At 70.1% G+C, this 57,671-nt stretch carries 50 protein-coding genes, 3 pseudogenes and 1 riboswitch (1 of these 54 running past the window's edge); of the genes and pseudogenes, 38 read left to right on the forward strand and 15 right to left on the reverse strand.

Translation table 11 applies throughout. The annotated features are described in order from the left end of the window. Positions 1–54: riboswitch (cyclic di-AMP (ydaO/yuaA leader) on the forward strand. This riboswitch is flagged as partial in the annotation. Positions 55–66: 12 nt separating this feature from the next. Together RB628_RS14710 and RB628_RS14715 are read left to right on the forward strand one after the other, a co-directional pair. Further along, positions 67–840: a M23 family metallopeptidase gene (locus tag RB628_RS14710; RefSeq protein WP_318320853.1), complete on the forward strand. Its 774-nt coding sequence runs from the start codon at positions 67–69 to the stop codon at positions 838–840. Between the two features lie 188 nt (positions 841–1,028). Further along, positions 1,029–1,724: a GntR family transcriptional regulator gene (locus RB628_RS14715; RefSeq protein ID WP_318320854.1), complete on the forward strand. Its 696-nt coding sequence runs from the start codon at positions 1,029–1,031 to the stop codon at positions 1,722–1,724. A gap of 171 nt (positions 1,725–1,895) precedes the next feature. Here the strand turns inward: RB628_RS14715 and RB628_RS14720 are convergent, their stop codons facing one another. After that, on the reverse strand, positions 1,896–2,177 hold the full coding sequence (locus tag RB628_RS14720) for an HPr family phosphocarrier protein (protein ID WP_100575907.1): 282 nt from the start codon (positions 2,175–2,177) through the stop codon (positions 1,896–1,898). 179 nt (positions 2,178–2,356) lie between these two features. Between RB628_RS14720 and RB628_RS14725 the strand changes: the two genes are divergently transcribed. The 5 genes from RB628_RS14725 (at position 2,357) to RB628_RS14745 (ending at position 9,391) form a co-directional block, all read left to right on the forward strand. Continuing rightward, entirely contained in the window at positions 2,357–5,251 is a 2,895-nt protein-coding gene (locus RB628_RS14725; RefSeq protein WP_318320855.1) for a GNAT family N-acetyltransferase, read from the forward strand. A 40-nt stretch (positions 5,252–5,291) separates the two neighbouring features. Next, the gene (locus RB628_RS14730; RefSeq protein ID WP_318320856.1) at positions 5,292–5,879 is read left to right on the forward strand and encodes a DUF5998 family protein; all 588 of its coding nucleotides are present in this window, start codon (positions 5,292–5,294) and stop codon (positions 5,877–5,879) included. Further along, the gene (locus RB628_RS14735) at positions 5,879–7,069 is read left to right on the forward strand and encodes an alkaline phosphatase family protein (protein ID WP_318320857.1); all 1,191 of its coding nucleotides are present in this window, start codon (positions 5,879–5,881) and stop codon (positions 7,067–7,069) included. The genes RB628_RS14730 and RB628_RS14735 overlap by 1 nt, the downstream gene beginning before the upstream one ends. Positions 7,070–7,146: 77 nt before the next feature. After that, positions 7,147–7,797, forward strand: a complete 651-nt coding sequence (locus tag RB628_RS14740; protein ID WP_318320858.1) for a thymidine kinase — start codon at positions 7,147–7,149, stop codon at positions 7,795–7,797. A gap of 310 nt (positions 7,798–8,107) precedes the next feature. Then, the gene (locus RB628_RS14745; protein ID WP_318320859.1) at positions 8,108–9,391 is read left to right on the forward strand and encodes an NlpC/P60 family protein; all 1,284 of its coding nucleotides are present in this window, start codon (positions 8,108–8,110) and stop codon (positions 9,389–9,391) included. 19 nt (positions 9,392–9,410) lie between these two features. Here the strand turns inward: RB628_RS14745 and RB628_RS14750 are convergent, their stop codons facing one another. Further along, a complete protein-coding gene (locus RB628_RS14750) occupies positions 9,411–10,214 on the reverse strand; it encodes a VOC family protein (RefSeq protein WP_318320860.1) in 804 nt (267 codons plus the stop codon). 382 nt (positions 10,215–10,596) lie between these two features. Here RB628_RS14750 and RB628_RS14755 point away from each other — a divergent pair, with 382 nt between their 5' ends. Further along, the gene (locus RB628_RS14755; RefSeq protein WP_318320861.1) at positions 10,597–11,448 is read left to right on the forward strand and encodes a sulfurtransferase; all 852 of its coding nucleotides are present in this window, start codon (positions 10,597–10,599) and stop codon (positions 11,446–11,448) included. A 120-nt stretch (positions 11,449–11,568) separates the two neighbouring features. Here the strand turns inward: RB628_RS14755 and sepH are convergent, their stop codons facing one another. From sepH to RB628_RS14770, 3 genes are all read right to left on the reverse strand, one after another. Continuing rightward, positions 11,569–12,579: a septation protein SepH gene (gene sepH / locus RB628_RS14760; protein ID WP_318320862.1), complete on the reverse strand. Its 1,011-nt coding sequence runs from the start codon at positions 12,577–12,579 to the stop codon at positions 11,569–11,571. A 406-nt stretch (positions 12,580–12,985) separates the two neighbouring features. Next, positions 12,986–14,314: a D-arabinono-1,4-lactone oxidase gene (locus RB628_RS14765; RefSeq protein WP_318320863.1), complete on the reverse strand. Its 1,329-nt coding sequence runs from the start codon at positions 14,312–14,314 to the stop codon at positions 12,986–12,988. Further along, positions 14,274–15,512 (reverse strand): MFS transporter, encoded by a 1,239-nt coding sequence (locus RB628_RS14770; protein ID WP_318320864.1) that lies wholly within the window; start codon positions 15,510–15,512, stop codon positions 14,274–14,276. Before RB628_RS14770 ends, RB628_RS14765 begins: the two co-directional genes overlap by 41 nt. Before the next feature lie 150 nt (positions 15,513–15,662). Between RB628_RS14770 and RB628_RS14775 the strand changes: the two genes are divergently transcribed. Then, a complete protein-coding gene (locus tag RB628_RS14775) occupies positions 15,663–16,790 on the forward strand; it encodes a ferrochelatase (RefSeq protein ID WP_318320865.1) in 1,128 nt (375 codons plus the stop codon). 8 nt (positions 16,791–16,798) lie between these two features. Beyond that, positions 16,799–17,614, forward strand: a complete 816-nt coding sequence (locus RB628_RS14780; protein WP_318320866.1) for an inositol monophosphatase family protein — start codon at positions 16,799–16,801, stop codon at positions 17,612–17,614. A 168-nt stretch (positions 17,615–17,782) separates the two neighbouring features. Here RB628_RS14780 and RB628_RS14785 read toward each other — a convergent pair whose 3' ends face one another. Beyond that, positions 17,783–17,956, reverse strand: coding sequence for a hypothetical protein (locus tag RB628_RS14785; RefSeq protein WP_318320867.1), 174 nt, complete (start codon positions 17,954–17,956; stop codon positions 17,783–17,785). Positions 17,957–18,389: 433 nt separating this feature from the next. Here RB628_RS14785 and RB628_RS14790 point away from each other — a divergent pair, with 433 nt between their 5' ends. From RB628_RS14790 to RB628_RS14805, 4 genes are all read left to right on the forward strand, one after another. Next, entirely contained in the window at positions 18,390–19,043 is a 654-nt protein-coding gene (locus RB628_RS14790; RefSeq protein WP_318320868.1) for a response regulator transcription factor, read from the forward strand. 15 nt (positions 19,044–19,058) lie between these two features. After that, the gene (locus RB628_RS14795) at positions 19,059–20,303 is read left to right on the forward strand and encodes a HAMP domain-containing sensor histidine kinase (RefSeq protein ID WP_318320869.1); all 1,245 of its coding nucleotides are present in this window, start codon (positions 19,059–19,061) and stop codon (positions 20,301–20,303) included. A 393-nt stretch (positions 20,304–20,696) separates the two neighbouring features. Continuing rightward, positions 20,697–20,993, forward strand: a complete 297-nt coding sequence (locus RB628_RS14800; RefSeq protein WP_003997302.1) for a DUF4193 domain-containing protein — start codon at positions 20,697–20,699, stop codon at positions 20,991–20,993. 13 nt (positions 20,994–21,006) lie between these two features. Next, positions 21,007–21,930: a hypothetical protein gene (locus RB628_RS14805; RefSeq protein WP_318320870.1), complete on the forward strand. Its 924-nt coding sequence runs from the start codon at positions 21,007–21,009 to the stop codon at positions 21,928–21,930. A gap of 108 nt (positions 21,931–22,038) precedes the next feature. Here RB628_RS14805 and RB628_RS14810 read toward each other — a convergent pair whose 3' ends face one another. Then, a complete protein-coding gene (locus tag RB628_RS14810; protein WP_318320871.1) occupies positions 22,039–22,515 on the reverse strand; it encodes a DUF3093 domain-containing protein in 477 nt (158 codons plus the stop codon). Positions 22,516–22,573: 58 nt separating this feature from the next. Here RB628_RS14810 and RB628_RS14815 point away from each other — a divergent pair, with 58 nt between their 5' ends. From RB628_RS14815 to RB628_RS14845, 7 genes are all read left to right on the forward strand, one after another. Beyond that, positions 22,574–23,158, forward strand: a complete 585-nt coding sequence (locus tag RB628_RS14815) for a PaaI family thioesterase (protein WP_318320872.1) — start codon at positions 22,574–22,576, stop codon at positions 23,156–23,158. Positions 23,159–23,169: 11 nt separating this feature from the next. After that, positions 23,170–23,721, forward strand: coding sequence for a dUTP diphosphatase (gene dut / locus RB628_RS14820; protein ID WP_318320914.1), 552 nt, complete (start codon positions 23,170–23,172; stop codon positions 23,719–23,721). A 1-nt stretch (position 23,722) separates the two neighbouring features. After that, complete coding sequence (locus tag RB628_RS14825) at positions 23,723–24,493, forward strand: DUF3710 domain-containing protein (RefSeq protein WP_318320873.1); 771 nt, start codon at positions 23,723–23,725, stop codon at positions 24,491–24,493. Between the two features lie 184 nt (positions 24,494–24,677). Beyond that, complete coding sequence (locus RB628_RS14830; RefSeq protein WP_318320874.1) at positions 24,678–27,278, forward strand: sensor histidine kinase KdpD; 2,601 nt, start codon at positions 24,678–24,680, stop codon at positions 27,276–27,278. Beyond that, positions 27,275–27,958 (forward strand): response regulator, encoded by a 684-nt coding sequence (locus RB628_RS14835; RefSeq protein WP_318320875.1) that lies wholly within the window; start codon positions 27,275–27,277, stop codon positions 27,956–27,958. Before RB628_RS14830 ends, RB628_RS14835 begins: the two co-directional genes overlap by 4 nt. 90 nt (positions 27,959–28,048) lie before the next feature. After that, positions 28,049–28,447 (forward strand): OB-fold nucleic acid binding domain-containing protein, encoded by a 399-nt coding sequence (locus RB628_RS14840; RefSeq protein WP_318320876.1) that lies wholly within the window; start codon positions 28,049–28,051, stop codon positions 28,445–28,447. Between the two features lie 3 nt (positions 28,448–28,450). Beyond that, on the forward strand, positions 28,451–29,185 hold the full coding sequence (locus RB628_RS14845) for a DUF3159 domain-containing protein (RefSeq protein ID WP_318320877.1): 735 nt from the start codon (positions 28,451–28,453) through the stop codon (positions 29,183–29,185). A gap of 147 nt (positions 29,186–29,332) precedes the next feature. On the opposite strand, the gene RB628_RS14850 is transcribed toward RB628_RS14845, so the two are convergent. Both RB628_RS14850 and RB628_RS14855 read right to left on the reverse strand, forming a co-directional pair. Continuing rightward, a complete protein-coding gene (locus RB628_RS14850; protein WP_318320878.1) occupies positions 29,333–30,010 on the reverse strand; it encodes a TrkA family potassium uptake protein in 678 nt (225 codons plus the stop codon). After that, positions 30,010–30,681, reverse strand: a complete 672-nt coding sequence (locus RB628_RS14855; RefSeq protein WP_318320879.1) for a TrkA family potassium uptake protein — start codon at positions 30,679–30,681, stop codon at positions 30,010–30,012. The genes RB628_RS14850 and RB628_RS14855 overlap by 1 nt, the downstream gene beginning before the upstream one ends. Positions 30,682–31,113: 432 nt before the next feature. Between RB628_RS14855 and RB628_RS14860 the strand changes: the two genes are divergently transcribed. Both RB628_RS14860 and RB628_RS14865 read left to right on the forward strand, forming a co-directional pair. Beyond that, entirely contained in the window at positions 31,114–33,162 is a 2,049-nt protein-coding gene (locus RB628_RS14860; RefSeq protein WP_318320880.1) for an APC family permease, read from the forward strand. Between the two features lie 125 nt (positions 33,163–33,287). Next, complete coding sequence (locus RB628_RS14865; RefSeq protein WP_318320881.1) at positions 33,288–34,616, forward strand: class I SAM-dependent RNA methyltransferase; 1,329 nt, start codon at positions 33,288–33,290, stop codon at positions 34,614–34,616. A gap of 384 nt (positions 34,617–35,000) precedes the next feature. Here the strand turns inward: RB628_RS14865 and RB628_RS14870 are convergent, their stop codons facing one another. Next, the gene (locus tag RB628_RS14870; RefSeq protein WP_318320882.1) at positions 35,001–35,285 is read right to left on the reverse strand and encodes a hypothetical protein; all 285 of its coding nucleotides are present in this window, start codon (positions 35,283–35,285) and stop codon (positions 35,001–35,003) included. On the opposite strand from RB628_RS14870, the pseudogene RB628_RS42605 reads away from it, so the two are divergent. The 12 genes and pseudogenes from RB628_RS42605 to RB628_RS14925 all read left to right on the forward strand — a co-directional run. Further along, positions 35,233–35,460 (forward strand): annotated as a pseudogene (locus RB628_RS42605) (flotillin family protein); the annotation flags it as partial. The gene RB628_RS14870 and the pseudogene RB628_RS42605 sit on opposite strands and share 53 nt — an antisense overlap. A gap of 269 nt (positions 35,461–35,729) precedes the next feature. Next, positions 35,730–37,679: an NAD-binding protein gene (locus RB628_RS14875; protein WP_318320883.1), complete on the forward strand. Its 1,950-nt coding sequence runs from the start codon at positions 35,730–35,732 to the stop codon at positions 37,677–37,679. A gap of 382 nt (positions 37,680–38,061) precedes the next feature. Further along, a complete protein-coding gene (locus RB628_RS14880; RefSeq protein ID WP_318320884.1) occupies positions 38,062–39,435 on the forward strand; it encodes a TrkH family potassium uptake protein in 1,374 nt (457 codons plus the stop codon). Further along, positions 39,428–40,150 (forward strand): TrkA family potassium uptake protein, encoded by a 723-nt coding sequence (locus RB628_RS14885; RefSeq protein ID WP_318320885.1) that lies wholly within the window; start codon positions 39,428–39,430, stop codon positions 40,148–40,150. Before RB628_RS14880 ends, RB628_RS14885 begins: the two co-directional genes overlap by 8 nt. Before the next feature lie 219 nt (positions 40,151–40,369). After that, positions 40,370–40,459 carry a K(+)-transporting ATPase subunit F gene (kdpF, locus tag RB628_RS14890; protein WP_037667570.1) on the forward strand — a complete coding sequence of 30 codons (90 nt, stop codon included), beginning with the start codon at positions 40,370–40,372 and terminating at the stop codon, positions 40,457–40,459. 8 nt (positions 40,460–40,467) lie between these two features. Continuing rightward, the gene (gene kdpA, locus RB628_RS14895; protein WP_318320886.1) at positions 40,468–42,132 is read left to right on the forward strand and encodes a potassium-transporting ATPase subunit KdpA; all 1,665 of its coding nucleotides are present in this window, start codon (positions 40,468–40,470) and stop codon (positions 42,130–42,132) included. Next, a complete protein-coding gene (gene kdpB, locus RB628_RS14900) occupies positions 42,129–44,267 on the forward strand; it encodes a potassium-transporting ATPase subunit KdpB (protein ID WP_318320887.1) in 2,139 nt (712 codons plus the stop codon). Before kdpA ends, kdpB begins: the two co-directional genes overlap by 4 nt. 5 nt (positions 44,268–44,272) lie before the next feature. Then, positions 44,273–44,884, forward strand: a complete 612-nt coding sequence (kdpC, locus tag RB628_RS14905) for a potassium-transporting ATPase subunit KdpC (RefSeq protein WP_318320888.1) — start codon at positions 44,273–44,275, stop codon at positions 44,882–44,884. A 121-nt stretch (positions 44,885–45,005) separates the two neighbouring features. Further along, positions 45,006–45,689 carry a response regulator transcription factor gene (locus RB628_RS14910; RefSeq protein WP_318320889.1) on the forward strand — a complete coding sequence of 228 codons (684 nt, stop codon included), beginning with the start codon at positions 45,006–45,008 and terminating at the stop codon, positions 45,687–45,689. Between the two features lie 47 nt (positions 45,690–45,736). Beyond that, positions 45,737–48,289, forward strand: coding sequence for an ATP-binding protein (locus tag RB628_RS14915; RefSeq protein WP_318320890.1), 2,553 nt, complete (start codon positions 45,737–45,739; stop codon positions 48,287–48,289). A gap of 53 nt (positions 48,290–48,342) precedes the next feature. Continuing rightward, positions 48,343–48,750: pseudogene (locus RB628_RS14920) on the forward strand (SulP family inorganic anion transporter); the annotation flags it as partial. A gap of 98 nt (positions 48,751–48,848) precedes the next feature. Beyond that, a complete protein-coding gene (locus RB628_RS14925; protein ID WP_318320891.1) occupies positions 48,849–50,315 on the forward strand; it encodes a WGR domain-containing protein in 1,467 nt (488 codons plus the stop codon). Positions 50,316–50,728: 413 nt separating this feature from the next. Here the strand turns inward: RB628_RS14925 and RB628_RS14930 are convergent, their stop codons facing one another. Both RB628_RS14930 and RB628_RS14935 read right to left on the reverse strand, forming a co-directional pair. Continuing rightward, a complete protein-coding gene (locus tag RB628_RS14930; protein ID WP_318320892.1) occupies positions 50,729–51,727 on the reverse strand; it encodes a TIGR01777 family oxidoreductase in 999 nt (332 codons plus the stop codon). Positions 51,728–52,000: 273 nt separating this feature from the next. Beyond that, positions 52,001–52,240, reverse strand: coding sequence for a hypothetical protein (locus tag RB628_RS14935; protein ID WP_318320893.1), 240 nt, complete (start codon positions 52,238–52,240; stop codon positions 52,001–52,003). 244 nt (positions 52,241–52,484) lie between these two features. Here RB628_RS14935 and RB628_RS14940 point away from each other — a divergent pair, with 244 nt between their 5' ends. Continuing rightward, positions 52,485–53,138 carry a hypothetical protein gene (locus RB628_RS14940; RefSeq protein ID WP_318320894.1) on the forward strand — a complete coding sequence of 218 codons (654 nt, stop codon included), beginning with the start codon at positions 52,485–52,487 and terminating at the stop codon, positions 53,136–53,138. Positions 53,139–53,370: 232 nt separating this feature from the next. Then, on the forward strand, positions 53,371–54,003 hold the full coding sequence (locus RB628_RS14945; RefSeq protein WP_318320895.1) for a sigma-70 family RNA polymerase sigma factor: 633 nt from the start codon (positions 53,371–53,373) through the stop codon (positions 54,001–54,003). A 46-nt stretch (positions 54,004–54,049) separates the two neighbouring features. Here RB628_RS14945 and RB628_RS14950 read toward each other — a convergent pair. Next, positions 54,050–54,535, reverse strand: a pseudogene (locus tag RB628_RS14950) (MarR family winged helix-turn-helix transcriptional regulator); the annotation flags it as partial. Between the two features lie 130 nt (positions 54,536–54,665). On the opposite strand from RB628_RS14950, the gene RB628_RS14955 reads away from it, so the two are divergent. Then, positions 54,666–55,184, forward strand: a complete 519-nt coding sequence (locus tag RB628_RS14955; protein ID WP_318320897.1) for a YceI family protein — start codon at positions 54,666–54,668, stop codon at positions 55,182–55,184. A 3-nt stretch (positions 55,185–55,187) separates the two neighbouring features. Here RB628_RS14955 and RB628_RS14960 read toward each other — a convergent pair whose 3' ends face one another. Then, entirely contained in the window at positions 55,188–55,673 is a 486-nt protein-coding gene (locus tag RB628_RS14960) for a hypothetical protein (protein ID WP_318320898.1), read from the reverse strand. 295 nt (positions 55,674–55,968) lie between these two features. Further along, positions 55,969–57,671, reverse strand: partial view of a bifunctional nitrate reductase/sulfite reductase flavoprotein subunit alpha gene (locus RB628_RS14965; protein ID WP_318320899.1) — the end only. The gene runs 2,422 nt beyond the window's last position; 1,703 of the gene's 4,125 nt are visible here — the last part of the coding sequence; the start codon falls outside the window, past its right edge; the stop codon is at positions 55,969–55,971.

Consider the following 57,671-nt stretch of genomic DNA (forward strand, 5'->3'; position numbering starts at 1 on the left):
ACCTTCCTGCTCCGAACCCGTCAGCTAACCCGGTAGGCGAGAAGGAAGGAAAGGACCAGCCACTACATGGCGTTCACCCGCGCCACCGGGAAGCACCGTCGTCCCAGCGGCCCCAGCCTTGTCAGCCGTACGACCGCCCGCGCGGCCGGAGTCGCGGCCCTCGCCACCACCGGCGTCGTCGGCACTCTCGCCGCCCCGGCCCTCGCGGCGGAGTCCGCCGTCGAGCAGACCGGCCTGACCCCGGTGATCTCTCTCGGTGAGTCACTCGCCGAGCAGATAGACGCGCAGGCCGCCGCCCAGGAGTTGGCCGCCGAGAAGGCCGCCGCCGAGAAGCGGGCCGTGGCCGCCGCGAAGAAGGAGGCGGAGAAGCGGGTCAAGGAGGCGCGCGAGGCGGAGGCCCGCGCCGCCCGTGAGGCCGAGCGCAAGCGCCTCAACAGCTACGTCGCCCCGATCAGCGGCTCGTACGTCTCCACGGGCTACAAGACGGGCGGTGCCGTCTGGTCCTCCGGCAGCCACACCGGTGTCGACTTCCATGCCGCGTCCGGCACCTCCGTCCACTCGGTGGGCTCCGGCACCGTCGTCGAGGCGGGGTGGGGCGGCGCCTACGGCAACAACATCGTGATCAAGATGATTGATGGTACGTACACCCAGTATGGTCATCTGTCGTCCATCAACGTCTCCGTCGGTCAGACGGTCACCCCGGGCCAGCAGATTGGCCTCGCCGGGGCCACCGGCAACGTCACCGGTGCGCACCTCCACTTCGAGGCCCGCACGACCGCGGAGTACGGCTCCGACATCAACCCCGTCGCCTACCTCCGCTCGCACGGCGTGAACGTCTGACGACCGCACGCACCACGCGACGTGGCCCCGGCTCCCCGAGTCGGGGCTTTCGTCGTTTTGGAGGGTGGTGTGTCCAAAAAATATCCATGGATTCCGGCCTGCCATCGGAAATTCCGGTTCTCTGCAATAGAGTCACGGAACACACGTCAATCGTCGACGTTTCACGGGGATTAAAGCGGAGGTCGGACATGCGTATTCCGGCGCACTCGGTATGCACGGCGATCCGGGACGACATCGTCGCCGGTGTCTACGAGCGCGGCAGCCGGCTCACCGAGGAATTGCTCGCGCGCCGGTACGGCGTCTCGCGCGTTCCCGTCCGCGAGGCCTTGCGCACCCTGGAGGCCGAGGGCTTCGTGGTGACCCGGCGGCACGCGGGCGCCTGTGTCGCGGAGCCCACCGAGCAGGAGGCGTCCGACCTGCTGGAGATGCGCATGCTCCTGGAGCCGCTGGGTGCCTCCCGGGCCGCCCAGCGGCGTACCGAGGCCCACCTGAAGGTGCTGCGGGGCCTGGTCAGGCTGGGGCAGGAGCGGGCCCGGAGGGGTAACAGTGAGGATCTGCGCTCCCTGGGGGGCTGGTTCCACGAGACGCTCGCCCAGGCCTCCGGAAGTCACGCTCTGACCGCGACGCTCACCCAGCTCCGGCACAAGATCGCCTGGATGTACTCGGTGGAGGCACCGGCCAACCCTGCCGAGTCGTGGGCGGAACACGGGGCGATCGTGGACGCCGTGGCGCGCGGTGACGGTGAGCGGGCGCGGGCGATCACGGCGCTGCACACCGAGCGGGCGACCATTGCGCACCGGCTGCGTTTTCCGGGCGGCGGGGAGCGCCCGGATCGTGTGAGAACTTCGCAACATCCCGTAAACATGACGGGTCTGCGTCATTAACACGGGCGCCGTATACAAAGAGGGTCGAATTCGCGGGGGCTATTTCTGCTGCCCGTGATCGGGAATTACGAAGGGCCCGCCCGATATTCGGGCGGGCCCTTCGTCGTGCGCAGATGGTGTTCTGGAGCGGGAGTCCGCCGCCACCATCAAAGAGGAGCCCCGCGGGGCTCCTCAGACCGTCTCGGGAAGTTCCTCGAGTCCCTCGGCCACCAGCTTCGCCAGACGGTCGAGCGCGGCGTCGGCGCCCTCCGCGTCGGAGGCGAGGACGATCTCCTCGCCGCCCTGGGCGCCCAGACCGAGGACCGCCAGCATGGAGGCCGCGTTGACGGGGTTGCCGTCGGCCTTGGCGATCGTCATGGGGACGCCGGCGGCCGTGGCCGCACGGACGAAGATGGAGGCGGGGCGGGCGTGGAGGCCCTCCGCCCAGCCGACGTTGACGCGGCGCTCAGCCATGTGATGCTGCCCTTCACTGTCTCAGGGTTGTCTAGACCATTGTTCCATAGCGTGAAGCGTGCCGGGAGGCAGGACGAGACCTGCCCCGGAACCGCGTTCGAACCCCGGCCTGGGCCCGACTTCGGTTCCCCACAGACTGCCTCGCGACGTTGTCGGACGCGAGCCGTACTCTGGGGCGCATGCAGAACTCGGCGGACCGGCACGAGTACCCCGCCCACTGGGAGGCGGACGTCGTGCTGCGCGACGGCGGCACCGCCCGTATCCGGCCCATCACGGCGGACGACGCCGACCGGCTGGTCAGCTTCTACGAACAGGTGTCGGACGAGTCGAAGTACTACCGCTTCTTCGCGCCCTATCCGCGCCTGTCCGCAAAGGACGTCCACCGCTTCACCCACCACGACTTCGTGGACCGGGTGGGGCTCGCGGCCACGGTCGGCGGCGAGTTCATCGCCACCGTACGCTATGACCGCATTGACGCCGACGGACTGCCCGCCTCCGGTCCCGCCAACGAGGCAGAGGTCGCCTTCCTGGTGCAGGACGCGCACCAGGGCCGGGGCGTGGCCTCCGCCCTCCTCGAACACATCGCGGCTGTCGCCCGCGAGCGCGGCATCCGCCGATTCGCCGCCGAGGTGCTGCCGGCCAACAGCAAGATGATCAAGGTGTTCACGGACGCCGGGTACACCCAGAAGCGCAGCTTCGAAGACGGTGTCGTACGCCTGGAGTTCGACCTGGAACCCACCGACCGTTCACTCGCCGTCCAACGCGCGCGGGAGCAGCGGGCCGAGGCGCGTTCCGTACGGCGGCTGCTCGCACCGGGTGCCGTGGTGGTCGTCGGCGTCGGCCGTGCCCCCGGTGGCGTCGGCCGCAGCGTTCTCGACCACATCAGGGCGGCCGGTTTCACCGGTGAGCTGCACGCGGTCAACAACGCCTTCCCGAAGGAGCAGCAGGCCATCGACGGAGTACCGGCCCACCGGTCGGTGCGTGACATCGAGGGCCCCGTCGACCTCGCGGTCGTGGCCGTACCGGCCGCGTACGTTCCGGCCGTCGTCGCCGAGTGCGGAGAGCACGGTGTGCAGGGGCTTGTCGTGGTCTCCGCCGGGTACGCCGAGAGCGGCCCCGAGGGGCGGGAGCGGCAGCGTGAACTCGTGCGGCACGCGCGCACGTACGGGATGCGCATCATCGGCCCCAACGCCTTCGGCGTCATCAACACGGCGGAGGACGTCCGGCTGAACGCGTCGCTCGCCCCCCAGATGCCCAGGCCCGGGCGGATCGGCCTGTTCGCGCAGTCCGGGGCCATCGGGATCGCACTGCTGTCCCGGCTGCACCGACGCGGGGGAGGCGTCACGGGGGTCACGGGCGTGTCCACCTTCGTCTCGTCCGGCAACCGGGCCGACGTGTCCGGCAACGACGTGCTCCAGTACTGGTACGACGACCCGGACACCGATGTCGTTCTCATGTACCTCGAATCCATCGGCAACCCGCGCAAGTTCACACGCCTCGCGCGGCGCACGGCGGCGGCCAAGCCGCTCGTGGTCGTGCAGGGGGCGCGGCACGGCGGTGCCGCTCCGCAGGGGCACGCCGTACGGGCCACGCGGTTGCCGCACGCGACCGTGTCCGCGCTGCTGCGGCAGGCCGGGGTGATCCGCGTCGACACGATCACCGAACTGGTCGACGCGGGGTTGCTGCTGGCCCGCCAGCCCCTGCCGACCGGGCCGCGGGTGGCGATCCTGGGCAACTCGGAGTCGCTGGGACTGCTGACCTACGACGCGTGCCTCTCCGAGGGGCTGCGGCCGCTGGCGCCGCTGGATCTGACGACGGGGGCGTCGCCCGAGGACTTTCACCGGGCGCTGTCGGAGGCGTTGGCGGGCGACACATGCGATGCCGTCGTCGTCACCGCGATCCCCACGGTGGGGGAGGCTTCCACCCGGGATGCCGCGTTGGCCGAGGCGCTTCGGTCGGCTTCGGCGGAGGTTCCTGGGAAGCCGGTGCTGGTGGTGCACGTGGAGCTCGGCGGGCTCGCGGAGGCGCTGTCGGCTGCCGCGAGTACGGCACCACAGGCGGTTTCAACGGCATCCGGTGTTGTCGACGGTGCCCACCCGTTCCGCGCTGCGGAACGCCTGCCCACGGCAGAGGCGGAACGGCCGCGCCCCGCGCCGGCGCCGCGGGCACCGGCATCCCCGCCTGTGCCCGCCCCCGAATCCTGCTCCCGTCTCATCCCCGCCTACCCCGCCGCCGAGCGCGCCGTGCGGGCCCTCGCCGAAGCCGTGAAGTACGCGCAGTGGCGGCGGGAGGCCGCCGAGCCCGGCAAGGTGCCCGAGTCCATCGACGCGGACATCGACGAGAAGCGGGCCGCGGAGCTGATCGGCGGGCTCCTCGCGCGCGGGCAGGGGCTCACCCTCGGTACGGACGAGACGTACGAGCTGCTCGGGACGTACGGCATCCCGGTCCGCAGGGCCCTGCCCGCCCCGAGCCCCGACGCCGCCGCGGCCGCCGCGCGGACCATCGGTTACCCCGTCGCCCTCAAGGCCACCGCCCCGCACCTGCGGCACCGCGCCGACCTGGGCGGCGTACGCCTGGATCTCGCGGACGAGGAGCAACTGCGGCGGGCGTACGCGGAACTGACCGCCCTCTTCGGGGACCCGGACGAGGTGCGGCCCGTGGTGCAGGGGATGGCATCGCGGGGAGTCGACACCGTTGTACGGGCGGTCATCGACCCGGCGGCCGGCGCGGTGCTCTCCTTCGGGCTCGCCGGGCCCGCCTCGCAGCTGCTCGGGGACATCGCGCACCGGCTGATACCGGTCACCGACCGCGACGCGGCCTCGCTGATCCGGTCGATCCGGACGGCGCCGCTCCTCTTCGGCTGGCGCGGCTCGGCGCCGGTCGACACCGGGGCGCTGGAGGAACTGCTGCTCAGGGTGTCGCGGCTGGTCGACGATCATCCCGAGGTCATCGCGGTGTCCCTGGAGCCGGTGGTCGTCGCGCAGCAGGGCCTGAGCGTGCTCGGGGCGTCGGTGCGGCTGGCACCGCCACCTGTCCGGGACGACCTGGGTCCCAGGACACTTCCTGTGTACTGAGCGGTGCCTCGCAGTCAGTGGGCCCCCGTAAGATGGGCACATGGCCAAGACCAGTACGTCGACCCAGGGGCTGCGAGCGGCGATCGAGCGCAGCGGCTACTACCCGGCCCTCGTGGCCGAGGCGGTGGAAGCCGCGATCGGCGGCGACTCCATCCGGTCGTACCTGGTCCACCAGGAGACGACATTCGACGCGAACGAGGTGCGTCGGCACGTGACCGTGCTCGTCCTCACGGGCAACCGTTTCATCGTCAGCCACACCGACGAGCAGGCTGAGGACACCACCTCTCCGACGCCGTACGCCACCACGTCCACAGAATCCGTGAAGCTGGGCCGGATCTCGTCCGTCGTCGTCAGCAGGGTCGTCGCCAACCCGGAGTCGTACACGCCGGGCACGCTGCCCCGCGAGGTCGTCCTGACCATCGGCTGGGGCGCCGTCTCCCGCATCGACCTGGAGCCTGCCGCCTGCGGGGACCCCAACTGCGAGGCGGACCACGGCTACACCGGCAGCTCGACGGCGGACGACCTGAGCCTGCGTGTCAGCGAGGCAGGTGACGGCCCGGAGACGGTCCGCCAGGCCCTCGTCTTCGCGCAGGCCCTCTCGGAGGCGACCGCGGACGTCGCCCGCTGATGGCGCAGCCCACCGCCTGGGACCACCCGGAACCACTTGCCGTCTCCTCCGCCCCCGTCCCGGACTACGGCACGGGCTCGCTCGCCGACCTGCTGCCCACGCTGGCCGCCGGCATGGACGTACCGGGAATGTCCCCCACGATTCCGGAGCTGGCGCCCGCCGACCGGAACTGTGTGTTCCTGATCGACGGACTGGGCTGGGAGCAGCTGAAGGCCCACCCGGACGAGGCACCCTTCATGACCTCGCTCCTGCACAGCTCGCGCGGTGACACAGGTCGCCCCATCACCACCGGCTACCCGGCGACCACCGCGACCTCCCTCGCCTCCGTCGGCACCGGGCTGCCGCCCGGCGCGCACGGGCTGCCCGGTTACACGGTGCGCAATCCGGCGACCGGCGAGCTGATGAACCAGCTGCGCTGGCAGCCGTGGACGGAGCCGCGCGCGTGGCAGCCGTACCCCACGGTGTTCCAGCTGGCGCACCAGGCCGGTGTGCACACGGCCCAGGTCTCCTCGCCGACCTTCGAGAACACCCCGCTGACGAAGATCGCGCTCAGCGGCGGAACGTTCCGGGGGAAGCTCTCGGGCGAGGACCGGATGGATCTCGCGGCGGCGCAACTGGCCGCCGGTGACCGCTCGCTGGTCTACACGTACTACGCGGAGGTGGACGGCAAGGGCCACCGCTTCGGCGTCGACTCGGACGCCTGGCGCGGTCAGCTCATGTACGTCGACCGGCTCGTCCAGCGGCTGGCGGAACAACTCCCGCCGCGGTCCGCGCTGTATGTCACCGCCGACCACGGCATGATCGACATCCCGTTCGACGAGCAGCACCGCATCGACTTCGACGAGGACTGGGAACTGCGCGCCGGGGTCGCGCTGTTGGGCGGTGAGGGCCGTGCGCGGCACGTCTACGCGGTGCCGGGCGCCCAGGCCGACGTACTGACCTGCTGGCGCGAGGTGCTCGGCGAGCAGTTCTGGGTGGCCTCACGCGACGAGGCGATCGCGGCGGGCTGGTTCGGGCCGACGGTCGACGAACGCGTGTACGCGCGGATCGGCGACGTGGTCGCGGCAGCGCGGGACGACGTTCTGATCGTCGCCTCCGAGCTGGAGCCGAGGGAGTCGGCGATGGTCGGCAACCACGGTTCGATGACCCCTGCGGAACAGCTGGTCCCGTTGCTGCAAGTACGCTCCTGAGGCCCGTCCTCCCCGACCGTCTCGCCCGACGTTCTTCCCGTCCTCCGCCTCACTCGCCGAAAGGTGCTCAACCTCCCATGCCCGAGCTGGTGTTCTTCTCCGGAACGATGGACTGCGGGAAGTCGACGCTGGCGCTGCAGATCGCGCACAACCGGTCTGCGAGGGGACTACAGGGGCTGATCTTCACCCGGGACGACCGCGCGGGGGAGGGGAAGCTCTCCTCGCGGCTCGGTCTGGTGACCGACGCCGTTGAGGCGGTGCTGGGGATGGATCTGTACGGCTATGTCGTGGACCGGGTGTCGCAGGGCGGCAGGGTCGACTACCTGATCGTGGACGAGGCACAGTTCCTGGCGCCGGAGCAGATCGACCAACTCGCGCGCGTGGTCGACGACTTGCGGCTCGACGTCTACGCCTTCGGTATCACCACCGACTTTCGCACGAAGCTCTTCCCGGGGTCGCGGCGGCTGATCGAGTTGGCGGACCGGATAGAGACGCTCCAGGTGGAGGCGATGTGCTGGTGCGGCGCGCGTGCCACGCACAACGCCCGCACCGTGGATGGCGAGATGGTGGTGGAAGGCGAGCAGGTCGTTGTCGGCGATGTGAGCAGCCTCTCCGCGGAGGTCGGCTACGAGGTGCTGTGCCGGCGTCACCATCGCCGTCGTATGACGAGCGCTTCCGCCCATGCCGGAGTGCTCTCGCCGGACGTCCTGCCGGTCGGCCCTGCCTGAGAGACGCCGGCCGAACAGGCTGTGCAGAGCTTGTCGGAGGACGGGCCGCGTCAGCTGCCGCCCCGGAAGTCGCCGGCTCTCCGGACGCGCCGCCCGTCACGCCGGTGCCTACGCCTTCCCTGAACGTTCCGTCCGAACCCTTTTTTGCTCCCCATACGACGAAGGTCACAAGTACGTACCGGACATTTCGCGCTTCAATCTTCACTTGAAGCGCACAAGTCGGTTAAGTTTGCCTCCGCATGACTTCCCAAGTCGCTGTTCGAACCCGACAGTTGACTCGGGGTCGGAACACGGAAGGAGCTCGTCCCGCATGGCGCCGGAACGAACCCGAGACGATGGGCCGAGCCGTGAGGAGGTCCAGCAACGGATCAACAGCCTCTACGACCAGGCCGAGAGTGTCACCGGGACCTTCAACGCCACCCGTGCGATGAAGCTGGGAATACGCAGACGCGTCACCCCGGCTCCCGACACTGCGCGGAGGAGCTCCGATCCCACCCTCGACGCGGTCGCGCGACCGTGGTTCGACGCGGCACGCGCCCAACGGGGGCCGATCGTGCCGACGGCACTGCCGCCCGACAGAAGGCCGGCCCGCTCGCCCGAGGCCAGGCCCGCTCGCCCCGCGAGCCTTCCCGCCGAGCTGACCGCCCGTCCCGCGCCGGAGCTGACCGCAAGGCCCATGGCCGCGTTGCCCCCGGGGCCGGTGGCCGAACTGTCGCCCGCGCCCATGGCCGAACTGCCGCCTGTGCCGGTGGCCGAACTGTTGCCCGCGCCGGTGGCCGAACTGCCCACCGGACCCGTGGCCGCGCTCCCGGCCCTCCCCGCACCACGGCAGGAAGTTTCGGGAAGCCTCAGCACGCTTCCCGTCGAGCCCAGTTGGTTCCCGACACCTTCCATGGGTGCCGCTCCACTCCCGACGGCCGACTCGTTGCCCGCCGACATGTGGCAGCAGTCCCAGGCGCCCGGCCAGGGGACGGACGTGTCCCTCGACGCGGGTACCCCCCTCTACGCGGGCACGCTCCGTGACGGGAACTACGCACTCGTCACCGAACTCCCCCTTGAGGCGGCCCCGTTGCCCGCCGCGGCCCCCTTGCCCGTCGTCGACCCGTTCCCCGTCACGGACACGACCTACGGCACGGGAGCCTACTTCGCCACCGAACCCTTCCCGGGCGTCGGCACCAGCGCGGGCACCGGATTCGGATTCGGCATCGCGTTCGGCCAGGAGTCCGGGGCGAAGGCATCGAAGGCGGTCGCCTTCGCCCGTGCGCAGATCGGCAGGCCGTGCGTCTGGGGTGCGGTGGGACCGGGTTCCTACGACAACTCCGGTCTCATCCAGGCCGCCTGGAAGGCCGCCGGGGTTGCGCTTCCGCGTGCCGTGCACGAGCAGGCGAGTGCCGGCGTGGCGATCAACCTCGCCGACATCCGCCCCGGCGACCTGGTCTTCTTCCACGGTGACGCGGGCCATGTCGGTCACGTGGGCATCTGCGTCGGTGACGGAACGATGATGCACGCCCCGCGTCCGGGGGCGACGGTACGCGAGGACTCGATCTTCGTCGCCGGCGAGGCGGCGATCCACAGCGTCCTGCGGCCCGCGTAGGGGCCCTCCCGGAGGGCCGTCAGCGGGCCCCCTGGATCAACGAGAACATTGCCCCCTCCGGGTCCGTCACCGTCGTCACGCGGCCGTGTGCGCTGTCGTGCGGGGGCTCGACGACATGGCCGCCCAGGTCCACGGCATGGGTGGCCGCCGCGTCCGTGTCGGAGACCTCGAAGTACGTCATCCAGTGCGGCCCGCGGTCGCGGGGCAGGGAGTTGCCCACGCCGTGGATGCCGGCGACCGGGCGGCCCTCCACGTGCAGGGTGACGTAGTCGAGGTTCGCCGACACCGCGGGCTCTTCCTCGTAGCCGAAGACGGTCTTGTAGAACTTGGCGACGCTCGACGAGTCGCGGGTCACCAGCTCGTTCCAGGCGGGTGTGCCGGGGACGCCGGTGATGCCCGCGCCCAGATGCGCGGCGGCCTGCCAGATGCCGAACACCGCCCCCATCGGGTCGGAGGCGATCGCCAGCCGGCCGGCCTCGGCCGCGTCCAGGGGACCAACCCCCACGGTGCCGCCGGAGTGCCGGACCGCCTCCGCCGTCAGGTCCACGTCGTCCGAGGCGAGGTACGGCGTCCAGGCGACGGGGAGGTGGAGGTCCGGCGGCAGCTGGCCGATGCCGGCCACCTCCCGACCGTCCAGCAGGGCCCGTACGTACCAGCCGAGCTGCTGGGGGCCCAGCTCGAACTCCCAGCCGAACAACTCCCCGTAGAAGTCCTGGGTCGCCGTCATCCCGTGCACCATCAGACTCACCCAGCAGGGTGTGCCGGGCGCGTGCCGGGCGGGCGCCTCGCTGCTCCGGCCGGCCGACTCCCGTGCCTCGGTCATCGTCACTCTCTCCTCGACCCCTCGCGGTGGCCGTGTGTCACTTCCGCTGTCCGCCGCGTCGGCGGACCTGCCGCATGCCGTCGTTCGGTGTACTTCGTCCGTACGTCGGTCGTGCCGTGCCGTGGTCTCGCGCGCACGCACGCTCCGTGCCGATGCTCGCACCACCCGCGGTATCGCGTGCCCGGGCCGCGCCGACCCCCGCACGTCCTCGTCCTGAGCATGCCCGAACCGTCGTGTCCCACCCGTTTCCGCACGATTGCCGCAGAGAGTCCATCGGTCGTACAGCATGTGCCCGATCCCGTACGCCGGGTGATCGAACCTGTCCGGCGGGAGAGTAGCCCGACCTGGCCGCCGCGGCCACCCCGTGCGCAAGGATGAAGCCATGAACGCCATCATCTCCGTACCCGAACTAGTGAACGAGTTGGCCGGTTCCCATCCGCCGGTCCTGCTGGACATCCGCTGGCAGTTGAGCATGCCCACCGGGGGCGGCGCGGCGCCCTTCGACGGGCGTGCCGAGTACGCGTCCGGGCACCTTCCGGGCGCGGTCTTCGTGGACCTGGACAGGGAGCTCGCCTCCGCGCCGGGGCCGGGCGGCCGGCATCCGCTGCCCGACCTGGCGGCGTTCGGCGCCGCCATGCGTCGCGCGGGCGTCTCGTCCGGCGTCCCGGTCGTTGTGTACGACGGAGGACAGGGCTGGGCGGCAGCCCGCGCATGGTGGCTGCTGCGCTGGACGGGTCACCCGGACGTGCGTGTCCTCGACGGCGGGTTGCCGTCCTGGGAGGGGGCGCTCGACACGGACGTACCCGCGCCCGCCGAGGGCGACTTCACGCCGGTGCCGGGTGCCGTGGGGCTCCTCGACGCCGACGGGGCCGCCGCGCTGGCCCGCTCCGGGCTGCTGCTCGACGCGCGTGCGGGGGAGCGTTACCGGGGTGAGGTCGAGCCCATCGACCGGGTCGGCGGACACATTCCGGGAGCGGTCTCGGCGCCCACCAACGAGAACGTCGGGGCGGACGGGTGCTTCCTGCCCGCGGACGAACTGGCGGCCCGCTTCAAGGCACTGGGCGCGGCGGACACGACCGCGGTGGGCGTGTACTGCGGCTCGGGCGTCTCGGGCGCTCATGAGGTCCTGGCCCTGGCGGTCGCGGGCATTCCGGCCGCGCTGTACGTCGGCTCGTGGTCGGAATGGTCGGGGGATCCGACGCGGCCCGTGGCCGTGGGGCCCGGTCCGCAGTAGGCCGGTGGCTCAACAGGTCGGCACCCCGTGGGGTCGTTCGCCCGAACAGGACGTGTACGACTGTGGGGCCGCACCGGACGGGCGCGGCCCCACAGTCGTACGAACAGTCCGTACGGGTGACTACTCCTTGTTCTTCCGGCGTGTGCCGAACACGATCTCGTCCCAGCTCGGTACCGCCGCTCTGCGGCCTGGGCGGACGCCGTCCGCCTCGGCCTGACGGTCGGTGGCGCCGACCAGACGGTCGCGGTGGGCGCCGACCGAACGGGGCATGAGCACGTCCGCGTACGCGGAACCGGCCGAGGCCGCGGGAGCGGGGGGCTCCTCCACCTCGGTTTCGGGTGCCGGTTCCTCCGGGGCTTCCGTGGAGGAGGGTCGTTCCGGCACGACCATGTCGCCGCGGAAACTCGGTACCGCCTCCAAGAGGCTGGTCAGCGAGTCACGCTCGCTCGCGCTCTCCTCGGCGGCGGGCTCGGCCGACGGCGCAGGCAGCACCGGGCGGTCGCGCGGCAGCCGGGCGATGCGCGGTACGAACGGGAAGCTGGGCTCGGGGGCCGCGAGGTCGTCCGACTCGCCGATCAGCGAGCGGGCTTCCTCGTCGACGGCCTGTACGAGCCGCCGGGGCGGGTCGTACGTCCAGCTCGCCGAGTGAGGTTCGCCGGCCACGAGGTAGACCAGCAGGACTTCCCAGGTTCCGTCGTCGCGGCGCCAGGAGTCCCACTGGACGGTGTCCTTCTCGGCGCCACGGATCAACAGCCGCTCCTGCACGGCCTCGCCGAGCTGTGGACCGGCGTTCTCGCCGGGCCGACGGACCGGAGTCTTCCGGGCCCGCTCGGCCATGAAGGCCCGCTCGGCCAGCACGGGGCCCTCGAAGCGACGTACGCGGTCGACCGGAATCCCGGCGAGCTGCGCCACCTCTTCCGCGGACGCGCCGGCACGTATGCGTGCCTGGATGTCGCGGGGGCGGAGATGACTCTCCACCTCGATCTCGATCTGGCCGAGGCGGGGACGGTCGCCGCGAACGGCGGCGCGCAGACGCTCATCGATCGGAAGCGTGTACTCCGTGCTGTCCGCAGCCTTCAGCACCAGCCGTGTGCCGTCGTTAGAGACGGCCACGACACGCAGTTCGGGCATGGGGACCTCCCGGGTGGTGCCTGCCGACGTCACGTGCGTCGCTGCTTCCGCTAGTCGAGTGTGGCCTGCCCGGGTGCAGCCTGCCACAACCTTGCCGAGTTGCCCGGCGTGTCGGGCGGGTGCCCGGGAACGCCGTTATGCCACGGTTATCTATTCGCAACGCTAAGTGACAAACTCCGTCACCCTGTGCAACGAGCTCCCTCTCGGAGGTCCTGGAAGGCCCTGGACGCCCAGGCGGGAGACCGGGCCCAGGGCTCGTAACAGTACTCCATTTGGGCCACGTGCGTGGATTGGCGCGCCACCCAATTCCTGCCGGGGAGTGCGAGTTGGCTGTTCCCCCGCCGGTTCCGTGACCTTGGGCGCAGCACAGTTCACGTAAACATCAGAAACGGAACCAATTGCTTCGCTATCCGCCGAGAACTCGCCGCAAGTAGTCGTTCTGGAACAGGCGTTCAGGGTCGAGCCGGTCCCGCAGAGCAGTGAACTCCCCGAAGCGGGGGTAGACGCCGGCGAAGTACTGGGCGTCCCGTGTGTGGACCTTGCCCCAGTGCGGCCGTCCCTCGTGCGCCGTGAAGATGCGTTCCGCGGCGGTGAAGTACGCCTGGTAGGGCGATCCTCGGAACATGTGGACGGCGATGTAGGCGCTGTCGCGGCCCGAGGCCGTGGAAAGCGTGATGTCGTCCGCGGGGGCTGTGCGCACCTCCACGGGGAAGCTGATCCGCATGTCCGATCGGTCGACCATCGCCTTGAGTTCGCGCAGCGTCTCCACCAGGGCCTCGCGCGGAACGGCGTACTCCATCTCCACGAAGCGCACCCGGCGCGGAGACGTGTAGACCTTGTACGGGATGTCGGTGTAGGTCCGCGCGGACAGGGCCTTGCTGGAGATCTGGGCGATCGCCGGGATCGTGGCGGGCACGGTCCGGCCCACCAACTGGGCCGCCTGGAAGACGCCGTTGGAGAGGAACTCGTCCTCGATCCACCCGCTGACCCGGCTGACCGGCTTCTCCGGGCCCGCGCTGCGGTTGTTGCGCTTGGTGTTGGTGTTGCCCGTGTGCGGGAACCAGTAGAACTCGAAGTGCTCGTTCTCGGCCCAGAGTTCGTCGAAGGCGCTGGTGACCCTGTCGAAGGTCATCGGCTCCTCGTGGGCGGTGAGCAGGAAGAGGGGCTCCACGGAGAACGTGATCGCGGTGATGATCCCCAGGGCTCCGATGCCGACCCGGGCCGCCGCGAAGACCGCGCGCTCTTCTTCGGTCCCTTTCTCGGAGCAGGTGAGCACCGAACCGTCCGCCGTCACCAGCTCAAGTGCCGTGATCTGGGCGGCTATCGAGCCCGACTCGCGGCCCGTGCCGTGCGTGCCGGTGCTGGTGGCGCCCGAGACCGTCTGCTCCATGATGTCGCCCATGTTCGTGAGCGACAGGCCCTCGCGTGCGAGGGCCATGTTGAGTCTCTTGAGGGGAGTGCCCGCCTCGACCGTGACCGTCATGTTCTCGCGGTCGACATTGCGTATTCCGGTCAACAGCTGAGGACGGATCAACACCCCGTCGGTGGCGGCGGCCGCCGTGAAGGAGTGCCCCGTGCCCACGGCCTTCACCCTCAGGCCGTCCTCGGCCGCCTTCCTCACCGCGGCGGACAGTTCCTCCACGGAAGCGGGCGTGACCTCCCGGGCGGGCCGGGCGGTGACGTTGCCCGCCCAGTTACGCCACGTGCCGCTCTTGCCGCTCGCTGTGCTGCTCAACGGTGCCTCCCCGACGCGGAGCCGGCCTGCTCAGCCGGCGGTACCCGAGGAAACCGACCGCGACCGCGACGGCTCCGGAGGCCACCGGAACCCCGTACCCGGCGCTCGCACCGGCGGCGTCGATCACCCAGCCGGACACGGAGGAGCCGAGCGCGACGCCGACCGCGAGCCCGGTGCTCACCCAGGTCATGCCCTCGGTCAGTTGCGCGCGTGGTACGTGCTGTTCGATGAGGGACATCGTCGTGATCATCGTGGGAGCGATGGACAGACCCGCAACGAACAGCGCCACGGCCAGAAACGGCAAGTTTCCGACCAGTAGGAGGGGGATCATACTCACGGCCATCGCACATATGCCCAGCAGCCACCGGCGTTCCGGGGCTCCCGGGAGGCGCAGCAGCCCGAACACGGCTCCTGCGACGCAGGAGCCCGCCGCGTAGAGGGCCAGTACGACGCTCGCGGCGCCCTGATGACCCCGTTCCTCGGCGAAGGCGACGGTGACCACGTCGACGGCCCCGAAGATCGCCCCGGTGGCCGCGAAGGTGACCGCGAGGACCTGGAGACCGGGGGCGCGCAGTGCCGAGCCGTCCTTGTGCCGCGTGCGCGGATGCGGCTTCGGCTCGGTGTCGCGCTGGGACGTCAGCCAGAAGACGCCGACCGCCAGGAAACAGGCGGCGAGCAACGGACCCGCCTCCGGGAACCACGCCGTGGACAGACCGATCGAGATGATCGGCCCGAAGATGAAGCAGATCTCGTCCACCACGGACTCGAAGGAGTACGCGGTGTGCAGTTGCGGGGTGTCCCGGTACAGGGCCGCCCAGCGCGCCCGGGTCATCGCGCCGACGCTCGGAACGCAGCCGATGCCGGCGCTGCACACGAACAGCACCCAGTCCGGCCACTCGAAGTGCGCGGCGAGCAGCAGCCCGGCCGACGCCAGCACGGCGCAGAGCGTCGCGGGACGCAGCACCCGGCGCTGTCCGTGCCGGTCGACCAGGCGCGAGACCTGCGGGCCCGCCACCGCGGCCGCCAGGGCGATGGTGGCCGAGAGCGCGCCCGCGAGCCCGTACCGCCCGGTGAGCTGCGAGACCATCGTGACCACGCCGATGCCCATCATCGACAGCGGCATCCGGCCGAGGAACCCCGCGGCGGTGAAGCGCCTGGAGCCGGGGGCGGCGAACAGGGCGCTGTAAGGGCTGGGCACGGGGGAGACTCCGGTCGATCCGGTAAGGCGTGACGGACGCATGAGTAAGGTGTGAAGGAAGCCAGGGCAGCTTACGGGTCAGGTGCCCTCATACATTTTCCAAGCGGGCCGGGATCCCGGCCGTCAGAGGGGGGTGGCAGGATCGGAACCATGCGAGATGCGCTCGACGCCACCCCCTACGACGCCCTGCTCCTGCTCTCCTTCGGCGGCCCCGAGGGCCCGGACGACGTGGTTCCGTTCCTGGAGAACGTGACGCGCGGGCGGGGTATCCCAAAGGAACGCCTCAAGGCAGTCGGACAGCACTACTTCCTGTTCGGCGGGGTCAGTCCGATCAACGACCAGAACCGTGCCCTCCTGGACGCCCTGCGCAAGGACTTCGCGGACCACGGCCTCGACCTGCCGGTCTACTGGGGCAACCGGAACTGGGCCCCGTATCTGACCGACACCCTGCGCGAGATGGTCCAGGACGGCAGACGCCGCATCCTCGTCCTCGCCACCAGCGCGTACGCCTCGTACTCGGGCTGCCGCCAGTACCGCGAGAACCTCGCGGACTCCCTGGCCGCCCTGCAGGCCGAGGGCCTCGACCTGCCCGAGGTCGACAAGCTGCGGCACTACTTCAACCACCCGGGCTTCCTGGAGCCCATGATCGAGGGTGTGCTCTCCTCCCTCGAAGAGCTCCCCGACGACGTCAGGGACGGCGCGCACCTCGCCTTCTCGACCCACTCCATCCCGACAGCGTCCGCCGACACCTCCGGGCCCGTCGAGGACCGCGGGGACGGCGGGGCCTACGTGAAGCAGCACCTGGACACGGCGCGGCTGATCGCGGACGCCGTGCGCGAGCGGACCGGCGTCGACCACCCCTGGCAGCTCGTCTACCAGTCGCGTTCCGGAGCCCCGCACATCCCATGGCTGGAGCCCGACATCTGCGACCACCTGGACGAGCGGCACGGAGCCGGTGTCCCGGCCGTCGTGATCGCGCCGATCGGGTTCGTGTCGGACCACATGGAGGTCCTGTACGACCTCGACACGGAGGCCAAGGCGAAGGCGGAGGAACTGGGCCTGCCGATGCGCCGCTCCGCGACCGTGGGCGCCGACCCGCGTTTCGCCGCCGCGATCCGCGAACTCGTCCTGGAGCGCGCCGCCACCGAGAGCGGGCAGGACGTCACGCCGTGCGCCCTTGGTGCACTCGGCCCGAGCCGGGACGTCTGCCCGGTGGGCTGCTGCCCGTCCCGTGCCCCCAGGCCCGCCGCCGCGGGCGCCGACAGCCCGTTCGCGTGAGGACTCCTGTGACCGACCCCCTGCTGCCCGAACTGCTCCGGCTCGCCCAGGAGGCGGCCCGCCGTGCGGGAGAGCTGCTGCGGGACGGCCGGCCGGCCGATCTCACGGTCGCCGCCACCAAGTCCAGCCCCATCGACGTCGTCACGGAGATGGACATCGCGGCGGAGAAGCTGATCACCGACGTGATCGCCGACCACCGTCCGGACGACGGTTTCCTCGGCGAGGAGGGTGCCTCCAGCGAGGGCACCAGCGGCATCCGCTGGGTCATCGACCCGCTCGACGGTACGGTCAACTACCTGTATGGGCTGCCCACCTGGGCCGTCTCCATCGCGGTCGAGCAGGACGGCGAGCGGATCGTCGGTGTGGTCGCGGCGCCGATGCGCGGCGAGACGTACCACGCGGTGCGCGGCGGGGGAGCCTGGGCCACCGGGGCCTGGGAGGGCCAACGCCGGCTCGCGGTCCGCCCGGCCCCGCCCCTGGAGCAGGCACTGGTGTCGACGGGCTTCAACTACGTCACAGAGGTCAAGGCACACCAGGCCGAGGTCGCCCGGCAGCTCATCCCGCTGCTGCGTGACATCCGGCGCGGCGGCTCGGCGGCGGTGGACCTGTGCGACGTGGCGGCGGGCCGCCTGGACGGCTACTACGAGCGGGGTCTCAACGCCTGGGACGTCGCGGCGGGTGACCTGATCGCCCGAGAAGCGGGCGCGCAGACAGGTGGACGCCCCGGAGAGCGCCCGTCACGCGATCTGACGGTCGCGGGCACCCCCGGCGTCTTCGAACCCCTCCAGCGCCTCCTGGAGGACTTCGGCGCCTGGCACGACTGACCGACACCAGCCGCCGAAGCCAACGGCGCGGGCCCACCAAGGCCCACCGCCCCCCCAGGCCTCCGGGCGTGAGAGAGCCTTGGCGTCCCGGAGGCGAACGAACAAAAAAAGAGGGAGTCCCGGCACTGGATCGATGCCGGGGCTCCCTTTTTCTCTTCTACGGGCTGATCAGACGCTGGCCGCGCCGACCTCCACACCGTGTTCGGCGGCTAGGCGGCGCAGGTCGTCGAGCTCGGCCTGTTCCACCTCGACGAGGAAGTCGTCGCCCTCGTCGCGAGCCCGCGTCAGGTCGGTCTCGGTCGCCCTTATGCGCTGCAGAAGTCCTGCGGTGAATGCGTCCATGCTGCGCCCCCTCGTCCTGGGTCGTGGGTCGATGGCACGGGGGTGTGCCGTTCGGAAGGGGCGATCACGTCTCCAACTGGGTGCCCAGCGCTGCCCTGCCGGGCGGCGACGGTGCCGGACACCCACGCCCGCTCTGCGGAAAGCGGTTCGTTGTGCCACTAGGTGTCATGGCACACGCAGAGGGTGATCGCGGGGTGTAAAACCGTCCTCCCCCCGCTCCTTTCCGGGGAAACCTCAACCCACCAAGAATTCTTCCCTCCGGCGGGACGGGAGCGACTCCGGCCGCCCGGCAAGGCGTCATACGGTGATCGTCCGGAGCCCTCTTACAACCGGTTTACGGGCGAAAGCGGCAGGATGGAGGCCTGACCACACGAACAGATTCCGCCAACGTGCCGTACCGGCCCGCCGGCGACCCCGAGGAAGGACAAACGACGTGCGCGTACTCGTCGTCGAGGACGAGCAGCTGCTCGCCGATGCGGTGGCCACCGGACTGCGCCGGGAGGCCATGGCCGTCGACGTCGTGTACGACGGTGCGGCGGCCCTGGAACGAATCGGCGTCAACGACTACGACGTGGTCGTCCTCGACCGCGACCTGCCGTTGGTGCACGGTGACGACGTCTGCCGCAAGATCGTCGAACTCGGCATGCCCACGCGCGTGTTGATGCTCACGGCTTCCGGAGATGTCAGTGACCGGGTCGAGGGGCTGGAGATCGGCGCCGACGACTACCTCCCCAAGCCCTTCGCCTTCAGCGAGCTGACGGCACGCGTGCGTGCCCTCGGCCGGCGTACGAGTCTGCCGCTGCCGCCCGTCCTGGAGCGTGCCGGGATCAAGCTCGACCCGAACCGCCGCGAGGTCTTCCGCGACGGCAGGGAAGTCCAGCTCGCGCCCAAGGAGTTCGCCGTCCTGGAGGTGCTGCTGCGCAGCGAGGGCGCGGTCGTCTCCGCGGAGCAGCTCCTGGAGAAGGCATGGGACGAGAACACCGACCCGTTCACCAACGTCGTACGCGTGACGGTGATGACCTTGCGCCGCAAGCTGGGTGAGCCTCCCGTGATCGTCACTGTGCCGGGTTCCGGCTACCGGATCTGAGACTCTGAGAACTCGATGGCGACGACACCCGTCCCCCCGAAGGCACCTCCGAAGCCCACCTGGGACCCGAGGAAGCCACAGCAGCTGCCGCTGCCCTGGCTGCGCCCGACCATCCGCATACGGCTGACGCTGCTCTACGGCGGCATGTTCCTGATCGCCGGCATCCTGCTGCTGTCGATCATCTATCTGCTGGCCGCCCAGGCCATCCGCGGAGGCAACACCCAGTCCTTCGAGATCTCTGGCAGCGGCGTCAGCATCACCAGCGAGACGTGCCCGGTGCTGAACGCCGCGACCAACGACGAACAGCGCAACGCCGCGCTCAAGGTGTGCAACGACGTGCTGCGGCAGCATGCCCTGGACGACCTGCTCAGCCGCTCCCTGCTCACGCTGCTGGGCCTCGCCGTTATCGCCTTCGCCTTCGGCTATGCCATGGCCGGCCGGGTCCTGACGCCGCTCGGCCGGATCACCCGCACCGCCCGTGCGGTGGCCGGCTCGGACCTGTCCCGCCGGATCGAGCTGGACGGCCCCGATGACGAGCTGAAGGAGCTGGCGGACACCCTCGACGACATGCTGGAGCGTCTTCAGCGGGCGTTCACCGCCCAGCAGAGGTTCGTCGGCAACGCTTCGCACGAGCTGAGAACGCCGCTCGCGATCAACCGCACGCTTCTTGAGGTGCATCTGTCCGACCCGGCGGCGCCGCCGGAGCTCCAGCAGCTCGGCAAGACCCTGCTGGCCACCAACGAACGCAGTGAGCAGCTTGTCGAGGGCCTGCTGCTGCTCGCCCGCAGCGACAACCAGATCGTCGAGCGCAAACCGGTCGACCTCGCCGAGGTCGCCACCCAGGCCGTCGACCAGACGCATGCCGAGGCCGACGCCAAGGGGGTCGAGTTCGGTGGGAAGCGCGATCCCGCGGTCGTCCAGGGCAACGGCGTACTGCTGGAGCGGATCGCGCTGAACCTCGTGCAGAACGCGGTGCGGTACAACGTGGCGGAGGGCGGCTGGGTCGAGGTGACCACAGAGGTCCAGCACGGGCAGGCGGTGCTGGTTGTCTCGAACACGGGTCCTGTGGTCCCTGCGTACGAGATCGACAACCTCTTCGAGCCCTTCAGGCGGCTGCGTACGGAGCGTACGGGCAGCGACAAGGGTGTGGGCCTCGGACTGTCGATCGCGCGCTCTGTGGCGCGTGCTCACGGCGGTCACATCTCGGCCCAGCCACGTGAGGGGGGTGGGCTCGTGATGCGAGTCGCCCTGCCGATCTGAGATCATGTCGCCGACACGCGAGGATGTTCGCTTTGCGCGGAATTTCCGGGGTACTCTCCCGGCGGCCTCGTGTGTGATCGATCACAAGGGCGAATTTCCGGCCATCTACTCTCCGTGATCATGAAAGCCGTCGTAAGGCCCGGTAAATCCGGGTTTTCGGGGGTCTTGATCACGGGAAGTACACGGTGGGGGCCTTTGAAGTGCGGCATTCGGACCGTGTACGGTCCCGATCGCCATCCATGCCGATCTCTCTTGAGGGGGTCGGTTGGGTGTCGATTGAGTAACAGACCTTGATGTGAGGCAAAATCTCCGCCTCAGGTCGGGCACAAGTCCGGCCTCTCACGCGTTACCTGCGCTGAGACACCGCAGACACCCAGAGGGGGAGAGCGCGACATGGCAACGGATTACGACACCCCACGCAAGACCGACGACGACGTCGACTCGGACAGCCTTGAAGAACTGAAGGCCAGGAGGAACGACAAGTCGACTTCCTCCGTTGACGTCGACGAGTTCGAGGCCGCCGAGGGCCTCGAACTGCCCGGAGCGGACCTCTCGAACGAGGAGTTGGCCGTCCGGGTGCTGCCCAAGCAGCAGGACGAGTTCACTTGCATGAGCTGCTTCCTGGTGCACCACCGCAGTCAGCTGGCCCGCGAGAAGAACGGTCAGCCGATCTGCCGCGACTGCGACTGAGGCAGGGTCGGCCGTGACTGGCTCGACCCCTCCTTGGAAGCGCCGCTTCCCCATGCGGGGAGCGGACCAGGGGCCGCCGGACGGCCCTCACGGTATGCGTGACGACGAGCGGGGCTCATCCGGTACAGGATCGGCCTCGCTCGAACCGGCCGACAGGCCGGCCGGCCACGGGGTTGACCTCCCGGTGTCGGCCGAGCCTTCCGCACCCGTCGCCGGGCGACGGACGGACACGATCCGGGAGAAGGCCAGGGAAGGCGTCCGCAAGGGCGGCAGCCGGGCCAGGGCGAGCTTGGCGTACCTCACCGACCGGATCATCGAGAACGCACCGCGTATCCCCGTACGCGACCTCGCCACCCTTCGCAGACAGTTCCCGGGCCTCGGGCCCGAACAGCTTGCGGACAAGCTCGTCGCCGGCGCCGCGAGCGCGACGGCGACCGTCGGGGCGGGCGTCGGGGCGGCGGCGATGCTGCCGGTGCCGCCGGCCATGCCGACCGAGCTGGCCGCCGAGATCACCGGTGTGGCCGCGATCGAGCTGAAACTGATCGCCGAGCTGTACGAGGTCTACGGCGTACGGCCGCCGGGCAGTCTGAAGCAGCGCAGCGCCACGTACCTGAACTCGTGGTCGGGTGAGCGCGGGATCGACGTGACGAAGCCGTCGACGATCAACTCGGCCCTCGGCAGCCAGATGAAGCGCGAACTGCGCCAGCAGATCATGAAGCGGATGGTCCGGAACCTGCCCAACCTGATCCCGTTCATGGTGGGCGCCGCCGTGGGCGCGGTCATGAACCGGCGCGACACCAGGAAACTCGCGGAACGCATCCGCAAGGACCTGCGTGGACTCCAGGTCCCCTGGGACCGTCTCCCGGAGCTGCCCCCGCTGGAGCCGCCTGTGGACGCCCTGGACCTCGGGGACGGCCCGAAGGAACTCGGGACATAACGGCCTGCGGGGGCATGGACACCCTCGGGCGCAGGTGCGGCGGGCAAGTCTTTGCCCGCCGCCGCGCAAGATTTTGCCGACGCGCGCCGAGCCGCCGCTCCGCCCGGTTCAGCCCGCGTCGCGCGTGGCAGCCGCCCGCGCCGACTCCAGCGCCGCCACCAGCTGGTCGGGTTCCCGCGTCGACAGGTACAGGTAAGGGGTGGGGTCCGTGGGGTCCGTGACCTGGACACGCAGCGCGGTGGGGATGTAGGCGCGCAGGAGCATGAAGGCGCGGGTGTCGGCCTTGTGCGTGCGCCAGGCGCGGGCCTCCTCCGCGTCCAGGATCTCCGCCTCGCCCAGGGCTGTCACCGGAATCTTCGCCTCGCCCGCGATCAACGCGCCGCCCACGATCCGGATGCGGACCGAGCCGTACGAACTCGCCGCCACCGAGGCCGCCGCCGTGCCGCCCACCAGGCCGCCGAGCAGGGGCAGCGTGCCGAACGGGAGCAGGATCAGGGCGAAGGAGACGCCGACCAGGAAGGAGATCAGCCACCAGGAGCGGGGAGCCGTGAGGCGTTCTTCGTAGGGGGAGGCGGAAAGCAGCATGGAGCCAAGCTTGGCACGGTGTCCGCCGACGGCCGACTCGCGGGTAAGGTCTGCGGCTGTGAGTGGTACTTCCGCAGCGCTGAACCCGCCCGCCGACGCCGAGGCGCCCGTGCGGCACCCGGACGCGCCCGCGCCCGGAGAGCTCCTCGGTGCGCACTACGAACAGTGTTTCGGATGCGGCGGCGACCAGACCCACGGGCTGCACCTCGCCGCGCGTGCCGGGGACGGGGTCACGGTCACCGCCGAGTTCACCGTGCGGGAGGCCCACCAGGGCGCCCCAGGCCTCGCCCACGGCGGGGTGCTCGCCAGTGCGCTGGACGAGACGCTCGGCTCGCTGAACTGGCTGCTGCGCACCATCGCGGTGACCGGACGGCTGGAGACCGAGTTCGTCCGGCCCGTGCCCGTCGGCACCCTGCTGTACCTGGAGGCCGAGGTCACGGCCGTGGCCCGGCGGAAGATCTACTCAACGGCCACCGGACGCATCGGTGGCCCCGACGGGCCCGTCGCGGTGCGCGCCGACGCCCTCTTCATCGAGGTCAAGGTCGACCACTTCATCGACAACGGCCGCCCGGAGGAGATCCAGGCCGCCATGAGCGACCCGGACCAGGTCCGGCGCGCCCGCGCATTCGAGGTGAACCCGTGAGCCCCGCCCCCATGGGCCTTGAGCCCCTGGACGTTCTCATCCGCCGCGTCGATCCGGACGTACCGCTTCCGGCGTATGCGCAGCCCGGCGACGCCGGTGCCGATCTGCGAACGACTCAGGGGTGTGAACTGGCGCCCGGAGAACGGGCCGTTCTGCCCACCGGGGTGTCTGTCGCGCTCCCGGACGGGTACGCGGCCTTCGTGCACCCTCGTTCGGGTCTCGCGGCCCGCTGCGGTGTAGCTCTGGTGAATGCCCCGGGGACGGTTGATGCCGGGTACCGTGGGGAGATCAAGGTGATCGTGGTGAATCTCGACCCGCACGAACCCGTGCGATTCGAGCGCTTCGACAGGATTGCCCAACTGGTCGTCCAGCAGGTCGAGAAAGTCCGCTTCCGGGAGGTCGCGGAACTTCCCGGCTCGGCGCGGGCCGAGGGGGGCTTCGGGTCCACCGGTGGTCACGCCTCGGTGGGCGGTGCGAGCGGTCACAGCGGTCAGGCCGCAGTAAGCGGCACAACGGGTGGGAATCGATACGCATCGGTCGTATCCGACCGGGAAGGACAGTGACGTGTTCGGACGTCGCAAGAAGAAGGGTGCCGCCGAGGACGCGGCCGGCGAGGCCGAGCAGGTCGTCGACAGCGTCGACTCTGAGGCGGACGAGGAAGCAGCGGGCGGGCGTGGGCGCGTCCGGCTGGAGCCGGAGCCCCGCCCCGACGGGCCCTGGGACGACACCGAGGTGCGCGAGCCCAGCGAGGGCCGTGTGGACCTCGGCGGACTGTTCGTGCCCGGGGTCGACGGGATGGAACTGCGGGTCGAGGTCGCGGGCGACGCGATCGTCGCGGCGACCGTCGTGCTGCGCGACAGCGCCGTACAGCTCCAGGCCTTCGCCGCGCCCAAGCGCGAGGGCATCTGGGGCGAGGTGCGCGAGGAGATCGCCAGCGGCATCACCCAGCAGGGTGGCATCGTCGACGAGGTCGAAGGGCCGCTCGGGTGGGAGCTGCGTGCGCAGGTTCCGGTGCAACTGCCGGACGGCACGGGCGGTTTCCAGGTCGTGCGGTTCGTCGGTGTGGACGGTCCGCGGTGGTTCCTGCGGGGTGTCATCTCCGGGCAGGGGGCCGTGCAGCCGCAGGCCGCCGGTCTGCTGGAGCAGATCTTCAGGGACACGGTCGTCGTCCGTGGCGAGGGGCCGATGGCACCTCGCGACCCGATCGTCCTGAAGCTGCCGAACGACGCTCAGATGGTGCCCGAGGGCGTCCAGCAGGAAGAGCAGGCCGGCTCCCGCTTCGGTGGCGGCATGGGCCAGCTGCAGCGCGGACCGGAGATCACCGAGGTTCGCTAGCCGCATCACTTTGCACAGCACGGGCCGTACTCCTGCACCGAGGAGTGCGGCCCGTGCCGCGTTCGCCGGTACGTCAGGGATGCGTCAAGGACGCACGTCGGACCGCTTCCCGTCCCTTTTGACGACATTGTTGGACGTAAGGTCGACGCTGCGTGAGCAGCAGACACGGGAAGACAATGAGGCCATGGGACGCGGCAAGCTTCGGATCTACCTCGGTGCGGCACCGGGCGTCGGCAAGACGTACGCGATGCTGTCCGAGGCGCACCGCCGTGTCGAGCGGGGGACGGACTGTGTGGTCGCCTTCGTGGAGCACCACAACCGGCCGCGTACGGAGGTGATGCTGCACGGGCTGGAGCAGATCCCGCGCCAGGAGCTGGCCTACCGCGGGTCCGTGTTCACCGAGATGGACGTGGACGCCGTGCTCACCCGTCGGCCGCAGGTCGCCCTGGTGGACGAGCTGCCGCACACCAACGTTCCCGGCTCGCGCAACACCAAGCGCTGGCAGGACGTGGAGGAACTGCTGGCCGCGGGTATTGACGTGATATCGACCGTCAACATTCAGCATCTGGAGTCGTTGGGTGATGTGGTTGAGTCGATCACTGGTGTACGTCAACAGGAGACAGTCCCGGACGAAGTGGTCCGGCGTGCGGATCAGATCGAGCTTGTCGACATGTCCCCGCAGGCGCTGCGACGCCGGATGGCGCACGGCAACGTCTACAAGTCCGACAAGGTCGACGCGGCCCTGTCCAACTACTTCCGGCCCGGGAACCTGACCGCGCTGCGGGAGCTGGCGCTGCTGTGGGTGGCGGACCGGGCCGACGAGTACCTGACCGAGTACCGCAGTGAGCACCAGGTCTCCAGGATCTGGGGTTCGCGGGAGCGGATCGTCGTCGGACTGACCGGCGGGCCCGAGGGCCGTACGTTGATCCGGCGGGCCGCGCGGCTCGCCGAGAAGGGCGCCGGCGGGGAGGTCATGGCCGTCTATGTCGCCCGCAGCGATGGATTGACCAACGCCTCGCCCAAGGAGCTGGTTGTCCAGCGGACCCTGGTCGAAGATCTCGGCGGAACGTTTCACCATGTGGTCGGGGACGACGTTCCGGTGGCGCTGCTGGACTTCGCGCGGGGCGTGAACGCCACGCAGATCGTGCTGGGCGTCTCCCGGCGCAAGACCTGGCAGTACGTCTTCGGGCCCGGGGTGGGCGCGTCCGTGGCCCGGGACTCGGGTCCCGACCTCGACGTCCACCTGATCACCCATGGCGAGGCAGGCAAGGGACGAGGGCTGCCCGTGGCCCGGGGGGCCCGGCTCGGGCGGGCGCGGATCATATGGGGCTGGCTGGTCGGTGTGGCCGGCCCCGTGGTCCTCGCGCTGCTGCTGAGCGATGTCGACCTCGGCCTCGCCAACGACATGCTGCTGTTCCTGGCGCTCACGGTGGCGGCGGCCCTGCTCGGCGGCCTCTACCCGGCGCTGGCCTCGGCGGCCGTCGGCTCGATGCTGCTGAACTACTTCTACACGCCGCCGTATCACCGGCTGACCATCGCCGACCCGAAGAACATCGTCGCCCTCGTGATCTTCTTCGGGGTCGCGGTCTCGGTGGCCTCCGTGGTGGATCTGGCCGCCCGGCGCACGCATCAGGCGGCCCGGCTGCGGGCCGAGTCGGAGATCCTCTCCTTTCTCGCGGGGAGCGTCCTGCGCGGCGAGACCAGCCTGGAGGCGCTTCTGGAGCGCGTCCGGGAGACGTTCGGGATGGAGTCCGTGGCGCTGCTGGAGCGGGCCGGTGACGTCGATCCGTGGACCTGCGCGGGCAGTGTGGGCACGCGGCAGGTGGTGGAACGGCCGGAGGACGCGGACGTGGACATGCCCGTCGGCGACCACATGGCGCTCGCACTGTCCGGACGGGTACTGCCCGCCGCCGACCGGCGGGTGCTGGCCGCGTTCGCCGCTCAGGCGGCCGTGGTGCTGGACCGCCGGCGCCTCCAGTCCCAGGCGGACCAGGCCCGTACCCTCGCCGAGGGCAACCGGATCCGTACGGCGCTGCTCGCCGCCGTCAGCCATGACCTGCGTACGCCACTGGCCGGGATCAAGGCGTCGGTCTCGTCGCTGCGGTCGGACGACGTGGCGTGGTCCGAGACGGACCGGGCCGAACTGCTGGCCGGCATCGAGGACGGCGCCGACCGGCTCGACCACCTGGTGGGCAACCTGCTGGACATGTCCCGGCTCCAGACCGGCACCGTCACCACGCTGATCAGGGAGATCGACCTCGACGAGGTGGTGCCGATGGCGCTGGGGGGCGTACCCGCGGACAGTGTCGAGCTGGACATTCCCGAGACGCTGCCGATGGTCGCAGTCGACCCCGGGTTGCTGGAGCGGTCGGTGGCCAACCTGGTCGAGAACGCCGTCAAGTACAGCCCGGACGGGGCGACGGTGCTGGTGGCCGCGAGTGCCATCGCCGACCGGGTGGAGGTGCGGGTCGTGGACCGCGGGCCGGGCGTGCCGGACGAGGCGAAGGACCGCATTTTCGAGCCCTTCCAGCGGTACGGTGACGCCCCGCGCGGGGCGGGGGTGGGGCTGGGGCTCGCGGTGGCCCGGGGCTTCGCCGAGGCGATGGGAGGCACCCTCCAGGCCGAGGACACGCCTGGGGGCGGGCTGAGCATGGTGCTCACGGTGCGCGCGGCGGGGACGGGCGCAGGGGACGGCGCGGGGGCCGAGCTGCTGCGGCGAGGCGGCGCGGGGGCCGTGGAAGTGGGAACAACAGTGCCGGCAGAGTCGGAAAGGCAGGTGTCATGACCCGGGTGCTGGTGGTCGACGACGAGCCGCAGATCGTGCGGGCCCTCGTGATCAACCTCAAGGCCCGCAAGTACGAGGTCGACGCGGCCCCCGACGGTGCCACCGCCCTCGAACTCGCCGCCGCCCGCCATCCCGATGTGGTCGTGCTCGACCTGGGACTGCCCGACATGGACGGCGTCGAGGTGATCAAGGGACTCCGGGGATGGACACGGGTGCCCATTTTGGTGCTGTCGGCCCGGCACTCCTCCGACGAGAAGGTCGAGGCGCTCGACGCGGGCGCCGACGACTACGTCACCAAGCCCTTCGGCATGGACGAACTGCTGGCCCGGCTCCGTGCCGCCGTCCGCCGGGCCGAGCCCACCGGGAGCGCCGACGACGACGTCATGGTGGAGACCGACGGGTTCACCGTCGACCTGGCCGCGAAGAAGGTCCACCGCGGGGGGCGCGACGTACGGCTGACTCCCACGGAGTGGCATCTGCTGGAGGTGCTCGTACGCAACACGGGACGACTGGTCAGCCAGAAACAGCTGCTCCAGGAGGTGTGGGGGCCGTCCTACGGGACGGAGACCAACTATCTGCGCGTGTACATGGCACAGCTGCGGCGCAAGCTGGAGGCGGATCCCTCGCATCCGAAGCACTTCATCACCGAACCCGGGATGGGGTACCGGTTCGAGCGGTAGAGCCCCGCCGGAGCCTGCCACTGCCTGCTCCCGAGAGGCGGACGTCCCCGGGGGTACGTCGGTGTCGGTGGGCGCCGGTACGCTTCAGGTATGAGTGCTGTTCCTCGATCCGAGAAGCCGACGGGCCGGTTTCGCCGCATGCTCGACCGGCTCTCCTCGTCGCAGGAGGACCTGGAGTCCGAGGAGCTGCGCGAGGACACCGCGACCGCGGGCTGTACGCGTATCGGGGACTGCCACGACCGACAGATAGTGACGGTTACTGGTACCTTGCGCACGGTCACGCTACGGCCGAGGGCGGGGGTTCCGGCCCTGGAGGCCGAACTCTTCGACGGCTCGGCCGCGCTGGACGTGGTGTGGCTCGGCAGACGTTCCATAGTCGGGATAGAGCCGGGGCGCAAACTGATCGCGTCGGGGCGGATCTCGATGAGCCGGGGCCGCCGTGTGCTGTTCAATCCGAAATACGAACTGAGACCCCTCGGACGGGAGTAGCCGGTGACGTCGCTCGACAAGCCGACCGAAGACGCCCAGCACGATTCCAGGGCGGTGACCGAGGCCGCGCTCTTCGAGGCGTTCGGCGGTCTGCGGGGCATGATCGAGACGGTCCTGCCGGGGCTGCTCTTCGTCACGATCTACACGATCAACAAGGACCTGCACTCGTCGGCCATCGCGGCCCTGGGTGTCTCCGTGCTGCTGGTCGTGGTGCGCCTCGCTATGAAGGACACCGTCAAGCATGCCTTCAGCGGTGTGTTCGGCGTCGCCTTTGGTGTCGTCTTCGCGATGATGACGGGCAATGCCAAGGACTTCTATCTGCCCGGCATGTTCTACACGCTGGGGCTGTCGCTGGCCTACATCATCACCACGCTGGCCGGTGTTCCGCTGCTCGGGCTGATCCTCGGCCCGGTCTTCAAGGAAAACCTCTCCTGGCGTACCCGTAACCCGGGGCGCAAGAAGGCGTATGCGAAGGCCAGTTGGGCGTGGGGCCTGATTCTGCTCGCCAAGTGCGCGATTCTCTTCCCGCTGTACCTGTGGGCCGACACGACGCAGTTCGGGTGGGTGCTGGTGGCGTTGAAGATTCCGCCGTTCCTGTTGGCGGTGTGGCTCACGTGGGTGTTCCTGGCGAAGGCGCCGGCGCCGATCGATGTGTTCGCGGAGATGGAAGCGGAGGAGCGGGCGGCGGAGGAGCGGGCGGCGGAGGAGCGGAAGGCCGCGGCTTCCTCTTCCGAGTAGGGAGTGGGCGGGGGTGGTTGTGGGGTTCTCTCGCCCCCGCCGCCCCTACCCGTCCCATCCCGTTCCCGGGGGCTGCGCCCCCAGATCCCTGCGGCCCTGAACGGGGCTCGTCCTCGAACGCCGGACGAGCTGACGGTGCCCCGTCGGTCAGTTCGGGGCCTCTTCCCTTCGTACCGACAAGAGGTCCTCCAGCTGTTCCTCCCTCGCCTGGGCGGCCACGAACAGGAGTTCGTCGCCCGCTTCCAGGGAGTCCTCCCGGGTCGGGGTCAGGACCCGGGAGCCGCGGATGATCGCCACCAGGGACGTGTCCTCCGGCCACTCAACGTCGCCTACCTGCGTGCCGGCCAGCGCCGACTCCGGGGGGAGGGTCAGTTCGACGAGGTTCGCGTCGCCGTGGCTGAAGTGGAGCAGGCGTACCAGGTCGCCGACGCTCACCGCCTCCTCGACGAGGGCCGACATCAGGCGGGGGGTGGACACCGCCACGTCGACGCCCCAGGCCTCGTTGAACAGCCACTCGTTCTTGGGGTTGTTGACGCGGGCAACGACGCGCGGAACGCCGTACTCCGTCTTCGCCAGCAACGACACGACCAGGTTCACCTTGTCGTCGCCCGTCGCGGCGATCACCACGTTGCAGCGCTGCAACGCCGCCTCGTCCAACGACGTGATCTCGCAGGCGTCCGCCAGCAGCCACTCCGCCTGGGGGACTCGTTCGACCGAGATGGCCGTCGGGGCCTTGTCGATCAGCAGGATCTCGTGGCCGTTCTCCAGCAGCTCGCCCGCGATCGAGCGGCCCACGGCACCGGCACCGGCAATGGCGACCCTCATCAGTGACCCGCCTCTTCTTCAGGGCCCTCGGCGAAGGACGCCTCGACCTTCTCGATGTCGTCCGTACGCATCATCACGTGCACGAGGTCGCCCTCCTGCAGCACCGTCTGCGAGGTGGGCAGGACCGCCTCGCCCAGGCGGGTGAGGAAGGCGACACGTACGCCGGTCTCGTCCTGCATCTTGCTGATCTTGTGGCCCACCCAGGCCGACGACGCGTGCACCTCGGCGAGCTGCACGCCGCCGGTGGGATCACGCCACAGCGGCTCCGCGCCGGACGGCAGCAGCCTGCGCAGCATCTGGTCGGCCGTCCAGCGGACCGTGGCGACGGTCGGGATGCCCAGGCGCTGGTAGACCTCGGCGCGGCGGGGGTCGTAGATACGGGCCGCGACGTTCTCGATGCCGAACATCTCGCGGGCCACCCGGGCGGCGATGATGTTCGAGTTGTCGCCGCTGGAGACGGCGGCGAATGCGCCCGCCTCCTCTATGCCCGCCTCGCGCAGGGTGTCCTGGTCGAAGCCGACGCCGGTGACACGACGGCCGCCGAACCCGGAGCCCAGTCGTCGGAAGGCGGTGGGGTCCTGATCGATCACGGCGACCGTGTGCCCCTGTTGCTCCAGGGTCTGCGCGAGAGCGGAACCCACTCTGCCGCAGCCCATGATGACGATGTGCACGACCGTCCTTCCGATCCGATGTCAAGGCCCGCCGTTGTCGACCTGGCTTGAACAGGGTCTCAGACCCCCGCCCAAGCTACACACGCACGGTCGGCGGAGGGCACCCCCCTACCTGCGGCTGATGCTGCGGACGCTGGCCAGAGTGAGAAGGGCGAGGGCGACGAGCGCGGCGGCGGCGCCGATCAGCTCCGCGGCGAGATGTGGCATGGGGGTCTCCCGGGCACGAGGGAAAGCAAAGAAGCGGAAAAAATTATGGAAGGGCTCCGAAGGTCGCTGAATGAGCCTCAGACGTGCTGCGATTTCGTCATATAGCCATGAGGACGCCGTCTCAGGGGTATTCGCCTGTCTCGCATGCCGGGATTTCACTCGGCGGACCGCCGGGATTTCACCCGGATGTGCCCAGAACAAGGCCGGGAGCTTACGATCCTGTCCGTGTCCAAACTGACCGACGTGCCCAAACGGATCCTGATCGGGCGCGCACTGCGCAGTGATCGGCTCGGCGAAACGCTCCTGCCGAAGCGCATCGCCCTACCCGTCTTCGCCTCCGACCCGCTCTCCTCCGTGGCCTACGCTCCCGGGGAAGTGCTGCTGGTCCTGTCGATCGCGGGCGTGTCGGCGTATCAGTTCAGCCCGTGGATCGCGGTCGCTGTCGTCGTACTGATGTTCACCGTGGTCGCCTCCTACCGGCAGAACGTGCACGCGTACCCGAGTGGTGGCGGCGACTACGAGGTGGCGAACACCAACCTCGGTCCCAAGGCCGGCCTCACGGTGGCCAGCGCGCTGCTCGTCGACTACGTGCTCACCGTCGCCGTGTCGATCTCCTCCGGCATCGAGAACCTCGGCTCCGCCGTCCCCTTCGTCGTCGAGCACAAGGTGCTCTGCGCGATCGCCGTCATCGTGCTGCTCACGCTGATGAACCTGCGGGGTGTCAAGGAGTCCGGGAAGCTGTTCGCGATCCCGACGTACGTGTTCGTCGCGGGCGTCTTCATCATGATCGCGTGGGGCGGGTTCCGTGAACTGGTGCTGGACGAGACCATGCGGGCGCCCACCGCGGGCTACGAGATCAAGGCCGAGCACCAGGGCATCGCGGGATTCGCGCTGGTGTTCCTGCTGTTGCGCGCCTTCTCGTCCGGCTGTGCCGCGCTCACCGGCGTCGAGGCCATCTCCAACGGTGTGCCGGCCTTCCGCAAGCCGAAGTCCAGGAACGCGGCTACCACGCTCGCGGCCATGGGCCTGCTCGCCGTCACCATGTTCTGCGGGATCATCGCGCTGGCCATGGTCACCAAGGTACGGATGGCCGAGAACCCCGCGCACGACCTGCTGGACAACGGCGTCGAGCTCGGCTCGGACTACGTCCAGAACCCGGTGATCTCGCAGGTCGCCGAGGCCGTGTTCGGCGACGGCAGCTTCCTCTTCGTCCTGTTGGCCGCCGCCACCGCGCTGGTGCTCTTCCTCGCCGCCAACACCGCCTACAACGGCTTCCCGCTGCTCGGCTCGATCCTGGCGCAGGACCGCTACCTCCCGCGCCAGCTGCACACGCGTGGCGACCGGCTCGCCTTCTCCAACGGCATCGTGCTGCTCGCCGGCGCCGCCATCATGCTGGTGTGGATCTACGGAGCGGACTCGACCCACCTCATCCAGCTGTACATCGTCGGTGTGTTCGTGTCCTTCACGCTCAGTCAGACCGGCATGGTCCGGCACTGGAACCGCCACCTGGCCACCGAGAAGGACCCGGCGAAGCGCCGGCGCATGATGCGCTCCCGTGCCATCAACACCTTCGGCGCCTTCTTCACGGGCCTGGTGCTGGTCGTCGTACTCGGAACGAAGTTCACGCACGGTGCCTGGGTGGCGCTGCTCGGCATGGTGATCTTCTACGCGGTGATGACCGCCATCCGTAAGCACTACGACCGGGTCGCCGAGGAGCTCGTGGCCCCTGACGGCCCGAGCGACGACAGCGTACGGCCGTCGCGGGTGCACTCGATCGTCCTCATCTCGAAGATCCACCGGCCCACCCTGCGCGCGCTCGCGTACGCGAAGCTGATGCGCTCCGACACGCTGGAGGCGCTCAGCGTCAAGGTCGATCCGGCGGAGACCAAGGCGCTGCGCGAGGAGTGGGAGCGGCGGGGGATCACCGTCCCGCTGAAGGTGCTCGACTCGCCGTACCGGGAGATCACCCGGCCCGTGATCGAGTACGTGAAGGGGCTGCGCCGGGAGTCGCCGCGCGACGCCGTGTCCGTGATCATCCCGGAGTACGTGGTCGGTCACTGGTACGAGCACCTGCTGCACAACCAGAGCGCGCTGCGCCTCAAGGGGCGCCTGCTGTTCACACCGGGCGTCATGGTGACGTCGGTGCCGTACCAGCTGCAGTCGTCCGAGGCGGCCAGGAAGCGCGCCCGCAGGCGGCAGGACTGGAACGCGCCCGGATCGGTGCGGCGCGGGCCCGCCGAGGAGCGGCCGAAGGAACCGAGCAGGAAGAGCTGACGGGCTCGGCGGAGGCCCGGTAAGGGCCCGGTACCGGCTTGTGGTGAGCGGTCGGGTGGCGCCCACGTAGACTGGTGGGCTGTTGTCCGGCCGTTCCGTTTTCTCTCCCCTGGAGTCACCCCACCATGCAGGCAGAACCGAAGAAGTCGCTGGTGGGGCAGGAGTACGAGGTAGAGGTCGGACCGGTCGCCCACGGCGGCCACTGCATCGCCCGTACGGACGAAGGGCAGGTGCTCTTCGTGCGGCACACGTTGCCCGGTGAACGGGTCCTTGCCCGGGTGACGGAGGGTGAGGAGGGGGCGCGGTTCCTGCGCGCGGACGCGGTTGAGGTGCTGACGGCGTCCAAGGACCGGGTCGAGGCCCCTTGTCCGTATGCCGGCCCCGGCCGCTGCGGTGGCTGCGACTGGCAGCACGCCAAGCCGGGCGCGCAGCGCCGCCTCAAGGGCGAGGTCGTCGCCGAACAGCTGAAGCGGCTCGCGGGCCTCACCCCGGAGGAGGCCGGCTGGGACGGCACGGTGATGCCGGCCGAGGGCGACAAGCTGCCGCCCGGCGAGGTGCCTCAGTGGCGGACGAGGGTCCAGTACGCGGTGGACGCGGACGGCAACGCCGGGCTGCGGCACCACCGTTCGCACGAGGTCGAGCCGATCGAGCACTGCATGATCGCGGCGCCGGGCGTCAGCGAACTGGGCATCGAGGAGCGCGACTGGTCCGGGATGGAGTCCGTCGACGTGATCGCCGCGACCGGATCCCAGGACCGCATGGTCATCCTGGAGCCGAAGCCGGGCGCCCGCCTGCCCCTGGTCGAGCTCGACAAGCCCGTCTCCGTCATGCGCGTCGAGGAGCACGACGGCGGTATTCACCGCGTCCACGGTCGCGCGTTCGTCCGCGAGCGCGCCGACGGCCGTACGCACCGGGTCGGCAGCGGCGGCTTCTGGCAGGTCCACCCGATGGCGGCGGACACGCTGACGAAGGCGGTCATGCAGGGCCTGCTCCCACGCAAGGGCGACATGGCCCTCGACCTCTACTGCGGCGTCGGCCTGTTCGCGGGCGCCCTCGCCGACCGGATCGGCGACAAGGGCGCGGTTCTCGGCATCGAGTCGGGCAAGCGAGCGGTCGAGGACGCCCGGCACAACCTCGCCGCCTTCGACCGCGTCCGCATCGAACAGGGCAAGGTCGAGGCGGTGCTTCCGGGCACGGGTATCACCGAGGTCGACCTGATCGTCCTGGATCCGCCGAGGGCGGGTGCGGGGCGGAAGACGGTCGGGCAGCTGGTGAAGCTGGGGGCACGCAAGATCGCGTACGTGGCGTGCGACCCGGCGGCGTTGGCGCGGGACCTGGGGTACTTCCGGGAGGGGGGGTATCGGGTGCGGACGCTGCGGGCTTTCGACCTGTTTCCGATGACGCATCATGTGGAGTGCGTGGCGATTCTGGAGCCTGCCGCAAAAGGCGCCTGACCTGCCGTTTTCCTGTTTCTTTTGTCGGCTCGACCTGTTTCGAGGCGGGGAAGGGAACAGGTGAAGCCGGACGACGACACGTGACCTGCGCATCCGTCTGAGGCGGCAGGTTGCGTGGCGGTGACGGAGCACCGTTCGTTCCTGCGGCGTGACGCACAGATGACGCACAGGCTGGAAATCCGGCAGGTCCCTGAAGCGCCTGGATCAGGTGTAGAGACGAGTCGCCCGAAATCCTCGTGCGCCCACAGTCGTCATGCTGTTCGGTAGCAGCCGGGCGGCCCGTGTGCCCTGTCCCAGCCGTCGCGTGCGCCGGGGCCGAGAGCGACCGCGCCGCACGCCATGATCAGGTTGTGGTACGAACACCTCCATGGGCGGGGAGGGAGATCACCTCACCTCGTGCAGGAAGGGCACCGCCCGCTGTGTCTCCGTCTGCCCGGGCGCGGCGATGCGATCGGCGCTGACCAGACACCAGGGCACGATGTTCCGGTGCAGGGACTCCCGGTACGGGAGTCCGGAGGAGCGGAGCGCCCACAGCAGTTCTGTGCCCGTCGGGTCGCCGTTGTCGACGGAGACGATGCCGCTGCCGGTCCGGCGCAGGCCGGCTCCCGCACCCACGGACATCAGGCCCGCGGAGGCCGCCGAGCAGGCCGCCACACACCGGGCCACCAAGGAACTGACCCTGGCCGAGGCCCGGTTGAAGACCGCCGATCTTGACGCGCGGGCCAAGCCCGCCTCGCCGAGGGCGTCCCGGCTGGACGGAGACCGCGGCCGAGGGGCCGGCCGCCCTCCAGGTCCGCGGCAACAGGCCGAGGTCATCGAAAAGGCCGGCCGCACGGAGGCCGAGACCGCATTGTCCGGTGGGCCGCAGGATGCACCGATGTCGGGATCAGCGGGTTCGCGGCTCGTGAACTGCGGGACGAGTGGGCCGGCAGGTGAGACGAGCTCGCCGCACCTCCGCTCATCGCGAGCCGGCCCGAATGCACCAGTCCACGATTGCGGAACGGCTGGGCCACCACGCGGAATTCCGGGTCACCTTTCCGCTTCGCCGTCCCCACCTGCTCCATCCTTGCGTAGGCATGGAAACGGCTACCGGACTGCGGCAAAGTGATCTTCATGTCTTCTCTCCCGCGCCAGACGCGGCCCCCCAGCGGGCACATGATCGTCTGCGGTGATGACGGGCTGGCCCATCGGCTGTCCGACGAACTGCGCGAGGTCTACCGCGAACACGTCACGCTCGTCGCTCCCACCCGAAGCGGTGTCGCGACGGGCACGTTGCCCACCGGCCGGGCCCGGGCGACCGCACTCTTCGGGCGGGTGTCCTCGGTGATGACGAGGACTGCGGGCACCGAGCCGGATGCCACCGATGACGGGCAGGTGCTGGAGGTGTCGGAGCTCACCGACGAGGTGCTGGCGGTGGCCGGTGTGGCTCGGGCCACCGCGGTCGCTCTGGTGCACGGGGACGACGAGGTGAACATCCGCGGCGCATTGATCGCCCGCCGCCTCAACCCGCAGGTGCGGCTGGTGATCCGGCTGTACAACCGCAAGCTCGGCCAGCAGCTGGAGGAGCTCCTGGACCAGGCCGCCATCGTCGCCTCACCGGGGCTGGACCCGGTGGCTCTGGACACCTCCACCACCGTTCTGTCCGACGCGGACACCGCCGCGCCGGCGCTGGCCGCCACCGCCATCGCGGGCACCAGCAAGGTGGTCCAGGCGGACGGGCTGCTGCTGCGGGCGGTGGAGCGCACTCCGCCGCTCCGCGGTGAGGTCTCCGACGCCGGCCTGTGCACTCTGGCTCTGCTGTCGGCGACTGCCAACGATCCCGCGGGGGCTGAGGGTTCGGACCGCAGCGGTACGCAAGCGCCCCAACTCCTGCCGGACGAGGAGGCGGTGACCGCGGCCAACGGACACGGCACGGTGGTGCTGGAAGCGGTCTCGTACAGCGGATCGGTGCTGCCCACCGGGCGGCTGGCTCACCGGGGCGCCTCGCTCGGACAGTTGTTCTCGCGTCGGCTGCGCTGGTCGCTGTTCGGCCTGATCGCCTGCGTCTTCGGCCTCGCCGTCGCCTCCTGGCTGACCACCGGCGACGACCTGGTGCACGCCACCTACCTCACCCTGCTGGATCTGTTCGCCATCGACGACCCGGCGCTGGGTGAGCCGCTGAGCCGTCAGATCATCCAACTCCTCTCCGGGCTGGCCGGGTTGTTGCTGCTGCCGGTGATGACCGCGGCCGTGCTGGAATGCCTGGGCACCTTCCGCAGCGCCTCCGCCCTGCGCCGCCCGCCGCGCGGCCTGTCCGGGCATGTCGTCCTGCTCGGGCTCGGCAAGATCGGGGCCCGGGTGCTGGCCCGGCTGAAGGAACTCGACATCCCCGTCGTCTGCGTGGAGTCGGACCCCGAGGCACGCGGCATCCCCCTGGCCCGCCGCCTGCGGATCCCGACCGTGATCGGGGACGGCACCGAGGAGGGCGTCCTGGAGGCCGCCAAGATCCACCGCGCGCATGCCTTGCTCGCCCTGACCAGTTCCGACACCACCAACCTCGAAGCCGCGCTGTACGCCCGCTCCGTCAAGTCCGACCTGCGTGTCGCGCTGCGACTGTACGACGACGACTTCGCCACCGCCGTCTACCGCACCCTGCGCGCCGCCCACCCGCACGCCCTCACCCGCAGCCGCAGCGTCTCCAGCCTGGCGGCACCCGCGTTCGCCGGCGCGATGATGGGCCGCCAGATCCTCGGCGCCATCCCCGTCGAGCGCAAGGTGCTCCTCGTCGCCGCCCTCGTCGTCGCAGGGCACCCGCAACTGGAAGGCCGCACGGTCGCCGAAGCCTTCCGCCCCGGGGCCTGGCGCGTACTGGCCCTGGACGCAGCTGCCCCCGCCGACCGCCGCCCCGACCTCGCTGCGGCCCTTCCGGCCGATGGTGACGACCGGTCTCCCGGGCTGGTCTGGCAGCTGCACTCCGGGTACGTCCTGCGGCCCGAGGACCGGGTCGTGCTGGCGACGACCAGGCAGGGGCTCGCCGCGCTCCTGGGCCGCCATCCCCGGCCGGCCGACCCCGCCACGCCGTAGACCTGTTTCCGTGGCGCTTCCCGACTCGTTCGGTGCGGTGCCGACTGCACAGGTGCGGCGGGACGAGAGCAACTGGTGTGGGCACGGTTGTCCTTCGAGGCTCCGACACTTCGCAGATCAGCTGCGGAACGGCTTCCAGTGGGCCGACATGGGCATCCTCGCCGCGACGGCGAGCGCTCTTGTCGGCCTCGGCGCGTGGCGATTCGCGCGCCGTGACATCAACACCTGACATCCGGCTCCGGGCGACGGCCGGAACGCGTCTCGGCTGGACGGTCCATGCGAGCCACCGCGGGGTAGGGTGACGGCCGCGCGGGGTTCGACGGGCTCCGTACGAAGTCCACACCAGTCCTTGACGGACTGGACGTACAGAGGAAGGCAACCGGTGGCAGGACGTTCCGCGCGGGTGCGCCGGCCGCTGTTCGCGGCCCACCCGGCCCGTACGGTCGTGCTCGCCTTCGCCGCCGTGATCGCCCTCGGGACCGGGCTGCTCGCGCTGCCGGTCGCCGCCGAGGACGGTAGGGCCACCGGGCTGGTGACCGCGCTGTTCACCTCCACCTCGGCCGTGTGCGTGACGGGCCTGGCAGTGGTGGACACAGGCACGTACTGGAGCGGCTTCGGTGAGGGCGTGATCCTCGCGCTGATCCAGGTCGGCGGCTTCGGCATCATGACCATGGCCTCCCTGCTCGCCCTCCTGGTCTCCGGCAGACTGCGCCTGCGGATGCAGCTCACCGCGCAGGCGGAGACCAAGAGCCTGGGCATCGGCGACGTACGCCGGGTGCTGCTCGGGGTGGCCGGCACGACGCTGATCGTGGAACTCGCGGTCGGCGCAATCCTCTCCCTGCGTTTCCGCTTCGGCTACGGCAACTCCATCGGCGACGCCGTGTACCTCGGCTACTTCCATGCCGTGTCGGCCTTCAACAACGCCGGGTTCGGGTTGCACGCCGACAGCCTCACCCGCTACGCACAGGACCCGTGGGTCACCCTGCCTGTCGCCGCGGCTGTGATCCTCGGCGGTCTCGGCTTCCCCGTCCTGTTGGAACTGCTGCGCCACCGGCACCGGCGCCGCACCACCGGCCGCCGCAACTGGACCCTGCACACGAAGCTGACGCTGGCCACGACCGTCGTCCTGCTTGCGGCTGGTACTCTGCTGACCTGTCTGCTGGAGTGGACCAACTCCCGCACCCTGGGGGCGTACGACTGGCCCGAGAAGCTTCTGAACGGGTTCTTCCACTCCACGATGACCCGGACCGCGGGCTTCAACTCCCTCGACATCGGGGCGATGCACGCCTCCACGCTCCTGATGACCTGCATGCTCATGTTCGTCGGCGGCGGCAGCGCGGGCACCGCCGGCGGTATCAAGGTCACCACGTTCGCGGTGCTGGCTGTCGCGATCATCGCCGAGGTGCGGGGCGAGCCCAACTCCTCGGTGCTCGGCCGCCGCCTCGCCCCGCACGTTCTGCGCCAGGCCCTGACCGTGGCGCTGCTCGGCGTCGGCCTGGTCATGACGGCCACGCTCGCCCTGCTGAGCACCACTGAGCTGGCCTTCGAGCAAGTCCTCTTCGAGGTCGTCTCCGCCTTCGGCACCGTCGGTCTGTCCACCGGTATCACCGCAGACTTCCCGGCCGCCGGTCAGCTGATCCTGATCCTGCTGATGTTCATCGGCCGCCTGGGCCCGGTCACCCTGGTCTCGGCGCTGGCCCTGCGCGAGCGCAAACGCCGCTACGAACTGCCCGAGGAGCGACCCGTCATTGGCTAACTACCTGCACTCCCTGCGCCGGCGCCGCCGCAAGCGTCCGGCCGGCCAGCACGCCCAGACCGCCGGCGACCAGCGGGTCGCGGTCATCGGCCTCGGTCGCTTCGGCTCCTCTCTCGCCAACGAGTTGATGCGGCGCGGCTGGGACGTCCTGGGCATCGATACCGACGCCCGCCTGGTGCAGAGGATGAGCGACGGCCTGACCCACTCGGTGGTCGCCGACTGCACCGACCCGGAGGTGCTGCACCAGCTCGGGGTGCACGAGTTCACCAGTGCGGTGGTCGGCATCGGCACCGACATCGAGGCCAGCATCCTCATCGCCTCCAACCTGCTGGAGGCCGAGGTGCCCAACATCTGGGCCAAGGCCATCAGCCGTCAGCACGGCCAGATCCTCGAACGCCTCGGTGTCCACCATGTCGTCCTGCCCGAGCACGAGATGGGGGAACGCGTCGCCCACCTGGTCACCGGGCGGATGCTGGACTTCATCGAGTTCGACGACGACTACGCCCTGGTCAAGACCGTCGCCCCGGACATCGCCACCGGCGTCCCGCTCGGCCAGAGCCAGGTGCGTACCAAGTACGGCATCACGGTCGTCGGCATCAAACGCCCCGGCGAGGACTTCACCTACGCCACCGCCGAAACGGTCGTCCAGAAGGGCGACGTCATCGTGGTCACCGGCAAGACCCGCGCGGTGGAGAGCTTCGCCGAACTCAGCTGAGGCGTATGGAGTGCGTCAAAGGTGGCCGGGCCGCCGTAAGGGAGGCGTTAAGAGCAGCTGACGCCGACCGGCCGGGCGGGTTTCCTGAAGTGGTCCGAATCCTCACAGGGATTTTCCGCACCTCATCCAGGAGCTCGCGATGGCCGACGTGGCCTTCGTTCTCACCACGATCGCGGTGTTCGCGCTTGTGGCTCTCGTCGCCAAGGGGGTGACGAAGCTGTGACCGCCGAGAACGTCATCGGACTGGTCGTGGCCGTCGCCCTGCTGGGTTACCTCGTCCTCGCCCTGATCTTCCCGGAGAGGTTCTGAGCACGCCCATGAGTCCAGTCCTTGCCGACGTACTCCTGGTGACCGCGCTCATCGGCGCGCTCGCCCTGGTGCACCGCCCCCTCGGCGACCACATGGCCGCCGTCTACAGCTCCGAGAAGCACCTGCGCGTCGAGAAGTGGATCTACCGCTCGGTGGGTGCGAACCCGGACGCGGAGATGCGCTGGCCCGCCTATCTGCGCGGCGTCCTCGCCTTCTCCGCGGTCGGCGTGATCTTCCTGTACGTGCTCCAGCGGGTGCAGGACAAACTGCCGCTGTCGCTCGGCTTCGAGCCGATCACCCCGGACCAGGCGTTCAACACGGCCATCTCGTTCGTGTCGAACACCAACTGGCAGTCGTACTCGGGTGAGACGGCCATGAGCCATGTCACCCAGACCGCCGGACTGGCCGTGCAGAACTTCGTGTCGGCGGCCGTCGGCATCGCCGTCGCCGTGGCGCTGGTGCGCGGCTTCGCCCGGTCCCGCACCGGCGACCTGGGCAACTTCTGGACGGACCTGGTGCGCGGCGTCGTCCGCATACTGCTGCCGCTCTCCCTGGTCGCCGCCGTGCTCCTGATCGCCGCCGGTGCCATCCAGAACTTCGGCGACATCCACACCATCACCACCCTGACCGGCGACAAGCAGGCCATCAGCCCCGGCGCGGTCGCCTCGCAGGAGGCCATCAAGGACGTGGGGACGAACGGCGGCGGCTTCTTCAACGCCAACAGCGCCCACCCCTTCGAGAACCCCAACGGCTTCACCAACCTGCTGGAGATCTTCCTGCTGCTGCTGATCCCGTTCTCCCTGCCGCGCACCTTCGGCAAGATGGTCGGCAACGTCAGGCAGGGCTACGCCATCGTCGCGGCGATGGGGATCATCTGGTTCCTCGGCGTGGTCGCGGTGACCTGGATCGAGTACGCCCATCCGGGCACCGCCTCGCAGATCGCGGGCGGTTCGATGGAGGGCAAGGAGCAGCGCTTCGGCGAGGGCCCGTCCTCCCTCTTCGCGGTCTCGACCACCATGACTTCCACCGGGTCGGTCAACTCCTTCCACGACTCCTACCAGGGGCTGTCCGGCGGGGTTCTGCTGCTCGGCATGATGCTGGGCGAGATCGCGCCCGGCGGTGTCGGCTCCGGTCTCTACGGCATGCTGATCATGGCCGTCATCGCGGTGTTCCTCGCCGGGCTCATGGTCGGCCGTACGCCCGAGTACCTGGGCAAGAAGATCGGCGCCCGCCAGATCAAGCTGGCCGCCTGCTACATCCTCATCACCCCGGCCCTGGTGCTGATCGGCACCGCGGTGGCGATTGCCCTGCCGGACGGCAAGGAAGCCATGACCAACATCGGCGCGCACGGCTTCTCCGAGGTTCTCTACGCCTACACCTCGGCCTCCAACAACAACGGTTCCGCCTTCGCGGGCTTCGGCGCCGACACCCCGTTCTTCAACACGACACTGGGCCTGTGCATGGCCCTGGGCCGGTTCCTGCCGATGGTGTTCGTGCTGGCACTGGCGGGCTCGCTGGCCGAGCAGAAGCCCGTCCCGGAGACAGCGGGCACACTGCGCACCGAGAAGCCGCTGTTCACCGGCTTGCTGGTGGGCGCGATCATGATCATCACCGGTCTGACGTTCTTCCCGGCCCTCGCGCTGGGCCCGCTCGCCGAGGGGCTGGCGGCATGACCACCAACACCAAGAAGCAAGAGGACCCGATGTCCACGGTTACCCCGACCCGGGCACCGCACCAGGACGTACCGACCGGACACAAGCGCCCCGAGGGCCGCGTCGGCGCGGGCCTGTTCGATCCGAAGCAACTGGTGAAGTCGCTGCCGGACGCCCTCCGCAAGCTCGACCCGCGGGTGATGGTCAAGTCCCCCGTCATGTCCGTGGTGCTGGTCGGCTCGGTGGTCACCACCGTGCTGGCTGTCACGACCCCGGGCGACTGGTTCGGCTGGGCCATCACCGCCTGGCTCTGGCTCACCGTGATCTTCGCCAACCTGGCGGAGGCGGTCGCCGAGGGCCGAGGCAAGGCGCAGGCCGACACTCTGCGCAAGGCCAAGACCGACACCGTCGCCCGCCGGCTCGCCGGAGACGTCGAGGAGCGGGTGCCGGGCACAGAGTTGAAGATCGGCGACCTGGTCGTCTGCGAGGCCGGCGACATCATTCCCGGCGACGGTGACGTCGTCGAGGGTGTCGCGAGCGTCGACGAGTCGGCCATCACCGGTGAGTCGGCGCCCGTGATTCGTGAGTCCGGTGGTGACCGGTCCGCCGTCACGGGCGGTACGAAGGTCCTCTCCGACCGGATCGTCATCAAGATCACGACGAAGCCCGGTGACACCTTCATCGACCGCATGATCAGTCTGGTCGAGGGTGCGGCCCGGCAGAAGACGCCGAACGAGATCGCGCTCAACATTTTGCTCGCCTCGCTGACCATCGTCTTCCTGCTCGCGGTGGTGACACTGAAGCCGTTCGCGATCTACGCGGGCGCCGACAGGCAAACGTCGATGATCGTGCTCACCGCGCTGCTGGTCTGCCTGATCCCGACCACGATCGGCGCGCTGCTCTCGGCGATCGGGATCGCGGGCATGGACCGGCTGGTGCAGCGCAATGTGCTGGCCATGTCGGGGCGGGCGGTCGAGGCCGCCGGTGACGTGTCGACCCTCCTGCTCGACAAGACCGGCACGATCACGCTCGGCAACCGCCAGGCCGCCGAGTTCGTGCCGGTGCGCGAGACGACGGAGGCCGAGGTCGCCGACGCCGCCCAGCTGTCGTCGCTGGCCGACGAGACTCCCGAAGGCCGCTCCATCGTCGTACTCGCCAAGGGGAAGTACGGGCTGCGCGAGCGCCACCAGGGGGAGCTGGCCGGCGCCGAGTGGATCGCCTTCACCGCTCAGACCCGGATGTCCGGAGTGGATGCCGACGGGCGCAAGGTCCGCAAGGGCGCGGCCGGTTCGGTCATCGCCTGGGTGCGGGAGCGGGGCGGTGAGGTCGCCGAGGACGCGGACACCATCGCCGGCCGCATCTCCGAGGCCGGCGGCACGCCCCTGCTGGTCGCGGTCGAGGACGACCAGGGCGCCCGTGTCCTGGGTGTCATCCACCTCAAGGACGTCGTCAAGGACGGCATGCGGGAGCGGTTCGAGGAGCTGCGCCGCATGGGCATCAAGACGATCATGATCACGGGCGACAACCCGCTGACCGCCAAGGCGATCGCGGACGAGGCCGGGGTCGACGACTTCCTCGCGGAGGCGACCCCCGAGGACAAGATGGCGCTCATCAAGCGGGAGCAGGCGGGCGGCAAGCTGGTCGCGATGACCGGCGACGGCACGAACGACGCGCCCGCGCTCGCGCAGGCGGACGTCGGCGTGGCGATGAACACGGGTACGTCGGCCGCCAAGGAGGCCGGCAACATGGTCGACCTCGACTCCAACCCGACCAAGCTGATCGAGATCGTCGAGATCGGCAAGCAACTCCTCATCACCCGGGGCGCGTTGACGACGTTCTCCATCGCCAACGACGTCGCCAAGTACTTCGCGATCATCCCGGCGATGTTCGCCGTCGCCTACCCGTCGCTCGACAGGCTCAACATCATGGGCCTGGCGTCTGCGGAGTCGGCGATCCTCTCCGCCGTCATCTTCAACGCGTTGATCATCATCGCGCTCGTACCGCTCGCCCTGCGCGGTGTGCGGTACCGGCCGATGAGCGCGGACAAGATGCTCCGCCGCAACCTCGGCATCTACGGACTGGGCGGACTGATCGCCCCGTTCATCGGCATCAAGATCATCGACGTACTCATCTCGCTGATCCCCGGGATCGGATGAAGGACATGAACACTTCTGTGGTGAACACCGCGCGGATGCTCTGGGCCGCGCTACGCATGCTGCTCGTCCTCACCGTGGTGACCGGCGTCGTCTACCCGCTGGTGGTGACCGGTATCGGGCAGGTCGCCTTCCACGACAAGGCCAACGGCTCGATGACCGAGGTCGACGGGAAGGAGGTCGGATCGAAGCTGATCGGCCAGAGCTGGAACATCAAGGGCACCGCCAAGCCGGACCCGAAGTGGTTCCAGGGCCGCCCCTCCAACAGCGGCTACGACCCGCTGGCCACCGGTTCCAGCCAGCTGGGCGCCAGTGACCCGACCCTGCTCAGGAACGTCAGGGCGGCGAAGCAGCAGGTCGCCGAGTTCAACGGCGTCCCCGAGTCCGAGGTGCCCGTCGACGCGGTCACCGGCTCGGCCTCCGCCATCGACCCGGACGTCTCCCCGCAGTACGCGGAGATCCAGGTCAAGCGGGTCGCCGAGGCCAACGGGCTGTCCGTCGCCCAGGTCGAGAAACTGGTCGACGACCATACCCAGGACCGTACGCTCGGCTTCCTCGACCAGCCGCGCGTCAACGTCCTCGAACTCAACATCGCGCTCAGGGAACTGGCCAGGAACTGATGGCCTTGGCAGGAAGGACCGCGACCGAGGGCCGGTGGGCCGGGAGACCCCGACGCATCAGCCCCCGGCGCGGCTCCGAATGCCCGCCCCCGTCCACCGGAGACAGGAAGGCCGCACACCGATGACCCGGGTGCTGGTGGTGGAGGACGATCCACGGCTCGTGCGAGCCCTCGTGATCAACATGCAGGCCCGGCAGTACGGAGTGGACGCGGCGCCGGACGGCACCACGGCCCTCCGGCTCGCCGCCGCGCGCCGGCCCGACGTGGTCGTGCTCGACCTGGGACTCCCCGACATGGACGGCGTCGAGGTGATCAAGGCGCTGCGCGGCCGGACCAGGACACCCATCCTCGTCCTGTCCGCACGCCGCGCCTCCGAGGAGAAGGTGGCCGCGCTGGACGCGGGGGCCGACGACTACATCACCAAGCCGTTCAGTATGCACGAGCTGCTGGCCCGGCTGCGGGCCGCTGTCCGCCGCACCGAGACCGTGTCACTGGCCCCCGAGACGACGGTCGTGACGACCGACGACTTCACCGTCGACCTGCTGGCCAAGAAGGCCGGCCGTGGCGGCCGGGACATCCGGCTGACCCCCACGGAGTGGCACCTGCTGGAGACCCTCGTCTGCAACCCCGGCCGCCTGGTGACACAGAAGGAGCTGCTCCAGGAGGTCTGGGGCCCCACGTACGCCAACAAGACGAACTACCTTCGGGTGTACATGGCCCAGCTCAGGCGCAAACTCGAACCGGACCCCGCCCATCCCCGCTACCTGATCACCGAGCCGGGCATGGGCTACCGCTTCGAGACCTGACCCGGCCGGCGGTCCTCCCCCTCCCGCACGACAGCAGAGACGAGACCATGGCACGCGGCAAGCTCCGGATCTACCTCGGCGCGGCACCGGGCGTCGGCAAGACCTACGCCATGCTCTCCGAGGCGCACCGCCGTACCGAGCGCGGCACCGACTGCGTGGTCGCCTTCGTCGAGCACCACCACCGGCCACGCACCGAGGTGATGCTGCACGGACTGGAGCAGATACCGCGCAAGGAACTGGAATACCGGGACACCACGTTCACGGAGATGGACGTGGACGCGGTCCTGGCCCGGCGCCCGCGGGCGGCCCTGGTGGACGAACTCGCCCACACCAACATCCCCGGCTCCCGCAACGCCAAGCGCTGGCAGGACGTCGAGGAACTGCTGGACGCAGGCATCGACGTCGTGTCGACGGTGAACATCCAGCACCTGGAGTCCCTGGGCGACGTCGTGGAGTCGATAACCGGCATACGGCAGCAGGAGACGGTCCCGGACGAGGTCGTGCGGCGGGCGGACCAGATCGAGCTGGTCGACATGTCGCCGCAGGCGCTGCGCCGCCGTATGGCGCACGGCAACATCTACAAACCCGACAAGGTCGACGCGGCCCTGTCGAACTACTTCCGCCCCGGCAACCTCACCGCCCTGCGCGAGCTGGCCCTGCTGTGGGTGGCCGACCGGGTCGACGAGTACCTCCAGCAGTACCGCAGCGAGCATCAGGTCTCCAGGATCTGGGGCTCGCGCGAGCGCATCGTGGTGGGCCTGACAGGAGGGCCGGAGGGCCGCACGCTGATCCGCCGCGCCGTCCGCCTCGCGGAGAAGGGTGCCGGAGGCGAGGTCCTGGCCGTCTACATCGCCCGCAGCGACGGCCTGACCTCCGCCTCCCCGAAGGAGCTGGCCGTCCAGCGCACCCTGGTGGAGGACCTGGGTGGCACCTTCCACCACGTGGTCGGCGACGACATCCCAGCAGCCCTGCTCGAGTTCGCCCGCGGGGTCAACGCCACCCAGATCGTGCTCGGCGTCTCGCGGCGCAAGGGCTGGCAGTACGTCTTCGGGCCGGGTGTCGGCGCGACCGTCGCCCGGGAATCCGGCCCCGACCTCGACGTCCACCTGATCACACACGACGAGGCGGGCAAGGGCCGAGGACTCCCCGTGGCCCGGGGTGCGCGGCTCGGCCGGGCGCGGATCATCTGGGGCTGGCTGGTCGGCGTGGCCGGTCCGGCGCTGCTCGCCCTGCTGCTGACCCACATCGCGGCGGACCTCGGCCTCGCCAACAACGTCCTGCTGTTCCTGTCGCTGACGGTGGCCGCGGCCCTGCTCGGCGGACTGCTCCCGGCGCTGGCCTCCGCCGCCGTCAGCTCGGCGCTCCTCAACTGGTTCTTCACCCCGCCCGTCCACACCTGGACCATCGCCGACCCCCGGAACATCGTCGCCATCGCCGTCTTCTTCGCAGTGGCCGCCTCCGTCGCCTCCGTGGTCGACCTCGCCGCCCGGCGCACCGACCAGGCAGCCCGGCTGCGCGCCGAATCCGAGATCCTTTCCTTCCTCGCCGGCAGCGTCCTGCGCGGCGAAACCAGCCTGGAAGCGCTGTTGGAGCGTGTGAGGGAGACCTTCGGCATGGAGTCGGTGGCCCTGCTGGAACGCGAGAGCGACGTCGCCCCGTGGACCTGCGCGGGCCGCGTGGGCACCGCGCAGCCGGTCGAGCGCCCTGAAGACGCGGACGTGGACATGCCGGTCGGCGACCACATGGCTCTCGCCCTGTCCGGACGCGTCCTGCCCGCCTCCGACCGCCGGGTGCTCGCAGCGTTCGCCGCTCAGGCGGCCGTCGTCCTGGACCGTCAGCGGCTCCGGCACGAGGCAGAGCAGGCCCGCGCCCTGGGCGAGGGCAACCGCATTCGCACCGCGCTGCTCGCCGCTGTCAGCCACGACCTGCGCACCCCGCTGGCCGGCATCAAGGCATCCGTCTCCTCACTGCGTTCCGGCGACGTGGAGTGGTCCGAAGAGGACCAGGCGGAGCTGCTGGCCGCGATCGAGGAGGGCGCCGACCGCCTCGACCACCTCGTCGGCAACCTCCTCGACATGTCCCGCCTCCAGACCGGCACGCTCAGCCCGCTCATCCGCGAGGTCGACCTCGACGAGGTGGTGCCCATGGCGCTCGTCGGCATACCGGACCCCGAGTCGGCCGTAGTCCTGGACATCCCCGAGACCCTGCCGATGGTGGCCGTCGACAAGGGACTGCTGGAACGCTCCGTCGCCAACGTCGTCGAGAACGCGGTGAAGTACAGCCCGGACGGTGAGCCGGTGGCGGTCACCGCCAGCGCCCACGCCGACCGTGTGGAAGTGCGCATCGTCGACCGCGGTCCCGGCGTACCCGATGAGGCGAAGTCCCGCATCTTCGAACCCTTCCAGCGCTACGGCGACGCACCCCGCGGCGACGGAGTCGGCCTCGGCCTCGCGGTCGCCCGCGGCTTCGCCGAGGCCATGGGCGGCACCCTGAACGCCGAGGACACCCCCGGCGGCGGCCTCACCATGGTCCTTACGATCCCGGTCGCGCCCGGCCATGCGTCGACCCCTGCGAATCTGCCGGCCACGGCGACGTCGTAGTCCGCCGAGCAGGACACGTGATCCGGCATCCGCCGCGTGAGGGACGCGTCAGGGGTATGGGCGGCTGCGCGATGACCGGCCAGACCATGGTCAACGTGAAGGTCCGGCGCCCGTACCCGTCTGTCCACGTTCCTGGTTGGCGCGTTCCTGATGCTGCTGTGCGTCGTCTTCGGCCCGGTGGTCTCCGGCATTCCCATGGCCGCTCTGGTCGCGGTGACGGTCCTGGTGTCGTTCGCGACGTTCGACCGGCACTCCATGGCCCCGAAGACGCTTCGGTGGATGCCGGCCGGGGAGATCACCGCCATGGTGATCACCGTCGCGTCCGTGGCCGCCACGCACAAACCTCGCCATCGGTGTCGTGGTCTGCTCGTCACGCCACGGTCGTCTTCGCCAAGCGGGTCGCGCACCTCGCCGAGGTCACCGCCGTCATCGCACCGGATGGCAGAACGGCACTCGGCCGACATCCGGTCGCGGGCGTCGATGTCAGTGGTGACCACTAGTTTGGAGTCACTGGAGATCGGCCGTACCGGCCGACCGGGTTTTTGGGGAGGGGTGTGCTGTGTCCGCTGCGCAGGCACGACAGTCGGGGAACACGACGTATCTGGAGCTGTCCCAGGAAAGCGGCGGTGCCCACAAGTTCTACGAGGTGACCGTCGAGGGGGCCACCGTCTCCGTGCGGTACGGACGGATCGGCGTGGACGGGCAGCGCCAGACCTCCGCGTTCCCCACCGTAGAGAAGGCGGAGTCGGCGGCGGCGAAGAAGATAGCCGAGAAGGTGCGGAAGGGGTACGCGCCCGCCGTTCAGGGACAGAGAGCGGCCCGCGCCGTGACTCGCCGTGAGGTGACGTCCGCTCCGTCCACCGCGCGGGCGACCGCCCCGGTGCTGTGGCGGTTCCGTACCGGCGCCTCGGCGTTCGGTATCCATGTGGACGAGGACCGCTGCTGGGTCGGCAACCAGCACGGCAGCGTCTACAACCTGAGCCATGACGGTGAGGTGCTGGCTCACTACTCCCTGCCCGACGGTGTGAAGTGCCTGGTCGCGGACGACTTCTGGATCTACGCGGGCTGTGACGACGGCCGGGTGTACGACCTCTCCGCGAAGGTGCCGTTCGCCGCTTATGAGATAGCGGCCGAGGTGGACATCTTCTGGCTGGACATCCACGCGGGCGTGCTGAACGTCTCCGACCGCAACGGCGGCCTGACCGTCATCGACCATGAGGACGAGCTCCAGTGGTCACGCAACTCGTCCGGGGCCCAGGGGTGGATGGTGCGGGCCGACGACCGCGCCGTTTACCACGGGCACAGCGGCGGTGTGACGGCTTACTCGGCGGAGGGCGCCGGTCAGTTGTGGCACACCGCGACCAGCGGCAATGTGCTCTTCGGATGGCAGGAGGAGACCGCGGTCTACGCCGGGACGGGGCGGCGGGTCGTCCAGCGGCTCGCCAAGTCCTCCGGGGCGATCGAGGCCTCCTACCAGTGCGACGCCGCGGTGTACTCGTGTGCCACGTCCCCCGGCGGGCGGTACGTCTTCGCGGGTGACTCCGCTTCTTCCGTCTACTGCTTCACCGCCGATGGCACCCGGCTGTGGAAGCTCGGCACGGGCGGCGGCTCGGCGCTCTCCATGCAGTACCACGACGAAAGGCTGTACATCGTCTCCACGGACGGCTCACTCGCCTGCATCGACGCGAGCGAGGCCGCGATCAGCGCTGCTCAGTCGGGCACCGTCCCGGTCGCCGCGGACGTCAAACTGGCGGCCGCCCTGCCGACCTATGCACCGCTGACCACCGCCGCCTCCGTCACCACGGTCAGCGCGGCCTCCGCAGCGGGGAGCGGAGTCGTCGTGGAGTGCTTCGAGCAAGGAGGCCGAGTACGCGTGCATGTGGTCTCCGAGGGCTATGAGCCGACGTGGAACGTCCAGTTCCCGCGTGCGATACGCCAGCCCGGCACACGCTATGTGGTGGACGCGTTGCACTCCTCCTCGGGGGGCTTCTACCGAGTGCGTGGAGAGATCAGACGTCTGGTGTGACCGACGGTGCGGTTGCGGTCCTCGTCGTTCGGCGCGTCGCAACGTGCTGCTGTCGCCGACGGCCATGGACGGTTCCGTGTGGGCCGTTCCAGGCTCACCGGGGGACTCGCCGAGTACGCCGCTGTTCGTTGCCGCGAGAGCCGGCAACGGCCGTTCGGCCGGTCCCTCAGGGGACCGGCCGAACAGTGTTCCCTTCGTTCGTCAGCGCACCGCCGGTCCGTTCAGGAATCCGGCCAGTGTCCGCGTCAGGGTGTTGTGGGCCGCGGCCGCGAAGTGCGGGTCGAGGTGGTTCATGCCGACAGGGGTCATTTGCGCGGCTCCTCAGCGGGTTTGCCGCCTGCTGCCCGCCGTCAGGGCATGGACCAGCCGTTGTCGACAGCCGTGTCCGGGTTCCCTCGCCCGCCTCCGGCAGGTCACCGGCTCGCCGATCCCGTCGCCGACAGCCGGGCCCGGGCGCCGGCGCCCGTCCCTGCTCTGTCACGCACCCGGCCTACGAGGTCGGTGGCGGCCTCCGGCCACTCGGCGTGTTCGAAGGTGAAGCCTGCGTCGAGCAGCCGGCCGGGAACGACTCGGCGGCTCTTCAGCAGGAGTTCGGTGTCCGAGCGGAGCGCGAACGCGCCCAGCTCCGCCATCCACCGCGTCGCGGGCAGACCCACCGGTATGCCCCACGCGGCGCGCAGCGCGTGCATGAACTCCCGCTGGGGGAGAGGGCGGGGAGCGGCGAGGTTCACCGGCCCGGCGAGGTCCTCCCGGTCGGTCAGGAACTCGACGGCCCGTACGAAGTCGTGGTCGTGGATCCAGGACACGTACTGCGTGCCGCCCGCGACCGGGCCGCCGAGGCCGAGCCGGGCCAGGCGCAGCAGTACGTCGAGGACACCGCCGCGATCCGGGCTCATCACCATGGCGGTCCGCAGAGCGACCTTGCGCGTGGCGGGCGTCACCGCCTGTTCCTGGGCCTCTTCCCATGCCTTGGCGATCTCGACGCTGTAGGCCCAGTAGTCCGGTACGCCGGGTTCGGCGCCGCCGATGACGCCGGTCGCCTCGTCGTTGGGGGCGTCGAAGCGGTGGGCGTAGACGGTGGCGGTGCTCATCTGGAGCCAGAGGCGGGGAGGCCGCGCGGCGCCCGCGATCGCCTCGCCGACGACCCGGGCGGAGTGCACACGTGAGTCCATCATGGCCCGCAGGTTGACGGGGGTGTAGCGGCAGCTGACGCTGCGGCCCGCCAGGTTGATCACGACGTCGCTGCCGTCGACCGCCTCGGCCCAGCCTCCCAGGGTCTCGCCGTCCCAGCCGATCTCGCCCTCGCGCGTCGGCCGCCGGGTCAGAACGGTGACGTCGTGCCCGGCGGTGGTGAGCGCACGTTTCAGGACCGTACCCACCTGACCGGTTCCTCCGGGTATGACTATCCTCATGACTCCCCCTGTGGCTTGGAACGTGTCGCTGTGAGAGTAGCGCAAGTATTTGAACACGTTCAAAATTGACCTGCGAAGGTGCCGGGCGACCGCCCTGTCTCACCTGCCGGGCGATCTTCGTCGCATCCCCCCAGAAGGCGCTCCGGGGACCCGTGCCGGAAGAAGCGGGACCAGACGGCCGCGAAGACGGTCACGAGAAGGCGAGGATGACCTCGACAGGGGAGCCGGTGGAGGTCAGCCAGGTGCCGAGGGTGACCGGCGGCACGGCCCGGATCAGGACCCTGGCGACGGCCTGGCGTCTTCGCGGCCGGTGTTCGGGACCCGGCGGCCCGTCATCAGGATGACCGGGAAGCCCGTCAGGAAGGCGTAGAGCGCGGAGGCGCGGCCGTGGAACAGCTCCGTCACCGAGCCGGTCACCCCGCCGGAGGAGGGGCCGGGGCCGGCGCGGGCGTACATCCCGAACACGGCGAGGCCGCGCGCGAGGTCCACGCCGACCAGCCGGCCGACCGGCACGGGACGGGCGCTGCGTGGGGGCTGACAGGAAATGTGGGTTCGATACGAGTGCGGAGCGCGGAATTCGGCGGAAAAGCGCTCCGCGTCATGCTTCCTGACTGGAAAACCGCAGCCCAAAGAGGGTATCCGCCGCATGTCCGGCGGGCCCCCGCCGACCGGCCGGGGGTACCCCGGCGAACGGTTGATCAGTAGTTTGCGTACCTACCAGTGACGTTCGAGTCAGGGTGGGAGGATGAGGGCCGTCATGACTGCCGGGTGGGGTACACGCACGCTGCGGGCCGCGGTGTTCGCGGCCGTCTGTGTGCTGCTCGCCGCCCTCGGTCACGTGCTGATGTCCGGTTCCACCGTCGCCTGGTGGACGCTGGCCGCCGGGGCCGTGGTCATGGGCGGCGCAGGCTGGGGCCTGACCGGCCGCGAGCGCGGATTTCCGCTGGTCGTGGGCGTGGTGGTGGTCGCGCAGGGCGCGCTCCACTCGGCGTTCTCGTTCACACAGGGTGCCACTGGTTCCGCCGGCCTGTCGATGGAATCCATGGACATGACCCTCACCGGTACCGACATGGGCACCGGCGTGGGCATGGGGCACATGGCCCACGGCGGACACGGCAGCCACGGTATCGACGTGCTGTCGTCCTCGTACGGCATGCTCGCCGCGCACACACTCGCCGCGCTGCTGTGCGGTCTGTGGCTGGCCTGCGGTGAGCGGGCCGCGTTCCGAATCCTGCGGGCGGTGGCAGGCCGGCTGGCCGCTCCGCTTCGGCTGGTGCTCGCGCTGCCCGCGACGCCGGACCGCCCCCGTCTGCGCCCGCGGCGCGGCCGCTCGGACCTGGCGCCGCGGCTGCTTCCGCTCGTCCACGCGATCACTTCCCGGGGCCCGCCGGCGGGGACCGCTGTCGTCTGAGACAGCTGGTTCCCCGAGGGCGCTCCAGGTGGCGCCGACGCGTCGACGTCGGCCTCCGCGGACGCCTCGGGCCTCGGCCGTACCCACCCATGCGTACGGCCGCCCTTCCTCTGCCGGTAGTGGCGTGCCTCCACGCATCGCGCACTGCACTGCATCGCTCTGTCGCGCCTCGCCTCGCATCGCGCTTCGTGGGCCGCTCTGCCGGATCCGGATGATCCGAGAAGGACACCAGGTGATCACTCCTGCACTGCCCGCCTCCACCCTCCCGACCCGCCCGCTGGACGAGTCGATAACCGCCTGGGCGCTCGCGGCCCGTGGTGGCGACCCGGCCGCCGTCGAACGATTCGTCGGTGCCCTGCACCGCGATGTGGTGCGGTACGTCGCCCATCTGTCCGCCGATCCGCAGGCCGCCGACGACCTCGCCCAGGACACGTTCCTGCGGGCGCTCGCCAGCCTGCACCGGTTCGAGGGGCGCTCCTCGGCCCGCACCTGGCTCATGGCCATCGCGCGGCGCGCGGTGATCGACAGCTTCCGCCACGCCGCGGCCCGGCCCCGGCTGTACGACGCCGAGGACTGGCGGCTGACCGCCGAACTGGCCCAGCCGCGCGGGCTGCCCGGCTTCGACGACGGGGTCGCGCTCCTCGATCTGCTGGCCGCGCTGCCCGACGAGCGGCGCGAGGCGTTCGTCCTCACGCAGCTGATGGGGCTGCCCTACGCGGAGGCGGCCGAGGTCAGCGACTGCCCCGTGGGGACGGTCCGTTCGCGTGTGGCCCGGGCCCGGGAGACCCTAGTCGACCTGCTCACCCAGGCCGAGGCCCGGACGGAACCGACGGCGAATCCGGAGCCGGCGGTTCTGGCGGCCTGACAGGCGGACGCGGCAGGAGAGTCAGTTCTTCACGTCCCCCCCTCTCCTCGCCAGCCTCCTCCGGCAGCAGCCCGTACAGCGCCTCGCGCTCCTCGGGGCCGATGCGATCGAGACCCGAGTTGATCGTGTCGGCCAGGGCCGGCGAGACCTCAGTGAAGAGGCGCCGGCCCTTGTCGGTGAGGGCAACCTCGACGCCCCGCTTGTCGCCGCACACCGAGCGCCGGGTGACCAGCCCGGTATGCGAGAGGCAGGCGATCTGATAGGTGAGCCGGGTCTTGGGGCGGCCGAGCAGCTCCGCGATCCGGGTCATCCGCAGCCCGTCGTCGGGCCGGTCCGCGAGCAGGCACAGCACCAGGAACTCGTCATGGGAGACCCCGAGCGACTCCTTGAGGACGGGGCCGAGTCGCTGCTCGATCGCCCCGGTCGCGGCCAGCAGGACCATCCACGCCCGTAGCTCCACCGGGAGCAGCCCGTCCTTCTGTGCGGCGGGGCAGTCGGGCAGGAGCGCGGGGTCTTCGGAAGGGGCGGCCATGCCGCCGATTCTACCGGTTGTCCAATTTTGTACGACGGGGTTGTTCATATTTGGATTACAGGCTAGCGTGGCGTCCATTCGCTACGTCATCCAAATTTGGATGACTATCCCTGTATGCGTGGAGACACTCATGACCGTCGCCGTAGAGACCGGCCTGTGGCAGCTCGACCGGACCGCGACCACCATCGCCGTCAGTCACAAGACGATGTGGGGCATGGTCACTGTGAAGGGTTCCTTCGCCGTCGTCGACGGTCAGGGCGAGGTGCGGCCCGACGGCTCCGCCACCGGCACCGTGACCCTGGACCCCGCCTCCCTGGACACCAAGCACGCCAAGCGGGACAAGCACCTGCACGGAGCCGACTTCTTCGACGCCGAGAACCACCCCGAGATCACCTTCGCGGTGCGCGGCGCGGAACTCCGCGACGGCGACACCGTTCACGTCACCGGCCAGCTGACCGTGCGCGGCATCAGCCGCCCCACGACCCTGACGGCGCGCCTCGCCCGGGCGAACGCCGACGCGGTCTCCCTGGAGGCCGAGTTCACCGTGGACCGGGACCAGTTCGGCATGGGCTGGAACCAGATGGGCATGATGAAGGGCCTCACGACGGTCAGGGCCACGCTCTGCTTCGTCCGTACGAAGACGGCCTGAGCGTCACTTTGACGGCCGCGCGCCCGGCAGCCGGATGTCCATGCTCGACAACGTGTCCGGCGACGCCGTGAAGACGCGCAGCCGGATGCGCGTACCCGGTCGGCGGCCCACCCGGAACACCGGTCCGGGCGGCCGGAGCCGGTGGACGGCGCTCGCGTGCGCGGGCAGTACGGCCGGCCCCTGGACCACCTTCCACCACCGGGTCGTGCCCTGACCGGTGGTGAGTGTGAAGTGGGGTGCGAGGGCGCTGTCGTCACCGGCCGCCCAGGTACGTGGCTCGCTGACGACGAAGTACGTGTTGATCAGCAGGCATACGGCGGCCGTCGTACCGGCGATCCGCAGCACCACCCCGGTGGCCGGCCGGGCGCCCGGCTCGCCCCGGCGCGCGGCGTAGATCCCGGCCGGCAGGAACGGCACGAGGAACCAAGGCAGTTGCTGGGCCGCACAGGCCGTGCCCAGACAGGCCGCCCGCTGGCAGCCTGCGTCCACACCGCGCGCGTACCGACACTGCGCGCGTACCGACGAACAGGCTGACGGTCGCGAGCGGCGTCAGGACACGATGCCACTGCGCGGGGGCGTCGGCCTCCGGTACGGCCACCGGGGGCGGGTGCCGCGGCGGGCCGCTCTTCGCCGTGATGTCAGACGCTGTTTCTGCCAAGTGCACGACACCGGAACGTAATCGTGCCCGGTGTGCCGCCCGCGCCGGCAGGTGCAAAGTCCGGTGTGAGGCCGGTAGGGACGTCCTGCAGTACGCAATCGTGGCGGTTTGTCCGGTCAGGGTGGCTCAGTAGACGTCCCGTACGTAACGCTTCGCCGCCGAGAGCTGCTTCACGTACACACCCGCCTCGTCCTCGCTCAGGCCGCCGTGCGCCACCGCGATGTCCCGCAGTGCCCGGTCCACGTCCTTGGCCATGCGCGAGGCGTCGCCGCAGACGTAGAAGTGGGCGCCCTCCTGGAGCCAGTGCCACAGTTCGGGGCCGTGCTCGCGCATCCGGTCCTGCACGTACACCTTGTTGCGCTGGTCGCGGGAGAACGCGGTGTCCAGGCGGCTCAGTGTGCCCTCGGCGACCAGGCCGGCCAGCTCGCCCTCGTAGTAGAAGTCGGTGGCGCGGTGCTGCTCGCCGAAGAACAGCCAGTTCGGCGCCGCGTGCCCGAGAGCCCGCCGCTCCTCCAGGAACCCCACGAACGGCGCCACCCCGGTGCCCGGCCCGACCATCACCATCGGCGTCGAGGCGTCCGCCGGGGGACGGAAGTGAGGCGAGCGCTGCACGAAGACGGGCACCGCCGTGTCCGGCCCGGCGTCGGCCAGGAAGGGCGAGCAGACTCCGCCGCGCGGCCGGCCGTGCAGGTTCTCGTACCTCACCACGGACACCGTCAGCGACACCCGCGCCGGGTCGACGAGCGGGCTCGACGATATGGAGTACAGGCGGGGCTGAAGCCGCCGCAGCACCTCCACCCACTCCTGTGCGGACGCCCGCACCCCGTACTCGGCGACCACGTCGACGGCCTGCCGCCCCCACGACCAGCTGGCCAGCCCGTCCTTGTTGTCGGACCGCATCAGCTTCTTCAACTCACGGTTGTCCCGCGCCCGTTCGGAGACGAAGCGCAACAGGTCGGGCGTGATCCGGGTGATGTCGAGCTGTCCGTGCAGCGCATCGGAGAGCGAGAAATCACCAACTCCGTCCACCGACACGCCGGTTGACGCGTCCAGTCCGGTCGCGGCCAGCCATTCGTCCACCAGGGACGTGGAGTTGACGGGCCGCACGCCGAGCGCGTCACCCGCTTCGTACGTCAGTGCCGTACCGCTGGTGTCGAAGGTGAACCGGCGCACTTCCTTGGTCGCGCCGGGCAGGCTGAGCAGCCGGTTGCCGACGAGCCGGGCGGGCGTGGGGGCGGGCCTGACGGTCCGGACGGCGGGAGCGGAAACCGTGTCAGCCCTACTGCCCGGCTGCTGTTCCTGCGGGAAACTCGGCTCCTGCTCCTGCTCCTGCCCTTGCTCGGTTTTCGTCTCCAGTACGTCGAGCACCTGATCGAGCCACGCGTCGGCAGACGGCTCGAAGTCGGGCTCGCAGTCGGTGCGCGGCGCGATCCGCACCGCCCCCAACTCATCCAGCCGCGCGTCCAGTCGGCGCCCGTGCCCGCAGAAGTCGTCGTACGAGGAGTCGCCCAGCGCGAGGACGGCGTACCGCACGCCGTCCAGCCGCGGTGCCTGCTCACCGGAGAGCGTGTCCCAGAAGCCGGTGCCGTTGTCGGGTGCGTCGCCGTCGCCGAACGTACTGGTGATGAAGAGGAGATCGGCACTGCGCGCGAGGGCGGTCACATCGGCCTCGTCCATGCCGACGAGCCTCGCCCGGTGACCGCCGGCGGTCAGCCGGTCGGCGGTCGCGCCGGCGATCTCCTCGGCGTTGCCGGTCTGCGAGGCCCACAGCACGACGACTTCGCGCCCGTCGACCTCGACCCCGACACCGACCCGCTCCCGTGGCGGGG

The organism is Streptomyces sp. ADMS (assembly GCF_033441795.1).
Taxonomy (GTDB): Bacteria; Actinomycetota; Actinomycetes; order Streptomycetales; family Streptomycetaceae; genus Streptomyces.

Bases quoted from the DNA above. Each gene is read 5' to 3' on its own strand.
- RB628_RS14710 (WP_318320853.1), top strand. From the start codon at position 67: ATGGCGTTCACCCGCGCCACCGGGAAGCACCGTCGTCCCAGCGGCCCC.
- RB628_RS14715 (WP_318320854.1), top strand. From the start codon at position 1,029: ATGCGTATTCCGGCGCACTCGGTATGCACGGCGATCCGGGACGACATC.
- RB628_RS14720 (WP_100575907.1), bottom strand. From the start codon at position 2,177: ATGGCTGAGCGCCGCGTCAACGTCGGCTGGGCGGAGGGCCTCCACGCC.
- RB628_RS14725 (WP_318320855.1), top strand. From the start codon at position 2,357: ATGCAGAACTCGGCGGACCGGCACGAGTACCCCGCCCACTGGGAGGCG.
- RB628_RS14730 (WP_318320856.1), top strand. From the start codon at position 5,292: ATGGCCAAGACCAGTACGTCGACCCAGGGGCTGCGAGCGGCGATCGAG.
- RB628_RS14735 (WP_318320857.1), top strand. From the start codon at position 5,879: ATGGCGCAGCCCACCGCCTGGGACCACCCGGAACCACTTGCCGTCTCC.
- RB628_RS14740 (WP_318320858.1), top strand. From the start codon at position 7,147: ATGCCCGAGCTGGTGTTCTTCTCCGGAACGATGGACTGCGGGAAGTCG.
- RB628_RS14745 (WP_318320859.1), top strand. From the start codon at position 8,108: ATGGCGCCGGAACGAACCCGAGACGATGGGCCGAGCCGTGAGGAGGTC.
- RB628_RS14750 (WP_318320860.1), bottom strand. From the start codon at position 10,214: ATGACCGAGGCACGGGAGTCGGCCGGCCGGAGCAGCGAGGCGCCCGCC.
- RB628_RS14755 (WP_318320861.1), top strand. From the start codon at position 10,597: ATGAACGCCATCATCTCCGTACCCGAACTAGTGAACGAGTTGGCCGGT.
- sepH (WP_318320862.1), bottom strand. From the start codon at position 12,579: ATGCCCGAACTGCGTGTCGTGGCCGTCTCTAACGACGGCACACGGCTG.
- RB628_RS14775 (WP_318320865.1), top strand. From the start codon at position 15,663: ATGCGAGATGCGCTCGACGCCACCCCCTACGACGCCCTGCTCCTGCTC.
- RB628_RS14785 (WP_318320867.1), bottom strand. From the start codon at position 17,956: ATGGACGCATTCACCGCAGGACTTCTGCAGCGCATAAGGGCGACCGAG.
- RB628_RS14795 (WP_318320869.1), top strand. From the start codon at position 19,059: ATGGCGACGACACCCGTCCCCCCGAAGGCACCTCCGAAGCCCACCTGG.
- RB628_RS14800 (WP_003997302.1), top strand. From the start codon at position 20,697: ATGGCAACGGATTACGACACCCCACGCAAGACCGACGACGACGTCGAC.
- RB628_RS14810 (WP_318320871.1), bottom strand. From the start codon at position 22,515: ATGCTGCTTTCCGCCTCCCCCTACGAAGAACGCCTCACGGCTCCCCGC.
- dut (WP_318320914.1), top strand. From the start codon at position 23,170: ATGGGCCTTGAGCCCCTGGACGTTCTCATCCGCCGCGTCGATCCGGAC.
- RB628_RS14830 (WP_318320874.1), top strand. From the start codon at position 24,678: ATGGGACGCGGCAAGCTTCGGATCTACCTCGGTGCGGCACCGGGCGTC.
- RB628_RS14835 (WP_318320875.1), top strand. From the start codon at position 27,275: ATGACCCGGGTGCTGGTGGTCGACGACGAGCCGCAGATCGTGCGGGCC.
- RB628_RS14840 (WP_318320876.1), top strand. From the start codon at position 28,049: ATGAGTGCTGTTCCTCGATCCGAGAAGCCGACGGGCCGGTTTCGCCGC.
- RB628_RS14850 (WP_318320878.1), bottom strand. From the start codon at position 30,010: ATGAGGGTCGCCATTGCCGGTGCCGGTGCCGTGGGCCGCTCGATCGCG.
- RB628_RS14865 (WP_318320881.1), top strand. From the start codon at position 33,288: ATGCAGGCAGAACCGAAGAAGTCGCTGGTGGGGCAGGAGTACGAGGTA.
- RB628_RS14875 (WP_318320883.1), top strand. From the start codon at position 35,730: ATGTCTTCTCTCCCGCGCCAGACGCGGCCCCCCAGCGGGCACATGATC.
- kdpA (WP_318320886.1), top strand. From the start codon at position 40,468: ATGAGTCCAGTCCTTGCCGACGTACTCCTGGTGACCGCGCTCATCGGC.
- kdpB (WP_318320887.1), top strand. From the start codon at position 42,129: ATGACCACCAACACCAAGAAGCAAGAGGACCCGATGTCCACGGTTACC.
- kdpC (WP_318320888.1), top strand. From the start codon at position 44,273: ATGAACACTTCTGTGGTGAACACCGCGCGGATGCTCTGGGCCGCGCTA.
- RB628_RS14910 (WP_318320889.1), top strand. From the start codon at position 45,006: ATGACCCGGGTGCTGGTGGTGGAGGACGATCCACGGCTCGTGCGAGCC.
- RB628_RS14915 (WP_318320890.1), top strand. From the start codon at position 45,737: ATGGCACGCGGCAAGCTCCGGATCTACCTCGGCGCGGCACCGGGCGTC.
- RB628_RS14930 (WP_318320892.1), bottom strand. From the start codon at position 51,727: ATGAGGATAGTCATACCCGGAGGAACCGGTCAGGTGGGTACGGTCCTG.
- RB628_RS14940 (WP_318320894.1), top strand. From the start codon at position 52,485: ATGACTGCCGGGTGGGGTACACGCACGCTGCGGGCCGCGGTGTTCGCG.
- RB628_RS14955 (WP_318320897.1), top strand. From the start codon at position 54,666: ATGACCGTCGCCGTAGAGACCGGCCTGTGGCAGCTCGACCGGACCGCG.